The sequence below is a fragment of the Streptomyces sp. BK208 genome, assembly GCF_004364245.1.
In the GTDB taxonomy this organism is placed as follows: Bacteria; Actinomycetota; Actinomycetes; order Streptomycetales; family Streptomycetaceae; genus Streptomyces.
Genome location: NZ_SOAV01000003.1, coordinates 1 through 56,798, shown reverse-complemented (window position 1 = coordinate 56,798; position 56,798 = coordinate 1). Strand labels below are relative to the sequence as shown.

Here is a 56,798-nt window from a genome sequence, read left to right as displayed (position 1 = left end):
CCGGCCAGGTCGAGATCGTTGCCGCCGATGCCGAGGGTGACCACGGCCGTGTCCGCACGCACCGCGTCGATCTGCGGGGCGATGTCGCCCTGCGCTCCGGTGATGTGCTGCGTGGCGGCCCCGGCGCAGGTCACGTCCGTGACGGACGCCGTGCCGATGGCCGCGGCCAGCAGGGCCGGGTAGTTGTGGTCCGAGCGCCCGCAGGCGGTGTCCGTCTGGGTGGGAATACCCAGACCGGAGCTGAACGAGTCCCCGAGTGCGGCGTAGGGACCGGTGTTCGCTCCCGCGCTGGCGGGCGCGGCGGCGGACAGGGCGAGACCGGCACAGCACGCGACCAGGAGCGTGCGGCCGCGGCGGAAGGGGCCCGCACCGAGGGAGTGGAGCAAGGCAGGGCGCAGCGTCATCGCTGTACCTCTCTTCGTGAGTTGAAGCCCGGAGCGCCAGTCCCGCCCGAGGAACCGGCCGAGCGCGAAAACCGTAAGACGATCGGTTTCCGGCGTCAACGGTTCGGACACGGCCGTGCGGGCCCGGGCGGGAGGCCGTCGGTGGACGAGACGGGTGTCTCGACTTCAAAAACCGATCAATATATGGTTTTTACCGGGTGGCAAGGTGCCGCTCGACCAGACGACCGGGGCCCCGCCATGACCCAGCACACCTCCCCCTCCCACCCGACGGCCGACGCGCTGACGCTCACCGAGAAGGCGTCGCTGACCAGCGGCGCCGGCGACTTCGTCACCGAGGCGGTCGGCCCGGTGCCCGCCGTCTCCATGTCGGACGGACCGCACGGACTGCGCCTGCCCGGGGAAGCCGGCGACGGAGGCCAGCTCGACCTGCGCAGCGCGGTCCCGGCCACCTGCTTCCCGCCGGCCGTGGCGCTGGGCAGCAGCTGGAACGCGGCGCTGGCCGAAGAGGTCGCGGCGGCCATCGCCGCGGAAGCCCGCGACAACGGCGTCCACGTGGTGCTGGGCCCCGGGATCAACATCAAGCGATCCCCGCTGTGCGGCCGCAACTTCGAGTACTTCTCCGAGGACCCGCTGCTCACCGCCGAACTCGGCGGAGCCATGGTCCGAGGCCTGCAGCGCTCCGGCGTCGGTGCCGCGCTGAAGCACTTCGCGGCCAACAACCAGGAGACCGACCGGATGCGGGTGAGCGCCGACATCGACGAGCGGCCGCTGCGGGAGATCTACCTGCGGGCCTTCGAACGGATCGTCCGCCGGGAGCGTCCGTGGTCGGTCATGTCCGCCTACAACGCCCTCAACGGCACCCCGCTCAGCGAGAACCGGCGCCTGCTCACCGACATCCTGCGCCGCGAATGGGGCTTCGACGGCATCGTCATGTCCGACTGGGGCGCGGTCCGCGACCGCGTCGCCGCCCTGTCCGCGGGCCTGGATCTCCAGATGCCGTCCACCCGTGGCCGCACCGATGCCGAAGTCGTCCGGGCCGTGGAGAGCGGTGAACTCGCCGTGGAGGATCTGGACGCGGCCGTCGAGCGGCTGGCCCTGTTCGCCCACCGTGCCGCCACCGGCGTGCCCGCGGGGTCGGGTCCGGTCGACCACGAGGAGCACCACGCCCTCGCCCGCCGGGCGGCCGAGCAGTGCATCGTCCTGCTCAAGAACGAGCAGGACCTGCTGCCCCTCGACCCGGGCGCCGGCTCCCTCGCGGTGATCGGGGAACTCGCCCGCACCCCGCGCTGCCAGGGAGCCGGGAGCTCCCAGGTCACCCCCACCCGGCTGGACACACCGCTGGACGCCTTGCGGAAGACGGCCGGCGCCGCCGTGGAGTACGCCCCCGGCTACCGGCTCGACGGGACACCGGACGAGGAACTGCTCGAACAGGCGGTACGGTCGGCGGCCGCGAGCGACACCGTGGTGCTCTTCCTAGGGCTGCCCGCACAGGACGAGTCCGAGGGCTTCGACCGGGACCACCTCGACCTGCCCGCCGCACAGCTCACCCTGCTGGAGCGGGTCACCGAAGCCAACCCGCGCACCGCGGTCGTCCTGTCCAACGGAGGCGTGGTGCGCACGGCCCCCTGGCACGAGCGCGTTCCCGCCCTGGTGGAGGGCTGGCTCCTCGGCCAGGGCGGCGGCACCGCGCTCGCCCGGGTCCTGTACGGCCACGCCGCCCCCTCGGGGCGGCTCGCCGAGACCATCCCGCTCCGCCTGGAGGACGCGCCCTGTCATCTGTCCTTTCCCGGCGAGGCAGGCCATGTGCGCTACGGCGAGGGCGTGTTCGTCGGCTACCGCGGCCACGACCGCCGCGGCAACGACGTCGCGTTCCCCTTCGGCCACGGTCTGACCTACACCACCTTCGCCTACGGTGACCTCGCGGTGGCCCGGACGCCGGAGGGCGTGATCGAGGTGCGCCTGACCGTCACCAACACCGGCCGCCGCAGCGGCCGCGAGACGGTGCAGATCTACGTGGGCGGACCGGACGACTCCCATGTGGCCCGCCCGCCGTACGAACTGCGTGGCTTCGCGCAGGTCGACCTGGAGCCCGGCCGGTCCCAAGAGGTGACCGTCACGTTCGACCGCGACGACCTCGCCTGCTACAGCGAGCGTGAGGCGAGCTGGTTCGTCGAAGGCGGCGTCTACACCGTGGCAGCGGGCGCCTCGTCCCGCGACATCCGCTGTTCGGTGCCCCTGACCGTGGACGGCGACGTCTCCGCCGCCCGCCTGACCGGACGCAGCACGCTCGGCGAATGGCTGGCCCACCCCGTCGGCGGCCCCCTGCTGCTGGAGGCGTTCGCCCGGGGCCGCGGCCGGCAGACGGACGGGGCGACGGGGGCTCTGACCGATCCGGTGCTGCGCCGCTTCCTGGCCGGCATGCCGCTGGAGGTCATCGCCGAGTTCCCGCAGAGCCCCGTACCGCTCGCGCAACTGGACGACCTGTGCGAGCGCGCCGCCCGCACGCCCTCCCCCTGACCGGCCGGTGGGGTGGCGGTGCGGGGACGAGGCCGCACCCCGGCTCATCACGGCCCGGCCGTGCCCGGTTCAGCCATTGACTCCGAAAACCGATCAGCTTACGGTTTTTGTTGGTGGGGGACTCCGCGTCAAAGGGTCCTGTTTCCACGTGCCTTCGGGCCACATCTGCCGCCGGTGACGTGTTCCCGGCCCCTCCCGACGGAGTGACGACATGAGGATTTCGGCACGCACCGGTGCTGCCGCGGCCACCGCGGTTGCCGCGTCATTGGTTCTCGCGGGCTGTGGCGGGGGAGGCGCCGGAGCCACGACCGCGACACCTGCCGCGCTCGACATCGCGACGCTCACCGCCGCCCAGAGCCTGGACCCCAAGGACGCCATCGGCAGCGCCCTTCCCTATTTCCAGGCGGTCTACGACACCCTGGTCAAGCGGACCCCGGAGGGCGCCTTCACGCCGATGCTCGCGACGAGGTGGAGCTACGACACCACCCGCACCCGTCTCGACCTCACCCTGCGCGAGGGTGTGAAGTTCAGTGACGGCGCCGCCTTCGATGCGAAGGCCGTCAAGGCGAACCTGGAGCACTTCCAGAAGGGCGGTGGCGGTGCGGCCAAGACGCTCGCCGCTCTGAAGAACGTCGACGTCGAAGACGCCACGCACCTGACCCTGGTGCTGTCCGCACCCGACCCGGCGCTGCTGTTCTCGCTCAGCGACGCGGCCGGCCTGATGGCGAGCCCGGCCAAGCTCGCCGACGGATCCCTCACGACCAAGCCGGTCGGGACCGGTCCCTACCGCCTGGACCCGGCCAAGACCGCCATCGGCAACAAGTACGTCTACGAGCGCAAGGACGGCTACTGGGGCGACAAGCCGCCCTTCAAGTCCCTGACCATCAGTGTCTTCGACAACGAGACGGCCGTCGTCAACGGCCTGAAGACCGGGCAGATCGACAGTGCCGTGCTGCAGGACGCCGGCCAGCAGAGCGCCGTCGCCTCCGACACGCGCCTCAAGAAGGCGGACTACACCTTCGACTTCCAGGCCCTGCTGCTCTTCGACCGCGGCGGCGTGCACACGCCCGCACTCGCCGAACCCGAGGTGCGACAGGCCCTCAACCTGGCCATCGACCGCAAGACCATGCTCGAGCAGCTGCGCCAGGGCCGCGGCGAACTCACCGACCAGGTCTTCGGCCCCGAGACCAAGGCGTACGACAAGAGCCTCGACTCCGCCTACGCCCACGACCCCGCGAAGGCGAGGAAGCTGCTAGCCCAGGGCGGCTACCCGGACGGCTTCACGCTGAAGCTGCCGCGCGTGACCGCCATCGTCAACGACGCACTCGCCACCTCACTGACCTCCGACCTCAAGGCGATCGGGGTCAAGGTCGACTGGGAGGCGCTGGACGGTGCGAGCGCCGTGCAGAAGATCTACCGCGAGCGCGCCTACTCGGCGATGGTCATGAACATCGGCCAGTCCCCGATCGACTGGGTGACCACCCAGGACCTCGTCGTCCCCGGCACCTTCAACATGTTCGCCACCAGCGACAAGACCGTGAAGAGCCTGCTGCCGAGGATCCGGGGCGGCAGTGAGGCCCAGGCCGCCGACGCCGCACGCGCCCTCAACGAGCACCTGGTCGACGAGGGCTGGTTCGTGCCCTTCTACCGCATGCGGTACCAGCTCGTCACCGGCCCCGACGTCAAGGCCCAGCCGCAGTCGGGCATGGCCGTCCCGTCGGTCTACAACTACGCTCCCGCCCGTTCCTGAACCGGCCGGTGACCGCGTGGACACACGCGTGGACGGGGGTGCGCGGGCCTCGGACCGGATGTCCGGTCCGAGGCCCCGTTCCTCTCTACGACCAGTCGACGTCCGTGGCCGGGAAGAACGCCAGACCGCGGTCCCGCCACAACCTGCTGTGCCGCCCCAGGGCCCGACGGTGTTCCCGCCACGGCTGCGGGCCGCCGCTCCAGGCGGTCGAGGCCACCGACGCCAGGCGCGGCAGCAGCAGGGTGGTCAGCTCCTCGAAGTCCCGCAGGTTCTCACTGAACAGCGTCGCCTCCACGCCCGCGATCCGCTCCTCGGGCAGGGCGTGCGACCGCGGGTCCCATCCGGCGATGTACTCCACACTGCGCGGCCGGTAACTGGGAAAACCAAGACCGGCGGCCTGTTCGGCCCGCTCGGGCGGAGCGACCTCCTGCGCGTACCGCCGGTCGAGATAGAGATGGGACTGCGGGGACAGCAGCAGCATCCCGCCGCCGTCCAGCACACGCCGCGCGTCCTCGGCGGAGGGCGCGAAGAAGCGCTTCAGGGCGGCCACGAACTCACCGGTGAAGCCGGCTCCCACCAGGTCGGGACGCCGGGCCAGCTCCTCCTCGGTGCCGGGCAGGTCCATCATCCCGGGGTCCACCCAGAACTGGGCGATGTCCTGCGGTCCGATGCCGGCGCGCGAGGACTCCTGCCAGGCCACGGGGCGCTTGCCCAGCTCCCGCACCATCGTGCGCACCTCGTTCAGGGCGGTGGCGAATCCCTGCTCGGTGATGCCGAGCGCCTCGTCGCCGCCGATGTGCACGAAGGGGCCGTCCGTCAGGGCGCACACGTCGGCGAGGATCGTGCGCACCAGCTCGCGCGTACCGGGATCGGCCAGATCGAGCGGGGGCGTGTACGGGAAGCGGCCGGCGAGACCCGGTGGGGCCGGCGCGGGAGGCAGGCCGGGCAGCGCGGCCCGCAGCGCGGCGCAGTGACCCGGCAGATCGATCTCGGGGACCACGACGATGTGCCGCGAGGCGGCGTACTCCTGCAGCGCGCGGTACTCGTCCACCGTGTAGAGACCGCCGTCGGCCGAACCCGCGGTCAGCGCGGGCAGCGAGGGGATCTCGATCCGCCAGCCCTCGTTGTCCGTCAGGTGCAGATGCAGCACGTTGATCTTGTACAGGGCGGCGAGGTCGATCAGCCGGTGCATCTCCGGGACGGGAATGAAGCGGCGCGCCGTATCGAGGAGCAGGCCACGCCACGCGTAGTGCGGAGCGTCGGTGAACTCCTGCGGCGCCAGGGTCTCGTCCGGCTCCGCCAGGCCGATCAGCTGCAGAGCCGTGGTCGCCGCGCGGAAGACACCCGCGGGTGTCCGGCCCCGGCACAGGACCCTCTCCTCCCGCACGCTCACGGCGTACACCTCGTCTGCCGGGCCGGGCCCGCCGTCGGGAGCCACACCGCGCGTACGCCGGCCAGCCGGCACGGACGCGTCCAGTTCCAGACGGATCTCCGCACCCGGCGAAGCACTGCCGACGGGCAGGAGCCGTCTGCCCAGATGCGGTTCGAGCAGGGCACGGACGGTGCGTTCGACCTCGGCCAGAGCCGGATCGGCCGAGGACAGCCTCCACGGTCCGGCGGCCGGCAGGTCCGAGGGCCCGCCGTGGACGACGTGGTCGGCTGGAGCAGGGAAGACGGCATGCATCGCGTACCTCCGCGTCGGCCGGGCGCCCAGGAGCCCGGGCGCCGGGGTCAGGTTCGGCACGGGACTCCTGGGCGACGGGCCTCCGGGGCCGGCGCGGCGACTCCCCCACGAAGTCTCTTCATCCGGCCCTGGAAACACCTGTACGCTAACACGAAAACCGATCAGTGAACGCTTTTTGCGGGTGTGGTCCACGGTCGTCGACCCGCAGGAAATGGAGTCCCAGCCATGGCAGTGCGATCTGCCGCCCGGTACCCCCTGGCGGACGGCTTCCTGATGGGGGCCTCCACCTCCGCGCACCAGACCGAGGGCAACAACATCTCCAGCGATCTGTGGGCCCTGGAGAACACGCCGGGCAGCGTGCTGCCCGAGCGCAGTGGAGACGCGGCCGACAGCTTCCATCGCTGGCCCGAGGACATGGATCTGCTCAGGGAACTCGGCTTCGGGGCCTACCGGTTCAGCGTCGAGTGGGCCCGCGTCGAACCGGAGGAGGGCCGCCTGTCCCGCGCCGCGATCGCCCACTACCGGGCCATGGTCCTCGGTGCGCGAGAACGCGGCCTCGAACCGGTGGTCACACTGCATCACTTCACCTCGCCCCGCTGGTTCAGCGAGCGCGGCGGCTGGCTCGCCGAGGACGCCGCGGAGCGTTTCACCGCCTACGCGCGAGCCGCGGCCGAGATCCTCGGTGACGAGGTGCGCTACGTCGCCACGATCAACGAACCCAACATGCTGGCCCTCGTCCACGCCATGCGCCGCCAGGCGTCCCGCGCCGGTGGCGGTACGGGCGCAGTCGCCTTCGACCCCGCCGCCGTCGTGCCCGACGAGCAGGTCACACACGCCCTCGTCGGAGCCCACCGCGCCGCGGCCGGCGCCCTCAGGGAGGCCAACTCCCGCTACCTGGTCGGCTGGACCGTCGCCAACCAGGTCTACCAGCCCGAACCCGGAGCCGAGGACGCGGTCGCCGCCCACCGCCTGCCCCGCGAGGACGTCTTCCTGCACGCCGCCCGCGACGACGACTGGATCGGCGTGCAGGCGTACACCCGGCACCGCCTCGGAGCGGACGGCCCCCTGCCCGTGCCGGACGGAGCCGAGACCACCCTGACCGGCTGGGAGTACTACCCCGAGGCCCTCGGCGAGGCCGTCCGGCACACCCGCCGGGTCGTCGGGGAGCACGTGCCCATCCTGGTCACCGAGAACGGCATCGCCACCGGCGACGACCGACGCCGCATCGACTACACCGAACAGGCCCTGGCCGGCCTGGCCGCCGCGATGCGGGACGGCGCCGACGTCCGCGGCTACCTGCACTGGAGCGCCCTGGACAACTACGAGTGGGGCAGCTACCGGCCCACCTTCGGCCTCATCGCCGTCGACCCGCACACCTTCGCCCGCACCCCCAAGCCGTCGGCCCACTGGCTCGGCGCCCTGGCACGCGAGGGTTACCTGCCCGCCGGCCCGACCGCAGCGGACGGGAACCCACTCGTTCGCACGCTAGTCTGACCGCCATGGCGCGACGTGGCCCGTACGAAAAGGGCGAGGCAAAGCGGGAAGAGATCCTCCAGGTAGCCCTGGAGGTCTTCGCGCAGGAGGGCTACCGCGGCACCTCCCTGCGCAAGGTGGCGGCCCGCTGCAATCTGAGCCTGCCCGGGCTGATGCACTACTTCAACTCCAAGGAGGACCTCCTCACGCAGGTCCTCCGCGCCCGGGACGCCTCGGCCCGCGCCCGGCACGCCGAGTTCAAAGGTGCGGAGACCTACCGCTCCATCATCCAGGAAGGCGCGGACACACCCGGCCTGGTGGAACTGTTCGTCTCGATGGCCGCCGCCGCCGGCGACCCCACCCACCCCGCGCACGGCCTGTTCGCAGAGCGCTACGCCGAGATCCGCCCCCATGTGACCGACTTCCTGCGGCGTCGCATGGACGAAGGCGCGGTGCGCTCGGATCTGCCCCCCGAACGGCTCGCCGCGATCCTCGTCGCGCTCGCCGACGGTATCCAGCTCCAGTGGCTCACCGACCGGTCCGTCGACATGCAACAGCCCATCGACGACGTCATGCTTCTGCTCGCCGCACCCCGGGACGCGTAGCACGTCGGCATCCGCGAACGGGAAGGAACGCGCGCGGCCGCCCTTCCCCGGCATCCTCGCCGCCGGGCGCCGACGACCCGCTGGGCACACCCGAACGCATCGCCGAACCGGCCCACGACCGGAGGACCCGGCGTCGCGGTGTTCACGGAGTCTCACCCGGGGCCGGCCAGTTCGTCCAGGGCCTCGGTCAGGAGCAGCGGGTCCTGGGCGACGCGGCCCAGGGCCACGCCGTCCCAGTCCGCTTCGGCGCGCAGACGGGTGTAGACGCCGGGCACGACCGCCCCTCCGTAGACGAAGCGGACGCGGTGCCCCGCGGTGGCGTCCCGCAGCGCGCGCAGTACGTGGCCGGCGTGCACCGGGTCGGCGGCCTCGTCGCCGCCGATGGCCCACCCCGGCTCGTACAGGAAGAGCAGGGGCCGGTCCTGCGGGACGGCGGCCACGACCGAGCGTGCCTGGGCGGAGGCCAGTTCCGCCGCGTCGGATGCGGGGAGCTGTTCGGTCTCACCGACGCACACCACCGGGGTGAGACCGGCCCCGCTCGCGGCGGCGGCCTTGCGGGCGACGAGTCGGTCGGTCTCGCCGAAGGCGCCGCGTCGTTCGGCGTGCCCGACCATGACGTGGGAGCAGCCGACCTCGGCCAGCAGGGAGGCGCTCACCGCGCCCGTCACTTCCTCGGTGTCCGCCGCCACGTCCTGGGCGCCGACGCCGACGCCGCTGCCGAGCAGCCACTGCCCGGCCGGAAGCAGCAGGGGATGGGGCAGGCAGGCGAAGAAGGAGACATCGGTCAGGCGCTCGGCGTTCGGCAGCAGCAGGCTCTCGATCCAGTCCCGCGTACGGGTCAGGCCGAGCCGGGCCTTGGTACTGGTGAGGCTGATGGGCGCGGAACGTCGCGACATCGCGGGCCGCCTTCCTGCGTTTCGGGATCGGATGTCCGGTGCGGGGGCCGGCTGCGGGCGGTCCTCACTCGAGGTTGGTGTGCCGGGCGTACATCTCGGCCGGGTCGACGTGGTGTGTGCGCTGGAGGGCGAGGATCAGGCAGTCGAAGAAGACCAGCGCCCCTTGCTCGAACAGGGTGCCCACGAACTGCGTGGAGGCGTCGGGTTCGAAGTCCTCGCTGTACTCGGCGAGATGGACGTGAAGGTCCGCCAGTCCGGCCAGCGGCGACTCGAGGTCGGCGGTCACGACGGCTATCCGGGCACCGGCCTCCTTGGCCGCTTCGGCGCGCTGCACCACCGTGGGGGTGTGCCCCGACCCGCTGCACGCCACCAGCAGATCGCCCTCGGTGACGGCCGGGCAGGTGACGTCGGTGGCGACGTGGGCGGTCAGCCCGAGATGCATCAGGCGCATGGCGAAGGCGTCGACGGCGAGTTTGGAGCGGCCCGCCCCCAGCACCATGATCCTCGGGGCCTCGTACACCGCCTGCATGAGTTCTTGTGCCTGGTCCTCGCGGGCACGGGTGAGCAGTGCCTCGATCTCCCGAAGGACGGTGCGGCGGGCGGCGGCGAGCGGTCCGTCCACACCGACGTTCAGTGGAGTCTGAGGCGGGCGCTGGTTCTGCTGGTCGACCATCCCGTGGTCCTTTCCTGTGCCGGGATCACCAGGTGTCGTGGTGGAGGACGGTGTCGAGGGCGCGGCGGGGAGCGGGGCGGAACGATTCCCCGGTGGGGTGTGCGACGGCGAGCAGGGCGGCCTGGGTGACGCCTTCCGGCAGGTCGAGGATCCCATTGGCATCGTCCGGCCGGGTGAGGTGCAGGGCGGTGACCGCGCTCGCCAGGGAGTGGGCCCGGAGGGCGAGCATGAGGCTCCAGACGGCGGGCCAGACGGACCCGTAGTAGACGGAGAGGGCGGCGTGTTCGGCGGACGGCGGGTAACCGAGCCGGCGGAAGAGACCGACGTGGTCGGCGGGCGTGGACGTGAGGCAGGGCACGATCATCACCGGTACCCGGTCGAGTATTTCGGTCAGCCGCAGGGACGCGTTCAGTACGCCGCGGCCGACGGTGCCGTCCTCCACCCGCTGTGTCATAGCCGCGAGATAGGGCCGGGCGGCCTCGCGGTAGCAGCGGGCCAGCGCGGTACGGCGGCGTGGGTCGGTCACGACGATCCAGTGCCAGGGCTGCTCGTTCGAGCCGTTGGGAGCCTGCAGGGCCACTTCGAGTGCCGCGTGCACGAGACGGAGGTCGACGGGACGGTCGGTGTCGAGGCGGCGGCGTACGGAGCGGGTCGTCCGCAGGATGCGCAGGACGGCGTCCCGGTCGGTGGCCGGAACGTCACAGGGGGCGGTGAAGTCGGTCATGCGAGGGTCCTCACGCGTCTGGCCGAGGGCTGGTCGTCGTCGGTCCGGGAAGCCCGCAGGACCTCACCCTCGGCGTTTCGAGGATCCTGCGGGACCGGGCGGCCCGCCGCGCGGAGGTTCCGCCGTCCGTGCGACGGCACCGGGCAGCGGTCACGCGGCTGGGGCAGAGCAGGAGCGGCGCGACCGGACGGGCCGCCCCCCAGGGGACGGGAACGCGGACCCGGACCGGCGTGTCCCGCGGACCCGGCCCGGGTGGCGCGTGGCGAGCGCGGCGTCACAGCGAAGTGATCTCCAGGAGCACGGTGCTGTAGATGCTGGAGACCGTGCCCAGGCCCAGGGTGCATTGCAGAACCTGGGTGGCGGGGCCGGTCTGGTTCAGCACCACGGCGTCGCCCTGGAACAGCCCCGACGTGACGGTGCCGGTGATGACCACCTGCAACAGCGCGCCCACCACGGTGGTGTTGAAGTTCGCGGACACGGTGCTGGTCTCGCCGGTGTTCCAGGTGACGACCAGCGTCATGCTGCCGCCGGCCAGCAGGTCGAGGCAGCTGCGTTGCCGCGGCGGATTGACGACGACGGACGTCCCGGACGTGACGTCCGGCCGCGACAGCGACACACAGGGCCCCAGTTGGTAGGAGACCGTGGAACGGGAGGTCTGCGGCGTGTTGCTCAGCGGCGGACTGTAACTGGCGACCGCGCTGCTGGGGGGAGTGCAGGTGAGGTCCAGCAGACCATCGGCCTGCCGGACGGAGGCGTGTACCGGAGACGCCGCCAGCAGGGTGCCGAACAGCAGGCAGAGCGCGGTCAGCACCGTCGCCGTCCGGGGCAGGCTCCGCACGCGTAAGCGATGAGACATGGGGGGTTCCTCTCCGAGCGGGTGAACGTCGTGCAGGGGCGCGGCGGTCGCGTGCCTCGGGCAAGGGGACGGGGCGCGATACCGCGCCGGACCTCTTCGGACCAGGTTGCTGCGGTACCGTCCGGCGGACAAGGGTGTGCGACGGCGTGAACGGAGCGAAGGAGGCGACCCCGTGTGAACCCCGCGCGCCCGACACCGCACCGCACTCCGCAGGCTCCACGGCCGGCCCCCGCGAACCAGGGCTCACGTCTCGCGGCGCACAGCAGTGGTCAGCTCGTGCCGAATTGCCGTGGACCCGGCCCGGACGAGGCGAGGGCCGCGGCGAGCTCGCCCGGGCGGGCGGCGAACGGGCTGTGGCCGCCGGGCAGGGTGCGCACGGTGAACGGATGGCCGGGGAAGCCCCGGTCGGCTTCCGCGATCATCAGGTCCTGTGCGGCCGGTGCGAGCGCCCGGTCCTCGGAGCAGCGCAGGAACGTTCGGGGAATCCGTCCCCACCGTGCCGCGGTCAGGGTGATCGGAGCCGTCGGGATCGCCAGGGGCAGGTCAGGGCTGAGCGCGGACCGCCACCGGTCGAAGCGGTCCGGAGGGGTGTCGTGGTAGTGGGTCTCCCGCAGTTCGCGGAGGTAGACGGGATCCGGTGAGAGGGGATTGATGCGTACGGCGCCCAGGGCCCCGGGGTCGCCGAGGTTCAGGTTCTGGCCCAGCGCGGTGGCGTTCTCGGGTGAGCCCAGATAGTCGAAGAACCGCGGACGTCCGCCCGGCACGAAAGCGGACAGGTAGACGATCCGGTCCACGAGCTCGGGTGCCCGCTCCGCGGCCAGGGACGCGGGCCCGCCGCCCGCGCTGTGCGCGACGAGCACGACAGTGCGATGGTGACGCACCTGGTGCAGGACGCTCAGTACCGCCTCGGCGCAGTCGTCCATCGTCAGGGCGGCGAGCTGCGACCGCTCGGTCAGCAGGCCCGGCTGGCCGGGCAGCAGGTACCCGGTGGGCAGGGGTGCGTCGAAGCCGTGCCCCGGCAGGTCCACGGCCACGCTCGCGGCGCCCAGCGCGGCCAGCGCGCGCTGTGTCGCCGCCCACTGTCCGGAGCCGTGCCAGGCATCGTGCACGAAGACAAAGACGGTGCCGGTCGGAAATGCGTTCCTCATGCCTCCATTCCAGACAGGAGTCTCAGCTTCATCCATGGATAGATCCGGCAAGTGGCACACCGATATCTTTGAGGTATAGCCAGTCACCCGACGGGAGCCAGGGCGGGGCATGGAAGCGCGACACCTGCGGTACGCGGTGGCTCTCGCCGAGCACCGGCACTTCGGCCGGGCAGCCGGCGCGCTGGGTATCGCACAGCCCCCGTTGTCCAAGCAGATCGCCGACCTGGAGCGCGAGGTCGGGACCCGGCTGTTCGACCGCACACCGCAGGGGGTGTTCCCGACCGCCGCGGGCGAAGCGTTCCTCGCACGGGCGCGCCGGGCGCTCGACGAGATCGCGGCGGCCACGGTCGACGCGGGCCGGGCCGCGCGCGGCGAGACGGGACGTCTGCGCCTCGGTTTCATCGCCTCGGCGCTGCTCGACCCGCTGCCCGGTGTCCTGAGCAGGTTCGGCCGTGAACGGCCCGACGTGAGACTGGAACTGCACGAAATGGCGACCAGCCGCAGTGGCCCGGCCCTGGTCGCCGGGGAGTTGGACGTGGCCCTCACCCTCGGCGCGCCAGGGGGCGCCGGAGCCGAGCATCTCGTGTCCGTCCCGGTCGGACGCGACCACGTGATCGCTGTGGTGAGTACGACGCACCCCTACGCGGGGCAACAGTCGGTAGATGCCGATCAGTTGCGGCGACAGCGGCTGATCGTGTCGGCCGGCGAGGACGAGCCCGCCGTCGTCGGTGGACTGCGCACCCTGCTGGGCACCGACTCGGCGGCTCTCGGCGGCGCGACCGTCGCGAGGGACGTGCACACGATCATCGGCCTCGCCGCCTCGGGTGTGGGCGTCGGCCTGGGACCGTCCCGCATGAGGGCGGTTCCGCGTCCGGGCGTGCTGTTCTGCGAAGTGACCCCGCACACCCCCCTGCCCGATCTCGTCCTGTCCTTCGCGGCCCGTGACCACTCCCCGGTGCTGTGCGCCTTCCTCGACACCATCCGCAAGCACTGCCCCGACGTCGGTTCCGTGCTCGACGACAGGCTCCGACCCCGCACTTGATCCGGGTCGCCCTCTCCCGAACCGGTGCGGTGCGACCGCTGCTCCGCGGGTGCCCGTTTGGACCGGTATCCATAACACGCACCGGGGCGGGTAGTCGCTGCCCGTCCCCTCAAGAGGGAACCAAGCGCACAAAACGCTACGACCGAGAGTGACGATCTTCATGTCTCAACCGCTTATGAAGCAGGCGGAGGGGCAGGGACCGGACAACCCTCTGCGTCGGCACCTGGCCTGGAGCGGCTCTCCGCCCCCGGCCGCCCGGGCACGGGCCGAAGCCGACGCACTGCTGTCCGCCCTGCGGCACACCCACCAGGGGCCGGTACCGCCCCGTATTGCCGACGACGTCCGGCTCGTGGTCAGCGAACTGGTCACAAACGCCGCACGGCACGCCCCCGGACCGGGCCGCCTGGACCTCCAGGTGGCCGACCACGGCCGCACGGTGCGGATCACCGTCCGGGACACCTCTTCCGCCATGCCCCAGCCCCGGCCGGTCGATCCGCGCCGCCCAGGAGGTCACGGCCTGGAGATCGTCAGGGCCCTCAGCAGGCGCCTCACCGTCCAGCGCACCGACGAGGGCAAGCAGATCACGGCGGAGCTGACCCTCCACCAGCGCCGCACCTCTCCGCGCCCCGAGCGGGTCCAGGTGGACCGAACACCCGACGGAACCTCGGGATAGAGGTCGGCAACCGCAACCGCAACCGCACCCTCACCCGGCACGGCGCGCAGACGCCGCCCCGGCACGGCCGCCGCCCGGCGTGCACCTTTCCGGTCAGCGGCGGTCGTGCTCGGCGCGGAACGTCTGCGCCACGTCGCGCAGCTTGATGTTGTGGTGCTGGGAGAGGCGGCGCAGCACGTTGAAGGCGTCGTCTTCGCTCATGCGGTGGCGTTCCATGAGGATGCCCATGGCTTCGCCGATGGCGTGGCGGGTCTCCATGGCGTTTTCGAGCTGGTCGATGGTGCGGGCGCTGGCCAGGGCGACGGCTGCGTGGGAGGCGAGCATCCAGCCGGCGGTCTCGATGTCCTCGGTGAAGGTGCCGGGGCGGCGGGCGTAGAGGTTGAGGGCGCCGAAGTCTTCGTCGTCGGTGTAGAGGAGGATGCCGGTCATGCTGCCGATACCCAGCTCGCGGGCGGCCTTGGCGTAGGCCGGCCAGTCCGGCCGGGGCCGGGTCATGTCCTCGATCCGGTAGGTGCGCTCGCCGTCCTTGTGGCGGGCCAGGTCGTAACACGGGCCCTCGCCCAGCTCGCCCTGGATACGGTCGGAGGTTTCCACCATGTCCCCGCACGAGGACAGGGTGATCGCCTTGCCCTTGCGGACCGCCAGGATCCCGGCCGCGTCACAGCCCTCGACCAGATCCACCGCGGCAGCCGAGATCGCGTCCAGCGTCTCCTGGACCGTCTCCTTCTCCAGCAGATCCCGGGCCAGTACAGCCATCTGTTGAGCGAACCTCTGCCACTGCATCCCGCCACCACCCGCCTAGGGCACATCCGTCGAGCCGTCCGCTCACCCTAAGCCCCCTCGACACGCCCGCCGTCCAGCCATGGGGGAAGGATGTCGGAAACCCATCCGACCGGGTGTGCCGTGTGCCGTGTGCCGTTCCGGACGTCATGCCTTCCGTGTCCCACCGTCCATGCCGATCCCTGCAGCGGTGAGTGCCCACCGGCATCCGCGTCGGCGACGAGGTCATCGCCGCCCAAGGCGGTGAGTGAAACGCCGGGGGTCGCCGCCCGGCCGGCCGGGCGGCGACCCCCTTCCGCCTGGACTCAGTCGTGCGACATGTCGCCCCAGTTCTCCTGGGAGACGTTGCCGGCGAGGTAGAGGTTTCCCTGCGAGTCCAGGATCGCGACGATCTTCTTGTCGGTGCCGTGGTAGGTCGTGAAGTAGAACTTGTTCTTCACGTGGTCCACTTCGAGGTTGGTGTTGATCGACAGCTCGATGCTCTGCGGGCTGCTGATGAGGACGTCTTTCTTCGCCCAGTAGAGATGGTTCTGCCGCAGCTTGACGCGACCGTTGCCGTCGCCTTCCCAGTTCTCGTCCGTGGCTGAGCCGAGGTCGATGTCGGGCATGGAGTTCCCCCCTGTGGTCCGCGGCGGTCCCCCAGGGAAACCGCCGCTCTGATGAAGCAAGGTCGTGGCCGGATGAGCGGCGTCACCATCCGGTGGGGGCGCACCCGCTTCGGGCGCGCAGGAGCGGTGGGACCGCGTCCTAGTAGGTCAGGTTCTTCTGCTCTGTGATCAGCCGGCCGGCGAGGCGCAGGTTGCCGGACGAGTCCAGCACCGCGAGGATCCGCTCTTGGCTGCCGTGGTGGGTGGTGAAGAAGAACTTGTCGGCTTCCTGGCTGCTGGAGTGGTTCGTGTTCACCGACAGCTCGATGCTCTCCGGGCCGCTGATGAGCACGTCCTTCTTCTCCGAGTCCGGGTAGACCCGGCTCTGCGTCAGCTTGACGCGGCCGTTGTAGTCGCCGGTCTTCACATCCGATGCCACGCCGAGGTCGATGTCGGGCATGGAGATCCTCCCCTTACGGTTCGCGGAAGCCCCTGAGGAACCGCCGCACTCTGGTGGAAACAAGATCGTGGCCGGGTGAACGGCGTCATCACCCGCAAGGCGTACGCACCGTGCGCGGGCCCTGGTACCGCCTCCTGGTACCGCCTCTCCGGTCCGGCTGCCGCACCGGAGAGGCGGAGACCGGCTGGGGCGGCCTCCCGTCAGGTCAGGTATCCCTGATTGGGGAAGACCTTGCCGGCGATGGACATGTGGCCGTCGGAGTCGATCACGGCGATGACCTTCTTCGTGCTGCCGTGGTGGGCCGTGAAGTAGATCTTGTCGGCTTCCTGGCTGCTGGACAGGTTGGTGTTCACCAACAACTCGATGCTCACCGGCGACCCGACGACCACGTCCTTCTTCGCCGGGTTCGACTGGCCCTTGCTCTGCGTCAGCTTCACGCGGCCGTGGAAGTCACCGTCCTCCCAGTCATCCGCTGCGCCGAGGTCGATGTCAGGCATGGAGACCCTCCCCTTCGGTCCCGCGGGGTGCCCGTGAGGACACGTCCGCGCTCCAGTGAATACAACTTCGTTGCCAGGTACGGCACTTGGTGACGCGAACTGATCAGGAATCTACCTAGCGAGGCCGCGAAATAAGCACTCTCGACAGGAAATTTCCGATAAGGACTGACTTCGATGCACTTTGATTGTTTTTGCCCAGTGCGCACGCCCCGAGGGCACCACACGCCACTCGCGTTCCCGACCCCTTTGTCAGGGGCAGCTGACGAGGACGATGGACAGGGCGGTGCAGGTGACGGCCGCGCTGTCGTTGGCCGGGTTGGGATCGACGGGCGCGGAGGCGGTTCGCACGCCGGTGACGGTGACCGGGCCGAGTGTCAGCAGGTTCAGCGGGACTCGGAAGGTCTTGCTCACGCTCGTGCCGGCGGGGACGGGTCCGTAGGTGCAGGTCACCGTGGTGTTCGCGGAGGTGCATCCGGCGGCGAGGTCGGTGGCCGAGGCGCCGGCGGGAAGCGTGGCGGTGAGGGTCGCCGAGGTGAGGGCGCCGGGACCGGTGTTGCGTTCGGTGAGGGTGTAGCCGAGGTACGGCACCAGAATGCCCAGGTGCGGCCGGGCGGCGAGGTCGACGTCGATGTCCGAGGTCGGCGGCGCGGGCTTGAAGGTCATGCCGTAGGGGCCGGTGAAACCGGTGATCGTCGAGGTGACGGTATTGGTGGCGGTGTCGATCACCGAAACGGTGTTGCCGGACTGATTGGTGGTGTAGACGGCTGTGCCGGACGGGTTGATTCTGGCCTGGGCCGGGTTCTTGCCGACCGGCACGGTCGCGGTGACGGTGCCGGTCGCGGTGTCGACGACGGAGACGGTGGAGCTGCCGTAGTCGGCGATGTAGGCCCGCGCGCCGGCCGCGTCGAACGACACGCCGTTGGGAGCCGTCCCGACCGGAATGGTGGCGCTGACGGTGTTGGTGGCGGTGTCGATGACGGAGACCGTGTTCGTGCCGTTGTTCGTGACGTAGGCGAAGGCTCCGGTAGGGCTGACGGCCACGCCCGAGGGGGCGCTGCCGACCGGAATGGTCGCGGTGACCGTGTCGGTCGCGGTGCCGATGACGGAGACCGTGTCCGCGTAGTTGTTCGTGACGTACGCGGTGGTGCCCGAGGGGTTGACCGCCACCCCGTTCGGGCCGCTTCCGACCGTGACGGTGGCGCTGACCGCCGTGGTCGCGGTGTCGATGACCGAGACCGTGTTCGTGCCGTTGTTCGTGACGTACGCGCGCGCTCCGGACGGGGTCAGCGCCACCGTGAGCGGGCTGCTGCCGACGGGAACGGTCGCTGTCACCGCGTTGGTCGCGGTGTCGAGCACCGAGACGGTGTCGCTGCCCAGATTGGTGACGTACGCCTGGGTGCCGGCGGGAGAGACGGCCACATTGGCGGGACTGCTGCCGACCGTGACACTGGCGGTGACGGTGTTGGTGCCCGTGTCGATCACCGAGACGGTGTTGCCGCCGATATTGGCCACGTAGGCGAGCGGGCCGGCCGCGGCGTGCGCGGGCGCGGTCGCGCCCAGCGCCACCACCCCCGTGAGTGCCAGGGCGCCACCCGTGGCAAGGGCGATCAGACGGCGCCCCACGTGGGACAAGGGCCGTCGTGAGCGGGCAGGTGCAGAAGGCAAAGGACTTCCCCCCTCATCAGTCCGCACGCCGACGGCGGGTCCGAAGGACCCGGCAACCGGCGGTCGCGCGGTCGCGCGACTCCACCACCGAGGGATGGTCGTCCCAGGACGGCGGAGCTCTGGCATCACTCCGTACGTCGCACCGCGCCGCCATGGGTTCGCCCCGACCGTGACCTCCGGACCGGTCCGGACGGTCACGCGAGTTCGACCAGCCCTCCCGGGGCGGGCAGCGCGTCGCGCATGCGCGGCACCGTGGGCCACGCCGCTGCGGCAGTCCTCTTCCGGCCTCTGTGGAGCCACGAGGCCGGAAGGGAGCAAGCTATGCCTTGTCGAGGAAGAACCTCTCGTCACCGCCGCCGTTCGCGTTGTACTGGCAGTTCACCGTTCCGCCGGGACCGCTGGCGGTGGTGACCCCGCTGCCGGTCACCATGCGCAGAAAGATGTTCGGGAAGGCCGCCGACTCGAAGGAGAAGGAACCGTCGCTCCGGGCGCGCGCACGGAACTTCTCGTAGGGGCCGATGAAGGACTGGCAGTTGACGGTCCCCCCGGAGCTCATGTCGGTGGGGACGCCGGTGCCGTCCATGCGCAGGAACACGCCGGGAAAGGCAGCCGACTCGAAAGCGTGCGAACCGTCGGCCTGCGGCCGAATCCTGAAGCTCGTCCAGGCGCCGGTGCCGTACTGGCAGTTGACCTTGCCGCCGCCGGGATCGCTGGGGGCGGTCACGCCGGTCCCGTCCATGCGCAGATACACGTTCGCGTAGTGCGCCGACTGGATCGTGATCGGAGTGTCCCCGAGTTTCGCGATGTCGGCTTCGGATAAACCCATGCCGGCCGGTCCTTCCGTCTGGAGATGTCGCGGGCGAAGGAGAGGGGCACCGCAGCCGCCGCGTTGCGCGGCACAGATGCGATGAGGTCATGGCGAAGCCGCGGCAAGGTTCCCGTGCAGCGCCTCCCGCGTCGCGGGGGAGATCCTCTGGGCCGAACCCAGCGGCCCTACCGGGCCGGTGGTCGACTTCCCACGATCGCGAACCGAGAAGTCCGCCAAAGTGCGAGATGGTGCGGAATGCCGCCGCAGCACACGCTTTACCCCCCTTTACCTGCACTGGCAGGCCCCGGCACGGACTGTATTGGGGCGGCAACGCTGTGTCTACACCGAGCGGGTGTGCGCCGGCCCACTCTGGCCTCCGCAGTCACCTTCGAACCCGACATACCGGTCTGATCCAGGGCCCGTGACGCAACCTTCACCCCGATTTGAGAGGGTGGGTCGTACGTACGCTTGGAAGCACATCGGCGGAGAGGTCGCCCGGCTGCTCCTCCGGTGCCGGTTGTTCATCACGCGATCGCACCTCCCCGGACGACGAAGGCTTCATCACGGCCCCGCTGGCTCGCCGCCACTGGGTGGTGTGTCGGCAGCGGCTGCTGGCGCCGATGGAGATGAACGAGCGGGTGAGAGCCTCGGCCTCGGCGGCGCCCTGTCCGCGGGCGGCGCCGGTGACGACGACGACCTTGCCGAGCAGCCTCTTGGGAAGCAGGTCGGTCACGGCCGCTCCCGGGAGCGGCGTCGGCCCGCGGGCAGGGGGACGGGGTCGATGCCGGGGACGACGGTGTTGGTGAGGGTGCCGAGGCCCTCGACGTCGAGGGTGACGGTGTCGCCGGGCTTCAGGGGCGGCGGCGTCTGCTCGCCGCGCCGTCCCCAGAGTTCGGCGAGGCAGCCGCCGTTGCCGCAGGTGCCCGAGCCGAGGACGTCGCCGGGCACGACGCGGGTGCCGCGGGTGGCGTAGGCGGTCATCTCCTCGAAGGTCCAGCTCATGTTGGACAGCAGGTCCTCGCCGACCTTCTCGCCATTTATCTCCGCGGTCAGCGCCAGGCGCAGGAAGCCGTCGGCGTCCCGGTACGGCTCCAGTTCGTCGGCCGTGACGAGGTACGGGCCGAGGGTGGTGGCGGTGTCCTTGCCCTTGCAGGGGCCGAGGCCGACCTTCATCTCGGCGCCCTGGAGGTCGCGGGCGGACCAGTCGTTGAACACGGTGTAGCCGACGATGTGGTCGCGGGCCTGCTCGGGGGTGAGGTCGCGGCCCTCCAGCCCGATCACCGCGCCCACCTCCAGCTCGAAGTCCAGTACGGCCGAGCCGGGCGGCACCGGGATGTCGTCGCGATGCCCGTGGATCGCGTGCGGGTTGGTGAAGTAGAACGTCGGGGCCGCGTACCACTGTTCGGGGACACCGTCCGCACCGTCGAGGGAGCGGCGTACGCCTTCGACGTGCTCCTCGAAGGTGACGAAGTCCCGTACCGACGCCGGCGTCAGCGGCGGCAGCAGCCGCACCTCACGGACGTGGGGGCCGGGTGCCACCCCCAGGGCGGCTCGGCCGGCGGCGAGCAGTCCGGGCAGGCCGTCGGCCTCGGCGAGGAGGTCGGTGAGCGAGGTGACGCCGGGCAGGGGGTAGAGGGTGCCGTCGTCCTCCACGACGGCGACGCGGTGGCGGTGGCGGTGTTCGTAGGCGGCGAAACGCATGGTGCGGCTCCTGGGGGAGGGGGTCGGTCGACGGGGATGCGCATGAGGTCGTGGCCTACGGTGAGGCGGCCCCGCCAGGCGGCCTCCCCGGGCGGAGGCGCGGGCCGCGGCGGCCCACTCGCGGTCGGGGAACCGGGTAGGGTCGGCCGGCGCGAGGTGGCTGAGGACTACGCGGCGCGCCCCCGCGGCGGTGGCGATCTCTCCCACCCCGGCGATGTCGGTGTGGACGGCCTGCCCGCCACTGTCGTCGAGCACATGCGCGAGGGGCGTGGACGCCGCCGCCGCGTCCCCCGCGTACGGGGAGCGGATCAGACCGGCGGGGCGACGAAGACGCCGCGGTCGGGGTCGTTGAAGGACTCCTTGGCGACGAGTTCGTTCATGGGGTTGGCGGTGCCCCACTGGTCGGTGACCTCGGGCTGGGAGAAGTCGTAGACGTGGGGGTGCCAGGTGTCCTCGTCCAGGTTCTCCAGCTCGGTGGTGTACTCGACGGTGTTGCCGTGCGGGTCGAGGAAGTAGGTGAAGGTGTTGTCGCCGGCCATGTGCCGGCCCGGGCCCCAGATCTTCCTGAAGCCCGCTCGCATGACGCGCCCGGAGCCGCGCATGTACTCGTCGATGCCGCGCATCTCGAAGGAGATGTGGTGGAGCGCGGTGTGCGGGCCCTGGGCAATGGCCATGGAGTGGTGCTGGTTGCTGATCCGCATGAAGTGCATGACCTCGCCCATGTGCGGTGAGCTGAGCGTGTCGGAGAGGGCGAAGCCGAGGTGGCGTTCGTACCACTCGCGGGTGCGGTTCAGGTCGGGGGAGTTGAGGACGACGTGGGAGAGTTTGACCGGGACGGCTTCCTTCTCCTCGATCTTGCGGTGCCGCCTGACCCCGACGTCGGCGGAGACCTCGATGGTGCGGCCGTCGACGTCGAAGAACCGGAATCCGTAGCCGCCGCCGGGGGTGTCGACCGTGCCCGGCCGGGAGATCAGCTGCACACCGCCCGCGAGCAGTCGCTCGGCGAGAGTGTCGACGTCGGCTGCGGACGTTGCGCCGTAGGAGACGAGGTCGAGGCGCTTCTCGTCGGCCTTGCGGAGCCGGACGACGTACTGCTCGGGGGAGCCCTCGGCGGCGAGGAAGGAGAGGCCGGAGTCCTCGGCGACCTTGGTCAGTCCCCAGACGCCGGCGTAGAAGTCGAGCTGCTTGTCGTAGTCGGGCACGGCGAGGTCGACGTGCCGCAGGTGGGTGAGAAGGCGGGTGCTCATGGTGTCAGTCCTTCCGGAGGAGGGCGGCGGCGTTGCCGCCCCGGACGGCGTGGAAGTCGGTGTCGGAGAGGCGCGCGGCGCGCAGGGCGCCCACCGGGTCCTCGGTGCCCATGTCGAAGGGGAAGTCGGAACCGAGGAGCACCCGGTCGGCGCCGGCGATCCGGATCAGCTCCCGCAGCACGTGCGGGTCGTGGACGAGGGAGTCGAAGTACAGCCGCCTGAGGTAGCTGCTGGGCAGGTGCGCGCAGCCGGCGCCCGCGTCGGAGCGGGCCGACCAGGCGTGGTCGGAGCGGCCGATGTAGGTGGGCAGGTAGCCGCCGCCGTGCGCGGCGAGCAGCCTCAGCCCCGGGTGGCGGTCCAGCACCCCGGCGAAGATCAGGTGGGACAGCGCGACGGCGTTCTCGGTGGGCTGACCGACCGTGTTGGACAGGTACCACCGGTCCAGGCGTTCGCCGAGCGTGCAGCCGAAGGGGTGCAGGAAGACGAGCGCGCCGGTTTCCCCGGCCCTGGTCCAGAAGGGTTCGTAGGCCGGGTCGGACAGCTCCCGGCCGGGGGCGTGGCTGGAGATCTCCACCCCGGCCAGTCCCTGCTCCAGGGCGTGGTCCAGGGCCCGGACCGCCTGTTCGGGGTGCTGGAGCGGAGCCAGACCGAGTCCGCGCAGCCGCTCGGGGGCGGCCGAACAGTGCACGGCCGTCGCCTCGTTGGCGAGCCGGTACAGCTTCTCGGCCGTGTCCTCGTCGGCCCAGTAGTGGTAGTGCGAGGGGGAAGGGCTGACCAGTTGCACGTCCACGCCCTGGGCGTCCATCGAGGCCAGGCGCACGGCGGGGTCGGTCAGCCTCGGGACGCGCTCGCGCACCATGGGGCCGCTGACGGCGAGGGCGGCGGGGCCGTTGCGGCGGGCGTCCAGCTCCTTGGCCTCGGCGTGGCCGGGCAGGCCGGCGACGAGCGCCTCGACCTCGGGCAGCAGGACGTGGGCGTGCACGTCCACGGTGGGTGTGTGCACGGCTGGAGTGGGCACGGCTGGAGTGGGCACGGCGGTCACGGCAGCTCCCGGAGCAGGGTCATGGTGCGGCCCATCAGGCCGGGCACGTCCGCGTCGCGTACCCCGTCGAGCTGCCACTGTCCGATGCGCACGGACGCCTCCACGACCGGGCGGACGCGGGCGATCCGCCGCTCGTAGTACGCCTGGAACAGGAGGTCGTCCCACTCGTCGGAACCGGTCAGCATCTGCGAGAGCACCCAGGCGTCTTCCAGGGACAGCGCGGCGCCCTGGGCGAGGGTGGGCGGGCAGCAGTGTGCGGCGTCGCCGACGAGTACCACCCGGCCGCGGTGCCAGGAGCCCTCGACCAGCAGCCGGTCGAACCAGGTGTAGTTGACCTTCGCCGGGTCGGTGATGTGCTCGGTGATCTCTGGCCAGTGGCCGCCGTAGGAGGAGGACAGGCGGCGCATTTCGTCGGCGTACGACTCCGGGGGGATCGACGCGCGGTCACGGCTGGCCTCTACGACGTACGCGTACAGGGTGGTCTCGCTGGTGGGGCAGTAGCCGGCGATGTAGGCCGGGCCGCCGTAGGCGAGGTCGGTACGGGTGACGCCCGCCGGACGCGGGGCGGCGATGCGCCAGATGGCCATGCCGGTCGGTTCGGGCTTGTCGGTGATGCCGATCGCGGCGCGGGTGGCGGAGCCGAGGCCGTCGGCGGCGACCACGAGGTCGTACCGGTGCTCGGTGCCGTCGGAGAGGCGCACGGAGACGCCGTCGGCGTCCTGGCCGAGGATCTCGGGGGTGGTGCCGAGGCGGACGGTGGCGCCGCCGGCGCGCACGGCGTCGATGAGGATCTGCTGGAGCCGGGGGCGCTGCATGCCGACGGTGGCGGGCAGGTCGTCGCCGCCGGTGCGCAGGTCGTCCTGGGTGTGCAGGACGGTGCCGTCGGGGGCGGTGATGCCGACGGAGCCGAAGCCGAAGCCCGATGCCTCCACCTGTTCCCAGACACCCAGTTCGCGCAGGACGCGCAGGGCGTTGCCCTGGAGGGTGATACCGGAGCCGGCGGTGGCGTTCCAGTCCTCCTTGGCCTCGACCAGGTCCACGGTGAGGCCGGCGCGGCGCAGCAGGACCGTCACGGCGTTGCCCGCCGCACCCCCGCCGATCACCAGGACCCTACGGGTCGTACTCATGAGGAACTCCCTTGCTCGGCCGGGCTACTTGACGGCGATCGGGTTGACGGGTGAGCCGACCGCGCCGGTGATGGGCAGGGGCGCGGCGGTGAGCCAGAACGCGTACGCCCCGTCGGCCGCGCAGTCCTCGGCCAAGGCCTCCAGGTCCCACATCTCGCCGATCAGCAGGCCGATGTGGGGGATGGCGACCTGGTGCAGCGGCTGGAAGGCGTGCTCGAACTCGTTCGGGCGGACCTCGAAGCCCCAGGTGTCGGTGGCGATCGCGGCGATCTCGCTGCCGTGCAGCCAGCCGGCCGTGGTGAACGACAGGCCGGGCGCGGGCCCGCCGGCGTAGTCGCCCCAGCCGTCGCGGCGTACCCGGGCGAGCTGGCCGGTGCGGACGAGGACGATGTCGCCGCGATCCACCCGCACACCGTGGGCCTCGGCGGTCGCGGACAGGTGCTCCTCGGTGATCGCGAAGCCGTCCGGCAGTTCCCCGCGCTCGCCGACGACCCGGCCGACGTCCAGGAGCACACCGCGTCCGGCGACGTGCGGGGCCATGTGCTCGATGCCGGTGACCAGGTCACCGTCGGAGGTGACGACCTGCTCCGCCGGGCGCCCGTTCCACGCCTTGCCGTGGTCGAAGATGTGACCGAGCCCGTCCCACTGGGTGGAGCACTGCAGCGGCATCGCTATGACGTCGTCGGCGCCGCCGATCCCGTGCGGCAGGCCCTGGTTGCCGAGGGCCGCGTCGGTGCCGGTGTCCAGCATGGTGTGCACCGGGTTGGTGCGGCGGCGCCAGCCCTTCTGCGGGCCGTCGATGTCGAAGCGCTGCGAGAGGGAGAAACTGACACCCCGGCGGATCAGTGCGGCACCTTCGCGGCGCTTGGCCTCGTCGAGGAAGTTGAGCGTGCCGAGCACGTCGTCCGCTCCCCAGCGGCCCCAGTTCGAGCAAGCCTTCGCGGTCCGGGCGATCGAGCCCTCGGGATCGGTGCGGTCCAGCGTCACCGGGCCACCTCCGCCACGCAGCGGGTGCGCTGGGCGCCGAGCCCTGTGATGGAGGCGTCCATGACGTCGCCGTCGCGCAGCAGCCGGCCCCAGTGCATGCCGTTGCCGGCGGGGGAGCCGGTGAGCACCAGGTCGCCGGGGAGGAGGCGGGCGGTCTGTGAGGCGTGGGAGACCATCCGGGCCACGTCGAAGATCATGTCCTTGGTCGACTCCTCCTGCATGGTCTCGCCGTTGAGCTTCAGCGTCAGACGCAGGTCGCCCGGGTCCGCGATCGACGCGGTGGACACGATCCAGGGTCCGAGCGGGGTGAACCCGGGGGCGTTCTTGCTGCGCAGCCAGTCGGTGCCGATCTGCGGCATGTCCCGGCGGAAGACGGTGGCCCGGTCGGTGAGGTCGTTGGCGATGGTGTAGCCCGCGACGTGGTCCAGGGCTTCCTCGACGGACACCTGGTAGGCCGGGCGGCCGATCACCGCGGCCAGTTCCAGTTCCCAGTCGGGCTTCTCGGCCCACGCGGGCAGCGCGACGTCGTCGTAGGGGCCGGTGATCGCGCTCGGCAGGCCGATGAACACGTACGGCAGGTCCTCGGCGGCCCGCCGGTCCATGATCTCCGCGGCCTCCGCGCGCCGCTCCTCCTCCGGCCGGTCGTCGCCCGGGGCCCGATGGGCGACGTGCAGATCGATCACGTGCTGCCGGTAGTTGGCGCCGGACTGGAACACCTGGCGCGGCTCGACCGGTGCATGCACCCGGAAGTCCGCCAGCGGCGTGCGCCGTGGCGCGCTGCCGCCGGCCAGGGCCGTCAGCCGGGGCAGCACCGCCTCCCAGTCGTTCAGGAGGTCCCGCACGCTCAAGTCGACGTCGTCCAGGGCGTCTCGCAGGTCGATCACCTGGGCGTCGGGGGTGACGAGAGCGGGGAAGGCGGCCCCTTCGAGGGCCGAGAGGGTGGCGAGGGCGAAGGGTCCGGCGAAGAGGGCGGACGCGGCTTCAGGTTTCACGGGCATGTCCTCCTGATGGCGATGGCACTAATCTGGACTCGCCACCCGCAATCAGGGAAATAGATTCCATGGATGACAGCCATCCAGGAGCCGAATTTCCGCAGGTCATCGCCGGACAACGAGAAAAGTCGCCGTGAATCTCAGTCGCCTGGACCTCAACCTCGTCGTCGCCCTGCGCGCCCTCCTCGAAGAGCGCAACGTCACCCGCGCCGGACAGCGCGTCGGCCTCAGCCAGCCGGCGATGAGCGCGGCGCTCTCCCGCCTGCGCAAGCACTTCGACGACGACCTGCTGGCCCGGGTCGGCGGCCACTACGAACTCACCGCCCTCGGACAAGTCCTCCTAGACCGCGCGTCCACCGCCTACGACCTGCTGGAACGGCTCTTCGCCAGCCAGGCGGACTTCGACCCGGCCAAGGAGAGCCGTGAGTTCAAGCTCGTGGCGTCCGACTACGCGGTCGCCGTCTTCGGCACCGAACTCGCCCGGGTCGTGCACCAGGAGGCCCCCGGCATCCGGCTGCGCTTCGCCCAGACGCCGACCACCGTGGTGGACGCCACGGACACCCTGCTGAGCACCACCGACGGCCTGCTCATGCCGCACGGCGTCATCAGCGACTTCCCCGCCACCGACCTCTACCAGGACCGATGGGTCTTCCTCGTCGCCGACGACCACCCGAGCGTCGACGGCCGGCTGACCAGGGAGGACCTGGCCCGGCTGCCCTGGGTCACCTACCAGCGCACCTACGACGCCCCGGCCGTCCGCCAGCTCGGCATGCTGGGCATCGAACCCCGAGTCGAGGTCTCCGTCGACAGCTTCCAGATCATCCCGCTGCTGGTGGCCGGAACCCGGCGCATCGCCCTGGTCCAGGCCCGCCTCGCCCGGCTCCTCGCCCCACTCGCCGCCGTGCGTGTGGTGGAGCCGCCCTACGAGGCGGTGCCGCTGCGCGAGGCGATGTGGTGGCACCCGGTCCACACCCACGACGCGGCCCACATCTGGCTGCGCGAGACCGCCGCCCGGGTCGGCAAGCGGATGGCCGACGAGCCGCAGGGGTGAGCGAGCCCCGTACACGCGGAGGACCTGTCCACGTTGCGGATGGAAGCCATCCGCAACGCGAATGACGTCAAGGATGGGCAGGGCCGCCCGGCGGCGGCATGCTCGGACGGGGGCCCGTCGCAAGCGACTGAGCCTGACGATCCCGGCCCAGGACCTCAGCGTCCGGTCCCGGAGAACCTGAGCCTTCGCCGCTTCAACCTCACGATGCCCACAGGCGTCAAACCGGTCACCGACGCGGCGGCCCGGGTGATGGGGGGCCACGTCGGCCCCTCTCCGGTGAGATGGTCGGGGGAGTGCCCGCCGCCCCGGCGGACTGCTGGTCGCCTGTGCGGGCGGCGGGAGTCCTCAATCAGTAGCCGTAGATCATCTTGTAGGCGACCTCGGGGAGGAACTGGCCGGCCGTGGAGCCGGTTCCGACACCGCAGTTGCCGTCGGACTCACCCGGAGTTTTGATCCACAGGAGCATCTCGGCGCCTCCGCCCGTCCGGGTGGGCGTGCCGATGCGGCGGCCGGAGGGGTTGCACCACTGGCCGTCGGAGCCGTTGCCGTTGCGGCTGGTGTCCACGACGAACGGCTTGGTGTAGCCGTAGCGGGCGGCCAGTTCGTTGTTGACGGCGTTGCCGTAGGCGGTGTTCTCGGCGGTGGTGATGTAGTTGGAGACGTTGAGCGAGAAGCCGTGGGCCTGTCGGAGGCCGGCTTCGTGGAGGCGCCGGGCCATGGTCGCCGCGTCGGCCCAGCGCGGGTTGCCGGCGTCCATGTAGACCCAGGTGTTGGGGGCTTGGCGGTTGAACTCGGCGAGGGCACCGGTGAGCATGGCCTCGCGCTCGTCGATCTGGGCCTGGGTCATGCAACCGTAGTCTCCGAGGGAGTCCGGTTCGAGGATGACGACGGCCGGGCGGGTTGAGATGCCTCCGGCGAACTGGGCGATCCAGTCGGCGTAGGCGGACGGCGAGGCGGCTCCGCCGGCGGAGTGCCCGCCGCAGTAGTCACGGTGGTAGATGTTGTAGGCGACGAGGATGGGCAGCTTGTCCCGGTAGTCCGCCGCTCCGACGTAGGCACCTGTCGCGGTGCCGATGGTGCCGCTCCAGGAGCCGAACCAGCGGGCCATCGGTGTGTTGGCGATGGAGGCGTCGATCGCGGCGGCCCGGCCGTCGCCGGGGTTGGCGGCCACCCACCGCCTCGCGCTCGAGTCGGGGTCCGCGTAGAACCCGTTGGTCATGGTGGTGGGGTCGGCCGCGTGGGCGGAGGGTGTGGCGGCGAATGCCAGCGGCAGAGCACAGAGCGCTGCCATCAGGGTGCGGAGTCTGCGGCTCAAGACAGTACCTCGATTTCAGAGGATGTGCGCTTTGGGAGCGCTCCCACTGGAAGCGGTCCCAATCGTGTGGGTGAGTGATTGAGCTGTCAATAGTCAGCGCAGCGTTCGACTTTCACAGGGGGTTCGGGTCCTGTGGGCCACTGAACTGGAAGCGGTCCCATCTCATACGGTCCTTGAGCGCTCCTCGCCTGTGGAAGACTCACGAGTCATGGCAGAAGCAGCGCCGCGTCGGCATCCGACGCTCGACGAGGTGGCCGAACGCGCCGGTGTTTCCCGCTCGGTGGCCTCCCGCGCCCTCAACAACGCCCCGCACGTCAGCCGCGCCAAGCGCGAGGCTGTCGAACGGGCCGTGCGACAACTCGGTTACGTACCCAATCCGACCGCCCGCGCGCTGGCCACCCGTCAGACGGGAGCGGCCGCCCTGGTCGTCTCGGGAGAGGATCCGTCGATCTTCGCCGATCCGTTCTTCGCCCGGGTGATCGTAGGGGCGTCGGCCGCCCTGGACGAGGCGGACCTGCATCTGATGCTGTGCCTGGCCGCTTCCGACCGGGGCCGCAAGCGGGTCGAGGAGCTCCTGCGGTCCAGGGGCGCGGACGGTGTGATGCTGATGGCGCTGCGCGAGGACGATCCGCTGACCCGGATGGCCGACGAGGCGCAGATGCCCGTCGTGTTCGGCGGGCGCCCGGTCGGTTCGGCTCCTCGATGGTACGTGGACGTGGACAACGTCGGCGGAGCGCGCGAGGCGACCGAGTATCTGGTCTCACTCGGCCGGAGGCGCGTGGCCGTGATCTGCGGGCGTCTGGACACCGCGGCCGGGCGCGCCCGGTACCGCGGCTACCGGGACGCCCTGCTGGGCGCCGGTCTCGATCCGTTCCCGCCGCTGGAGGGGGACTTCACGGAGCGCAGCGGAGCCGCAGGCATGGCCGCGCTGCTGGCGGAACATCCCGACGTGGACGGAGTGTTCGCCGCCAACGACAATATGGCGATGGGAGCGCTGCGCACCGTGCGGGAGGCCGGCCGACGGGTCCCCGCCGACGTCGCCGTGGTCGGCTTCGACGACCTGACGGTCGCCCAGATCGCCGATCCGCCGCTCACCACCGTCCATCAGCCTGTAGAGGCTCTCGGGCGGGAGATGGCGCGCATGCTCGTCGCGCTCGTCAACGGGCAGGACCCCACCCCACTGGTCCTCCCCACCCGCCTGGCCGTCCGGGCCAGCGCCTGACTCGTCACCGTCCGGGAGGGGCGGGCCCCGGTCCGAACGGGTTGCTCTCGGACGCGGCGCGGGGCGTCCAGGGAGCCAGCCAGGGTGGTCGAGGTCCAGCGGAAGCGGCGCCCGTCGTCCGATCCGATGGCTTGGGTGCTGGTTGCAGCCTGCCTCTTTTGCTGATGCCGGTCGCGGTGGCGGGTTCATCAGGACGGTCGCGGCCGGCACGCTCAGGATGGATGGCCGGCGAAAACCGAGCTGTTCCAGCGGGCTCATGGTTCTCCTGGTCGGGGCGTGGGCCGGGCGCTGCGGTCGATGGATCGGTTCAGGGTGTGGACACCTCGAACCGTGTGACGCGGACCGCGCCGCCCAGGGCCTGAGTGGCGTGGTTGAAGAGGGCGAACCGGTATCCCATGAAGAACCGCCAGTCGTTGCCCATGGAGAAGGCGGGTCCGAGAGGGGTGAACGTGATGCCGTCGGTGCTGTAGGAGAAGGTCCCGGGGCGCGGTGCGCCAGGGCGGATGTCCGCGTTCGCGCGCAGCCGGATGAGGCCGCCGGAGACGGGCGCGCTCGCGATCTCGGTGCCGGTGCCGGTGGTGTTCCAGTTGCTGTCCATGGTCAGCCCGGTGACCATCACCACCCGTGTCGCACCGCCGTCGCGCTTGAGGCCGATCCAGGCGGAGGAGTCACGCAGCAGCGCAAGCCCGGCCCGGTCGCCGTCCCGCATCGCGGAGTGGTCGAGCTGGACCGTGGCGGTGGAGGTGGGGCCCTGAATGCGGTGCGTGAGGGTGTTGCGGGCCCAGTAGAGGTCGTGGGTGACGGTCGCGGTCCGCAGCGTCAGGCCGTCGCCGACCGACCACTTGGTGTTGTCGGGGTTGTGGTTCCACTCCCATCTCGGTTTCAGGGTCGTCCCGTCGAAGGTGTCGACGCCGGTCATCGGGGTGACCTGGCGGGGCGGAGTGGGTACGGCCGGACTGGGATACGTGGTGCCCCACGCGCCGTTGACGAGCTGTACGACGGGCCAGCCGTCCGCGGTCCAGGTGACCGGTGCCAGGGCGGGCATGCGGCCGCCGGGGTAGGCGTCGACGAAGGCCATGTAGTACCAGGCGCCGCTCTGCGTCCGCACCAGCCCGCCCTGGTGGGGTACACCGCCGCCGGGGATCGGTCCGCGCAGGTCGAGGAGGACCTGCCGCATCGTGTACGGGCCGAAGGGGCCGCTCGAGGACCTGAGGATGTACTGGCCGTTCGCGGGACGGGTCAGGAAGATGTAGTACTGCCCGTTGATCTTGTAGAACCGGGCGCCCTCCAAGGTGCCGACGCTGGACGGTGTCCTGAACACCTCTTGCGTACGGACCTGGTTGCGGCCGTCGGGCGAGAGCTGGGCCACGCTGAGGGTGGTGTTGCCGTACGCCACGTAGAGGGTGTCGTCGGTGTCGACGAGCAGGCCGGCGTCGTAGTAGGGGGTGCTGATCGTCGTCAGCCTGTTCCACGGCCCCTCCACCGCGGTGGCGGTGTAGAGGTACGTCCGGGCGAAGTCGATCTGGCCGAGCCAGTAGAAGGTCCTGTTGCTGGGCCGGTAGGCCAGTGACGAGGCCCAGATTCCTCTGACGTAGCCGCGGGCGCCGTTCAGGTCGTACTTGGCGCCGAAGTCGAGGACGGGTACCGAATGGCCGGCGATCTCCCAGTTCACCAGGTCGTACGACCGCAGAACGGGCGCGCCCGGCGAGTAGTGCATCGTCGAGGCCGAGGCGTAGTAGGTGTCGCCGACGCGAAGGATGTCGATGTCCGCGAAGTCCTGCCAGATCACCGGGTTCGTGTACTGCGCCGCGGTCGCGAGGGCGGGCCCAGGGGGGAGGAGGGCGCCGGCGGCCAGACCGGTGGCGGCCGCGAGCGCGCGGCGACGAGTGAGATTTTGTTGCGACCATGACATATCCATGGAGGTGTTCACCTCGAGTTCATCGATCGGAATGGCTCTGCGCATCCGATATTTCGAACATCGTGCGACGTGTCGAGCAGTCTGGATGATAGGAGGTCGGTGCGCCCCGTCAACCCTCCTCGCACGAGTCGTGCACCGATTCGAAATATTCGAAGAGCCTGGCGCGGAGTCGATGTGCCTCGCCCTTGCCTCCTTGCTGATCCCACCTCGAATCCGGCCCTTCAAGGGGGTGTTGACATGACCGGCCGTCTCTCTAGTATCCGTGGGGCATCCGAAGTTTCCGAACGTCGATCGAAATTTCGAACCCCTCTCCTCTCTTCCCTGACGAAGGAGTCCCGGTGCCCAGACGATCAGGCGGACGACTGTTCCGCCTCCTCGCGGCCGCCGCGCTGACGGTGACCGCGTCCGTGACGGCCTCAGCGCAGTCCACCGCCACGGCCGCGCCGGGCAGTCCGGCGCTCACCCCACCGCTGGGGTGGAACAGCTGGAACACCTTCGGGTGCGGAATCACCGAGGCCCAGGTCCGCCAGGCCGCCGACGCGATGGTGGCCTCGGGCATGCGGGATGCCGGCTACCGGTACGTGGTGGTCGACGACTGCTGGTTCGACCCGCAGCGTGACGCGCAGGGCAACCTGCGGGCCAACCCGACGAAGTTCCCGAGCGGGATGAAGGCCCTCGGGGACTACATCCACAGCAAGGGCCTGAAGTTCGGCATCTACCAGGTGCCGGGCGAGCGTACCTGCGCGCAGACCGTGGGCACTTACCCGGGCGCCACGGGCAGCAGGGGCCACGAGGTTCAGGACGCCGCCACGTTCGCCACATGGGGGGTCGACTACCTCAAGTACGACTGGTGTTCCTCGAGCGGCACACGTGACGAGCAGGTCGCGCGGTTCAAGCTGATGCGTGATGCCCTGCGCGCCACCGGTCGGCCGATCGTCTACAGCATCAACCCCAACAGCTTCCACGCCATCACGGGGTCCACGTACAACTGGGGGGAGGTCGCCGACCTATGGCGGACGACCGAGGATCTGCTCGACATCTGGCAGAACGGCAACACCAACAGCTACCCGATGGGCGTCGGCAACGTCCTGGACGTCAATGCGCCGCTGGCCGCACAGTCCGGCCCGGGGCACTGGAACGACCCCGACATGCTGGTCGTCGGCCGCCCCGGCCTGTCGCTGACCGAGTCCCGCTCCCACTTCGCCCTGTGGGCGCTGATGAGTGCGCCGCTGATGGCCGGCAACGACATCCGCACGATGTCCGCCGACGTCAGCGCGATCCTGCGCAACCCGCGCCTGCTGGCGGTGAACCAGGACTCCCAGGGCGCGGGCGGGCGCAGGGTGCGCGACGACGGCGACATCGAGGTGTTCGCCAAGCCCCTGGCGGACGGTTCGGTCGCGGTGGGGCTGTTCAACCGGGGCGGGAGCGCGGCGACGGTCACCACGACGGCCGCCCAGATCGGCCTGAGCGGAGGACCGTTCACCCTCACCGACCTGTGGACCGGCGGCACGTCGAGCACGTCCGGGCAGATCTCGGCGAGCGTCCCCGCGCACGGCGTCGCCGCGTACCGGGTGAGCGGCGGCAGCCCGCTGGCCGCCACCACCTCACGCCTGCGGGGCAACGCCTCCGGCCGCTGCGTGGACGTGGACAACGCCTCCACGGCCGCCGGCGCCGCGACTCTGCTGTGGGACTGCCACACGGCCGCCAACCAGCTGTGGACCACATGGGTGGGCGGTGAGATCCGCGTCTACGGCGACAAGTGCCTGGACGCCTACAACCAGGGCACCGGGAACGGCACCCGTGTCATCACCTGGCCCTGCAACGGCCAGAACAACCAGAAGTGGACCGTCGGCTCAGACGGCTCGATCCGCAACGTCCGCTCCGGACTGTGCCTCGACGCCAACGGGGCCGGCACCGCCAACGGGACCCCGCTGGTGCTGTGGACCTGCAACGGCCAGGCCAACCAGAAGTGGACCCGGGCGTGATCGACACGGCACTGGGGCGTGGCCGGAGCGACAACGCCCCGGCCACAGCCTCCCGCACGGCTGCCGCATCGGCCGGGACGGCCGCCCCCGGCTCCGGCTGCGGCGAGCCCCGGGCGTCGGTGCGGCTTCCAGGCCGGCCACCCACACCGGCGACATCTCCCCGCCGCGCACCTGCACCCTGCACGGCACCACCTGCGGCTGAGCGCCGTGCGGGACCGTAAATCGTTCGGGTCTGTTCCGTAGTCGGTGGTGACGGTGAGTGCTCGCCTGTGGTCACCGAGCGTGCATGATGCGAACGCGCTTGCAGGGACGGTCCTTTCGGGGTTGTCGGTGTAACGGCGGCCATGGCGACCGCGACGGCGGCGCCGACCGCGATCCCGGGCAACAGCCGGGCCGCGATCAGCGCGGCCACAGTGGTCGCGGTCGCGAAGCGCAGGACACCATCGACGTACAGGTCTGAGGTCATCCGATGCTTCGAGCGATATGCCGCCCGCGAAATCCTCAACCTGGTCAGACCGGTTTCCCGCACCCCCGCGTTATAAGGGCGTCTGTGAGACGTGAGAGGGTCGGAGCCGTGAGTGAGACACCGCCGAACACCCTGCAATACCGCTTTGACGGACCAGAAGACGCCCCGGTTCTGTTCCTGGGTCCCTCACTGGGTACCACATGGCACAGGTTGTAGAAGCCGTCCAAGGGCGTCTATGCCAGTCCAACGCGGGCATGAAGCCGCAGGTCGGAGCCTCTTGGTCCGGGAGGGTCTGCCCAGTTGGTGATCGCTGTGTGATACGCGGGTGTTAGGGCGAGGCCCCCGCTGAGGTACGTCCTAGTCTCTTGCTCTGCGGGGTCCAGTTCGGCGGCGGGGAGGAAGTCGGCGATCCTTGCCCGGCATGTCGAGGGTTACGGGCAGCTCCGGCGTCGGGGAGCCCTCCTCGACGCCGGTGTGCTCGGGCAGGAGGTCGGCAACGGCGGTACGGATCACGCCGCGCCTTACTGATCGTTTCAGAATGAGTTGAGCTGTAGGGGCTTGTGTTTGACGATCTTGGTCGTCAAGGTGTCAGGGTGCGTGCTGATCTTGTTCCTGACGACCTGTGGGAGCGGGTGGCTCCGCTGCTACCGCCCGCTCCCGAACGGCGCCGCCGATGTCCCGGCCGGTTGCGCGTTCCCGACCGGGCGGCTCTTGGCGGAGTGATGTACGTCCTGCGAACTGGCGTTGCCTGGCGTGACGTTCCTGCGGAGATGGTGGACTGCTCAGGGGTCACGGCCTGGCGCCGGCTGAGGGACTGGACCGAGGCCGGTGTTTGGCCCCGCCTGCACTCCACCCTCCTGAGCGAGCTGCGCAGTGCCGACCTCTTGGACCTGGACGACTGTGCCGTGGACGGCTCACACATCCCAGCCCTCAAAGGGGGGATCATGTCGGCCCCTCGCCGGCCGACCGTGCCCGCCCCGGATCCAAGCATCACCTGATCGTCGACCGTAACGGTAGTCCCCTCGCAGTCACACTCACCGGCGGTAACCGACACGACGTCACCCAACTCCTGCCACTGTTGGATGCGGTCCCGCCAATACGGGGCGTGCGAGGACGCCCTCGCCGCACGCCTCGGCGGCTGTTTGCAGACCGCGGTTACGACTTCGACAAGTACCGTCGTCTGCTGTGGAAGCGAGGCATCAAACCCGTAATCGCTCGTCGCGGCGCTGCCCACGGCTCCGGACTGGGCAAAGTGCGCTGGGTGGTCGAGCGGGCCTTCGCCTGGCTGCACCAGTTCAAACGACTCCGCACCCGCTACGAACGACGCGCCGATCTCCACCAGGGTCTGCTCGAACTGGCCTGCAGCGTCATCTGTCTGCGACGACTTCAGCGAACTCAGGCTGCGGTGGATCAGTAGCGGAGGCGGGCCTCCAGCCCATCGATGAGCAACGAGCAGTTCCTGAAGACCTCCAGCAGAACTTGCTCGTCATCCGACACCAAGGTCAGGTCCAGATCCCGCAGAGGCTTGGCGACTGCGGAAGTTCTAGTTCCGTCTGGGTCAGGGCCGCTGAGAGATGCCCAAGCCTCAAAGAGGCCTCTGACGGTCTCCCACCCTGGCCCCGGGCTGAAGTGCGCCAGGAAGGACGGCTGGTCGATGCCGTACTCATGAAGTTCACCGACCAGGACCTCGCCCCTAAAGAGTCGCCACTGCCTCACTAGAGGTTGCCCCCGGTTCCGGTCGACACCATTGAGATCGAATCCTCGCAAGGTTCATCCAGCTAGCCAAGCGCTTCATTTTGAAACGATCAGTTAGAGGTCGTAACAGAAGTCTCCGGCCCGATGGCCGCCGCGGGGAGGCTGCGCCTTGTGCGGTACACCGCCGGCGTCTCCACGACCGAGCTCATCCGGCGGTGTCGCGCGGCGTCCCCTGCATCAGGAGGCACGACGGTCTCATAAGCCTGTAGGGCGGTCCTTCGACCCGGCCTTCTTCAGCCGCCTGAAGCAGATGAGGCTGCAGGCCAACGCGAGGAAGGCGTCGTGAAGTTCGCGGCGTCGCTCCCAGCGGACGGCGAGGCGTTTGAACTGGTGGAGCAGGGCGAAGGTTTGCTCCACGGCGTAGCGGAGCTTGCCCAGGCCCTTGGTGTTCGGGGAGCCCTTGCGGGAGATCACCGGCAGGACCCGGCGTTTGCGCAGCTCACGGCGCATAGCTTTCGAGTCGAATGCCTTGTCGCCGAGCACGCTGTCGGGGCGTCGGCGGGGACGGCCGGGCCGTCCGGCCACCGGCGGGATGCCGTCGACCGGCACGAGGGTCTGCGTGATGTCGTTGACGTTCGCGGCGGTGGTGTGGACGTGCAGCGGGGTTCCCTGCCCGTCGCAGATCAGATGGTGTTCGCTGCCCGTCTTCCGCCGGTCGACTGGTGACGGACCGGTCGCGGCTCCCCCTTTTTCGCGCGGATGTGGGAGCCGTCCACGCACGCGCGGGACCAGTCGAGTTCGCCGGCCGCGTTCAATTCCGCGAGGTGGATCCGGTGCAGCCGGTCGAAGACGCCCGCCTGCTGCCAGCGGGCCAGGCGGCGCCAGCAAGTCTGCCCCGAACCGAACCCCGACTCTAGGGGCGAGAGTTGCCAGGCAATGTCCTGGTGGAGGACGTACAGGATGCCCTGCAGGCAGAGCCGGTCGTCCACCGGCTTCGGCCCCGGTGACCGCTCAGGCCAGGGCGGGAGCAGCGGCTCGATCAGTTCCCGCAGGTCATCGTCCACGATCCATGGCCGAGTACTCACACGGCCATCAACAGCCACATCATCACACCGGACACGCCTGACCGGCCCACTCGCTCAAGATTCGCGTTACGAGCTCGAAGGGCGCCGTGCGTGGTCCAGCTCGGCGCCCTCCGCTGTCCGTCGTCGGTCTTTTGCGCTATGACCAGGGCAGGACCAGGGCGCCCCAGGCGACGACGGGGCCGAGGGCGACGATTCCGCCGGTGTAGCCGATGATCTGGCGGTAGAAGCGGCGGGTGTCCACCCCGCGGGCGTTGCTGAGGACGAGTGCTCCGTTGGTGGAGAAGGGCGAGGTGTCGACGATCGTCGTGGAGACGGCGAGCGCGGCGATCAGTCCGGCGGCGCTGAGGTGGCTGGAGAGCAGCAGTGGTACGGCGATGGGGATGATCGCTGTGAGGATGGCGGTGGAGGAGGCGAAGGCGGAGGTGATGGCCACGGTGAAGCACAGCAGCAGGGCGACGACGAGCGGGGCGCCCAGGTTGGCGGCATGTTCGGAGATCTCCTCGATGATGCCGGCCTTCTCCAGCATCGCGATGTACGTCATCATGCCCGCGACCAGAAGCAGGGTGGACCAGCTGACGCCGTCCACGGCCTTCTCCTGTCGCTTCATGTCGACCAGGGCAAGCAGGGCGCCGGCGGCCAGCGCAAGGAAGCCGATCTCCAGGTGGAAGCCGAGCGCGCCGACGACGAGGGCCACCAGAGAGGCGAGGGTGAGCCACTGCCGCCAGTCGGGCCTGCCGGAGACGGCGAGGTCCTCGTCGTCGGCTGCCTCCGCGGCGCCTTCGGCCAGCGGGGCGGGACGCTTGGCGAGCAGGGCGTAGGTGAGGATCGAGAGCAGCAGGTTGATCACGAAGCTGGCGCTGAACAGCGCCACGGCGGAGATCTGCAGATCGGTGTTGTCGACGAGGCCGAGCACCAGCGCACCGGAGACGGCGAGCGGGGAGAACGCGCCCGCGTGTCCGCCGCTGATCACCATCATGCCGACGACCAGCGGGTTGAGTTTGTAGCGGTAGGCGAAGTTCATGCCGATCGGCACGAGGATCGCGACCGCGGCCGGGGTGAACGTACCGAACGCCGTCAGCAGGGCGGCCACCAGGAAGAGCACCCAGGGGACGAGTTGCACCTTGCCGCGTACCAGCCGCACCCCGGCCGCGACGAGCCAGTCGATCGTGCCCTTGCGGCGGGCGACGGAGAACAGGTAGGTGACTCCGACGATGGTGACGAAGAGCCTCGCCGGGAACCCCTCGAAGATCTCGTCCTCGGTGAGGCCGAGCGAGGCGGTGCCGACCGCGAAGGTGGCGACGAAGGCGAGGATGCCCAGATTGATCGGCAGCACGGTGCCGACCACGAACATCACCAGCAGGGCGCCTATGGAGATCACTTCAGCAGACATCTTTGTCCTTGGTGCGGTGGGGACGGGGTGGCGCGCCCCGAGGGCGCGAGCGTATCCCGGTGCGGACGGCTGGGGGACCGGCCGACCGAGGCGATGTCCGTCGCGGTTCAGGCGGCTTGCGTACGGCCTGCTTCCGGGACGTAGATTCGGGCGTCGGCGAGCAGACGGGCCGCGCGCTGCACGGTGACCCGGTGCGGCAGGCCGTCTCGTACGTCGGTGCAGCGGACCGCGACGATGCCGGCGGGTGTGCCGAGCCGCAGCCACTCGTCGGTGGGGCCGCCCGTGATCCGCGAGACCACGGAGCCCTCCACCAGCCCGGCTGCCGCCACGGCGACGGCGGAGGTCAGGCCGATCGCCGGATGGGGGGCGTTCATGCTGAGCATGCGCACCGAGACGTCGTAGTCCTCGGCTGCGGCGGGTTCGCCGAGGGTGGTGGTGTACGGCACCGGCGGGCCGACCAGGCCCACCTTGGGCACCGCGTCGCCCGGTTCCTCGCCCGGCTGGTCCAGCCCCATCAGGGGCGCCGCGGTGTGCCGGACGGCGCGCAGCCAGGGGACGTCCGCGCTCATCCGCTCCAGTGGCTCGGCACCGGTACGCCCGGTGCCGACGGCGTCCACGAGCACGACCGGGGCCCCGGCGTCCACCATGCTCACCCGCACCGGCTCGGTGGCAGCGACCCGCAGGTCCTGCGCGGCCTGCCCGGTGGGGAGCAGTAAACCGGTGGTGCCACCGGCCGGATCCCGGAAGGTGAGGCCGACCGCGACGCCCCCGGCCCGGGTGCCGGGTACGGTCTGGCGGCCGAAGTGGTGGACGACGCCACCGGTGGTGTCCACGAGCCCCTCGAGGACCGCGCCGGTGTTGGTGTTGCGCATCACCACGCAGGTCCGGTCGCCGGTGACCGGAACCATTCCCTTGCTCACCGCGTACAGGGCGACGCCGGTGGCGCAGTTACCGCAGTTGCTCGTCCACTCCACCGAGCCGGTCCCGATGCCGACCTGGGCGAAGAGATAGTCCACGTCCACGCCCGGTTCGGGCGAGGCGCTGACGACGGCCGCCTTCGAGGTGGTGGGGGTCGCCCCGCCCACCCCGTCCAGCTCCACGGGGTCGGTGGCGCCGTACGCGGCGACCAGGAGCTGTTCGAGGTCACCGCGGTGGGCAGGGACGTCAACTTGGTTGAACAGCCAGCACTTGCTTGTGCCGCCACGCACCAGGGTCGCGGGAATGTGCACGTCTGAGGCTCTTCCTGGATCAACGGAGGGGAGGGAGAAGACCCGAGGAGCGGTTACGGGCTCATTGCGGGCCGGTGAACCGCTCGGCGGATGCGGAGACCTTCGCAGAGGCATGACTTCGGAACAATCGCAGTTCACTTCACCTGGGTTTAGCTCAGCTAAAGTCGACGGCATGCTCAACGTGCGCCGTCTACTGCTGCTCACCGAGGCCACCGAACGCGGCTCGCTCACCGCCGCGGCGGAAGCCCTCGGCATGACCACCTCCGCCGCCTCCCAGCAGATGTCCCTGCTGGAGCACGAGGCGGGGCAGCCCCTCGTCGAACGGCTGCCACGCGGTATCCGCCCCACCCCGGCGGGTGCCGCGCTGGCCGAACGCGGTCAGGCCATCCGCCGGGAACTCCGTGCCGCCGAGGCCGACCTGGACTCCTTCACCGCCCTCGACCAGGGCACCTTGCGGCTCGGTTCCTTCCCCACGGCGAGCGCGTCCCTGCTGCCGCTGGCGCTCACGCGTTTCCGACGCCGCCACGCAGGCATCCGCATCGAGGTACGCGCCGGAGTCCTCGCTGAGCTCAGGGAGATGCTGCACACCGGCGAGGTGGAGCAGGGGCTGCTCTGGGACTACGAATGGAACCGACTCGACGATCCGGCGCTCGCCCTCACTCACCTGCTGGACGACCCCACCGTGCTGGTCGTCCCTGCCGACTCGCCTCTGCGTACCCATCCCTCCGTGCGTCTCGGGGACCTCGCCGAGCAGGAGTGGATCATCCGCGCCGACAACCATCCCGTCGCCGACGTCCTGCGCCGTAGCTGTCGCCAGGCGGGATTCGAGCCTCGCATCGCCTACTCATCGCACGACTACCAGGAGGCGCAGGCCATGGTCGCCGCCGGTCTCGGCATCGCGCTCGCGCCCCGCCTGGCCCTCACCAGCCGACGCAGCGACGTACGCCTCCTGCCGTTCGCCTCCGACGTCCCGGCCCCCACCCGCCGCATCCTCCTCGCACGCGCCGCAACACGCCCCGCCACCCCTCCCGCCCAGGCAATGGCCCGCGTCCTGCGCACGGTGGCGCAGCGATTCACCGCCCCAGACCTGCACCGGGCCCAGCTCGGGGCGGTCCGGCGAGGCTGACGGTGCGGCCACGAGCTGCGTCCCCATCGCCCGTGATCGTGTTACGAGCTCTTAACCCGCGTCGGCACTACAAGACCGTTCAGTCCGGTGAGCTGGGCATCGGGTTCGCGCTCGCCGCCGCCGAGCGCATCGTCCGGAAACGGTATCCGGGACACAGCGTTTCCCTCGTGGACGCCGACATAGCGCTACAGGCCGGCTGGGCGCTGGTGGGCAAGGACGTGCGGCGCAGGAGCTGGGTACGGCAGCGGCCCAACTTCTTCCTGGAGGCGTGGAAACCGGGCGAGCCGTCGAAGGTCGTTCCCCTCGCCTGTGAAGGGATGCACGGGAAGACTCCCTACGTGTACACCCAACTGGCCAGCGCCTCGACGCAGGTGGAAGCGGTACACGTGGGCCGGTGGAACGAGACGCCGGTGCTGGTGACATCGACTGAGTTGCTCGGGCAGGGCGGCATCACCGTCCACATCCTGCAGGCCCACGGGGACGGGGCGTTGGCTCTACGCGCCTGACGATCCGGCTGCGGACGCCGATCAGGCACTCGACGACCTGAACATCTACCCGGACGTCCGCATCCCGGACCCTGACGGCGGGGAAGAGCAGAGGGTCAGTGGATTCCAGGTGCAGCCCGACCAGTACGCCTGGTTCCGCCGGGCCCTGGCGCGTGCGGGAGCTGCCGGGTTGACGGGCTTCACCGGCGGTGGAGAACTCACCGCGCAGTACCTGACGAAGCGACAGGGTCGCTGGCATTTCGAAGGCTTCACCCACGCCGGCACCGGCATCGTCCAGGACGTGGAAATCGAGATCGGCGGGGTGCACTTCGTTGACACCGACCATGTGTTCCGACTGAACGGCACCCGGGTCGAGGCGTTCTCCGGACTCGCCGAGAACCTCTTCCGCCACCTGCGGGACGGGCGGGTGGAGCAGTACCGGCGAGAAGCGCACGCCCTGCGCTCGTCCTGGCGTTCCGCGCGGTTCGAGGACGACTGGGACGGACCGGTGTCCCTGCGTGAGGACGGCTCGATCATGGTGATGAGCCTTCTTCCGGAGACGCCCAGGAAGCGCCGTGCCAGGAAGCGGAGCTGACGGGCGGACGACGACCGGAGGGGGCAGAGCGAGGATGGCCGAATGCCGTCACCCTCGCACTTCCACGACTGTCTCCACAGGTGTTCTCCATGCCAAAGTCACGTGCACAGAGCAGAAAAGCGATGAAACGGCAGCAAGGAGGGCCCATGCAGGGCGGGGGATTCCAGTGGCGACTCGTCGTGCCCACGGGTGGCGACACGCTCCGGCAAGAGCGCCTCACCCGGGACCTGTACGACATGCTGCGGGCGGAAGACGGCCTGGCCGTCGGATTCGCGGACGAAGAAGCGTCCGCTGAGCCTGGCCACAAGGGTGCGGGCGTCGGCGAATTGGCGCTGTGGGCGGCCACGGCATCCGCTGTCGCCCGTCCGGCCTCGCAAGTGCTGATCACCTTGATCAGAGAGTGGTGTGGCAAGGAACGGCACCGCAAGGTCGAGGTGTCCTACGGGGAGAATTCGGTCAAGATCACAGGCCGTCCGGACGCTGCGCAGGAACGGATGGTCCACGAGTTCCTGGACCGGGCCACCGGGGGCGAGGGCCCGGGCCCGGAGGACGGCGCAGCGTGACCCGACTGCACAAACGCCGCGCCCTGCTGATCGGCACCGAGCACTATGACGACAGTCGCTTCGCGCCACTGCCGTCCACACAGGCGGACGTCTGGGGGCTGGGTCAGGTCCTGCGGCATCGAAATATCGGCAACTTCGTCTCGATCCAGACGGAGACCGACCTCACCGCCGATGACATGCGACTGGCCATCGGTGAGTTTGTGACGGCGTGCGACGAGGACGAACTGGCACTGCTGTACATCTCGGGGCACGGTGTAAGACGGGTCAGGGACGGCGGCGAATTCCACGTCGTCGCGCGGGACACCGACTTCGACCGGGTGGCCGAGACCGGCGTGAGCGCCGGCTTCGTCAATGAGCTGCTGGAACAGTGCGTCGCGCCGCAGAAGGTCGTGATGATCGACTGCTGTCGCAGCGGTGGCTTCGCCGTCGGCCTGCGCACCTCCGACCAGCAGCCGGACGGCACCGTGGCCAAGTCCGGTGAGTCGGCCCTGCTGACCAGTAGAGGCGTCTACGTCCTGTCGTCCTCGCGCGCTGGGGAGGACTCGTACGCCGATGCCGGTCAAGGCGCCGACGTAAAGCCTTCCGCGTTCACCGCTGAGGTGATCGAAGCCCTCCGAACGGGCAAGGTCAGCAAGGACGGCAGCAGCGAAGTGTCGGTGGACGACCTCTTCAACTACGTCAACCGGCGTATGCGGGCACGAGGAGGTCGACAGGTACCGGTGCATTCGGCACACGGTGTCGACGACCGCATCGTGATCGCCGCCTCCCCGCTCGGCCGTGCCCCGATTCTCGAACCGCTGAGTCACCGACCACGTCAGGCAGCGGATCAGCCGCAATCCGGCCCCGCGAAGTCTGCGGTAACTCAGCCAACCTGGCCCCACCTGCTGGACTACTACCGTGAGTGCATCCTGGCCGGTGACACCGAGACGCCACTGATGGAAGTGGGGCATCACAACACTTCGTACGCCTGCCTGGCCGGGGCAGAACGCTTCCTGTCGGGCGATGTCGATGCCGACGGCTGCGTCGCCCTTCCCGAGGAGGCAGCCGCCCTCATCGAATCGGCGACCGAGCAGGACGCCGAACTCTGGGCGGGATACCCCGCCGTGGTGCTGACGGGGCAGCGCACCGGACGCTCCTGGCGGCATCCGAAATTCGCCCCCTTGCTGATACGGCGCGTCGAGATCGTCCAAGGGGAGGGCGAGGTGCGGCTGAAACCCTACGGCCCGGTTCAGCCACATCCACGACTCGCTGTCGACTGGCTCGGCGAGGAAGAAGCCTCCCAGCTCGCGGACACCTTCCAGCCCTCCTGGCACCGGGGCCAGCACGACCGTATGGCAGTGGAGGCACGCAACCTCCTGGCCGAGGACTTCGAGTTGCCCTGCGTGCAGGAACTCCGCCCCGACCAGCTCGCGGACCGTATCGACGTCCACACTCCCGGCCACGGCGCCCGTAACGCCGCGGTCCTCTTCACGGCCCTTCCCAAAACCGGCTACACGAAGCGGCTCCTCGACGACTTCACGGACATCGGTAAGCAGACGGACCAGATCCAGCTGACCGCCCTCGGCGCCCTCTCGCCCGACGCCGCCCAGCGCACACGTGCGCTGGCCCTGGCAGATACGGAACCGGCGCGCCTGGTGACGCCTCTGCCCTGTAACGAAGCCCAGGCCGAAGTCATCCGTTCTGCCATGACCCGCCGCCTGACCGTGGCCACGGGTCCTCCCGGCACCGGCAAGAGCCAGCTGGTGGCCAATCTCGTCGCCACCGCCATCGTCGACGGGCAGACCGTCCTGGTGGCGTCCACGAACAACGAGGCCGTGGACGAGGTCTGGCGTCGGTGCGACAGGCTGGTCGCCGGCAGCGTCGTACGCACCGGCTCGGCCCGGAAGAATGCGACGAGCAACGCGGAGCACGAAATCGCCGCGCTGCACGAGTTGCGGACCATGGCCGAGCCCTCGCCCAACGTGGCCACCGCCGCCGTGGAGGCCGACGTGTCGGCCGACCAGCTCGCCCGTGACCGGCACGCTCTCGCACAGATCGCCACCACGGAACGGCAGCTGCGCCAGGCCGGTGAGGCCCGCGAGGAGCACGCCAGGCAGCTCGGTGTCGCCGTAACCGAACTGCACCAGGTGCTCAATGGGCCGACGCAGCCGAAAGAGGTGGAGGAGAAGGCGGGCCGCCTCGCCCGCGCGTGGTTCCTCGGGCGCTGGCGTCGCACCCGTTTTCTGCGTACGCACGGCCTCGGCGCGTACGACGGTGATCACGTCGCAGGGTGCATCGCGCTCGCCGGCTTCGCCGCCGCCGAGGCCGACTGGCGTGACCTGCACAGTCATGTGGCTTCCGTTGATGACACACATCTGTCCCAGGCTCTGCACGGCGCCGAGGCGGCTGTGCATGCCGCGTCGCGCACCCTTCTCGCCAGCACTGTGCAGGCACACGCACGGGCTGGGCGTCGCCGCATCCTCGACCTGCTCCGCGCACGAGACAGCGACCGCAGCGACTGGCCCGACATACGGGAAGTCCTCGGCCGGTCCCACGGACAGAAGACCCAGCCTGCAGTGGCGGGTTGGGCGGTGACCAGCCTTTCCGCCCGGCGTTTCCCACCCGGTCCAGCTCTCTTCGACCTCGTCGTCATCGACGAGGCCAGCCAGTGCGCCATCCCGCACGTCCTGCCGCTGCTGTTCCGCGCGCGGCGGGCCCTGGTGATCGGCGACGCCATGCAATTGGCGCACATCACGGAGGTCAGCCCGGAACGCGAGGCGCTCGTCCGACGGAAACTCGGACTGCGATCGGACTGGCTGGAGAAGCACCGCCTTGCCTACCGGCGCCACTCCGCCTTCCACGCCGCAGAGAGGTCCGCCGGCGGCACCCTGCTGCTCGACGAACACTTCCGCTGCCACCCGCGCATCGCCGCGATCTCCAACGACTTCTTCTACGAAGGTGACCTGACCGTTCTCACGGACACTCGCGGACGGCCTGCCCTGCCGCGTCCGGCAGTCATCTGGACTCACGTGCCCGGACGGGCCGCCCGGTCGCCGTACGGCGGCTCGTGGGTCAACGAGGTCGAGATGGACAAAGTGGATGCGAGCGTCCGGTACCTCTTGGAGCAATTGCCCCCAGGAGCCACCATCGGCGTCGTGACTCCCTTCACAGCGCAGGCCGAAGCACTACGCCGTCGACTGAGCCGATATGACGAGGAGCGTCTGCGCGTCGGTACGGTGCACACTTTCCAAGGCGGCGAACGCGACGTCATGGTGTTCTCACTTGTCGCCGGGGAGGGCATGCGCCCCGGCGCCGTCGAATGGGTCGCCGGCCAGCTGAATCTCTGGAACGTCGCCATCACCAGAGCACGCAGTCACCTCATCGTGGTGGGGGACAAAGACCGCTGGCGGAAGCGGGGCGGTGTGGCCGGCGCGCTGCTCGACGCAGCGGAAAACGACGGCTCCAGGCCACACGACGAGGCCGGCGACCCCCTGTCCAAGCGCCTCTATCAGGTCCTCTCCCGGTTACCCGGGGCCACCGTCACCTTGGGTGAGAGCCGCCACGGGCATCCGGCCGATGCGCTGGTGCGCGACACCGATGGCACATCGACCCGGGCCGTGCTGCTCGATCGAGGGCCAGAGGAAGGCGCCGACGCGGCACGTCACCTGCGGCTTACGCTGCACCGGCGGAACCTGATGAGCGGCAGCGGCGAGACAGAAGAAGCCATCCGCTGGCCGGCGTGGCGGCTGTACGACACGAAGGGGAGCTGACCAGGCAGCGGCCCCGCCTCCTGCCCCCTATACAGGGGGTTGCTCGCTGTATGCCTGCTTCCAGCGTGTCCGGTGCCGGGCGTCCCCCTGACCGGCACCATTGATCTCGGCGAGTGACATTAACGAGGCCCCTCCGTTCCACATCCCCAGGTGGTCACGGTGTACGGCGAGAATTCCGTGCTGCAACGCGAACTTCTCGGACGGCCGACTGAAACGCGTGGTCGTCACGAACACGGCAAGGTCGGCGCCGAAATGCACCCGGGCCCCGAGCAGGTCCCGCAGTTCACGGCTCGCGATCGTGCTGGTCGGTGCGTACCGCTTGCACTGGATCACCATGCTCCGGCCGTCTGGCAGTCGACCGACGACGTCAGCTCCGTTGTCGTTCGCGCCACCCACCCGGCGTACCTCGACGCACCCGTCTCGTCGGCAGAGGTTCGCGACCAGTTCCTCGAACTCCGTACCGGTCATCGCGTCCACCTCGGTCAGCGTCCACCGACCGGCATCGATCATGTCGGCCTGTCGCCACAGGTGGTCCCGCTTGCGCACCAGTCGGTCAGTACGCCACAGCCACCAAGCGACCGTTCCCACGCAGCCCAGCAGCAGTACGCCCGTGACGTAGGGCCAGACCACCGACCAGAACATCACCAGGAGAGCTATGGCGGTGGCCCCACACCCCGACGCCCGCTTCAGCCAGACCGCCCTCCGCTTTCGCGCAACCGCACCCCGTCCACGCCGAGCTGCCATACGTGCCTCCCGCCCCCGACCACCTCGGTACCGCAGTCTGACCAACGAAGACCGGCCCGAGTAGAGCGCGGAGTCGGCCACTGGCCGGATCAGGCCGGCGAACAGGGCCGACGCTGAGGCGATGTCCGGCATCTGCGAAAGTGCTGCCGTCCGTCGCGGGGTCGGCATGTGGTGCGCTGAGCGACTCACACAGTGGCCGGTGCCGCGCCGGACCATGGCACTGGCCAGATGGCGCCGACCGGACCCCCGCGGTTCAGGAGCGTCAGTGAGACGGTGAGGCCCCGCAGAGTGTTTGACGGGGCCTCACCGACACTGGCTCAAGGCGCTGAAGGCGTCAGGTGCGGGCACCGTTGTACTCCGGTTCTCCGCCTTCGAGCACGCGGAGCAGGGACGCCGTGACGACGCGCGAGCTTCGTCCGATGCGAAGCACGCGGCACGGGAACCGCCCCCTGCGGATCAGCTCGTACCCCTTCGCTCGCGAAAATCCAAGCGTTCTTGCGGCATCCTCCACGCTCCCTGTTCCGTTCCATGTGGCACGAATGCGCGCGGGACTGTATCGGGCGCTCGCAGGCTCGCTCTCTTGTATGTGCATCGATTTCTTTCGTCTCGACGGGTGGCGTTCTGCGCTGGGTATGCAGTGCGCAGGCCACGTGTACGCGGTAGACCTCAATTGTCTGCGGAGCTGCCGGTTTGGCTAACCGGCGTTTCGCTGCTATGTTCCCTCGGCCTGGACCCAGCGGCCGTTGATTAGTGACGCCCCGAGCGTTAGCAGGGGGTCGTCTCTGTTGCTGGTGGTGGAGAAGGCGGCGCCGACGTGTCGTCCGCTGCTGTCGGTTCCGCGTGTGTTTCAGACCCTCGGTTGTCAGACTCGTGCGGGAATGCAGCCGTCCACGCGTTTCAGCGTGCGCGGGCGTGTGGTCTGTCCAGGGGCGTAACCTCGGGCGCCGCCTTGGGGCGATGAGCGCTGCCGCGCTTCAATACGTGTGCCTCGGGGGAAGGGCTGTGTGTTCGGTGGGCGGGTGGTCGGGAAGGATGAAGACGCACCACCGCAGCGTCGGAGCTGACTCCTGAGATTTCTGCACCGTAGTGCCCTGACCATCCTGCGCGCCCGCCTGCTCAGGGACTTGACGCAGCTGAAGCGTCTGGTCGTGCTGGTCGACGATCTGGACCGCTGTTTGCCCGACGCGGTCACCTTCGACTGGCACCCTCGCCCCTCACGACACAGTAACCACCTCGCCCACGCCTGCCCCGCAGGAGGCTTCCATGACTGAAACAGCCGAAACCGGCCCTGCACCGCCGCAGGCCGACCGACCAGCACAGGCACTCAACGACGAGCTGCGCCGAAAGCTGCTCGTCCGTCTGGCACCCCTCTTCGCCGGAGAGCTGATTACACCGGAAGATCAGCGCTTTCAAGCGGCACGCCAGGTCTGGAACGCCATGGTCGACCAGCAGCCAGGTCTGATCGTTCGATGCACGGGCACACAGGACGTCGTGGCAGCGGTCATGGCCGCCCGCGCACTAAACGTCAAGTTCTCCGTCCGCGGCGGAGGCCACTCCGTGGCCGGCAAGGCCCACACCCAGGGGGGCATGACCATCGATCTCAGCCTCATGCGCCACGTCGGAGTCGACGCCCCAGCCCGTCTCGTCCAGGCCGAAGGAGGCTGCCTGCTGGCCGATGTCGACGAGGCCACCGAGCCTCACGGATTGGCCGTCCCTCTCGGCACTGTCTCACAGACCGGTCTCGGCGGACTCGCCCTGGGGGGCGGAGCGGGGTGGCTCAGCCGGAAGCACGGGCTCACCTGCGATAACTTCGTGTCCCTTGAAGTCGTGCTGGCTGACGGTCGTGTCGTCGAGACCTCGGCCACTCAACACCCCGACCTGTTCTGGGCTCTTCGCGGCGGTGGGGGAAACTTCGGCATCGTCACCCGTTTTACCCTGCGCGCCCATCCTTTTGGACCGCTGCTCCGCATCGGAGTAAGCCTCTACCGTCCCGAGGACACCGAAGAAGCACTGCGCGTCTACGCCCGCACAGTGCCCGGGCTGCCGCGTGTCGTCGGTTGGCACGGCAGCCTCAAACGTCATATGCCTCCCTTGCCCTTCGTGCCGCCCGAGCTGGTCGGAGCGCGCATGCTGATGCTGTTCTCCATGTGGCTCGATGACCCGGACGATCCTGAAGGCATCGCCTGCACCGAGCAGCTCACCCGGGTGGGCGCGCCCTGCCACGCCGCCACAACCGTGATGCCTTTCGGGACGGGGATGCAGAGGGCCATGGACCCCGAGTTCCCCAACGGCCGTCGCAATTACACCAAGGAGATCCATCTCGCCACTTTGAGTGACGAAGCGATCAAACGCCTGGTCGGCTTCTGGCGCACGATGCACCTGCATGGAGAGGTCTACATCATCTCTCTCGGTGGCGCCCTCACCGATGTTGCGGAGGACGAGGCAGCCTTCGCCAACCGATCCGCCCCGTACTGGCTCAACTTCTCCGTGCACTGGGACGAACCCTGTTGCGATGAGGAAAATATCTTGACGATTTGTGACACTGCTGACCACATCGCACCCTGGACCGCTCCTGGCGTCTATCCCAATCTCCTCAACTTCGACGAGAATCACCGCCTGATAGAAGCTTATGGAGGCAAGGAAAAATACGCCCTGCTAGGGCTTGTCAAGGCTCGCTACGATCCAGCCAACCTCTTCCGCGTCAACCACAACGTGACGCCGTTCCTGTAAGCAGTTCATTTCCCACCGCATGACAGAGAGCGAATCGTGTCACTCCTGCTCACCCAACGGCTGGGCGAAACGGTAGAACGAGGAGTAACCCATGGACTGGAACATCGTTGCAGCGGGTGACGGACGCCATGTCGGACTCGGCGACGGTGCCGAACTTATCGTCAAGGAGGACGGATCGCGCACCAGGGGCAATCTGGTGGTCGCCGAGATGACGATTCCCCCCGATTTCGTCGCGCCCCCCCAGCATGTGCACCACGCCCATGAAGAAGCCTGGTTCGTTCTCGACGGCATCGTCGAGTTCACCTCCGGCACACGTCTTCGCAGGGTGGATTCGGGCGATTGGGTGCTCGTTCCCCTCGGTGTCCCCCACACCTTCCACAATCCCGGCTCCGAGCCGGCGCGCTTCCTTACGATCATGACACCGAATCTCTACCTGGACTACTTCATCGAACTCGGCGAGAGGACGACCCGGGCGCTCCGTGAGACACCTGAACCCGCGGGCGAGGTACGCACGCGCATCTCCGGCGAGATCATGCAGAAATATCGAACCGAGGTCACCACCTCCTGACCTCTTCGGGCCGATGCCACAAAGCCTCGATCCTCCGTGTGATCCGAGATCACACGGAGGATCGAGGTTCGCTTCCGCCTTTCGCGCGAGTGGTCACGGAGCGTCCTGACGAGATTGCCCTGCTCGCCGCACGCCTGACGCGGGTCAGGTGATTTCGAGGACAACCGATGAGTTGATGGACGAGACGGTGCCGAGGCCCAACGTGCAGGCGGTGACGTTCAGCGCGGGTGCGACCTGTTGCTGCACGACGGCTTTCCCGGCGAACGTTCCGGAGGTGACTGTTCCCACTGTCGTGTTGGTCAAGACGGCGCCGGCGATGTTGGCGGTGCGGGTGCCGGTGAAGGTGGTCTTCTGACCCGTGTTCCACGTGATGGTGGTGGTGATGGTGCCAGAGCTGAGCAGATCGAGACAGGACAGGGTGGTCGTGAGGCCCTGGGTAGATTCCGTACCCGAGACGATGCCCGGCTGGCTGATCGACACGCAGGGGCCGTAGTCCGTCTGGGTCTTGGGCTTCACACTCTGCGGTGCCAAGGTCAGCGCAGGCGTCCAAGTGGTCACGCGAGAGCTGGGCGGAATGCAGGTCAGGTCAGCCACGGTCGTGCCCGCGGCGGCCTGGTTGGCGCCCATGAGCAGGGCGGGTCCGATGAGTAAACAGCCGGCCAGTGCTGCGCCGAGGCGTTTTGCTTTCATGGAGGGCTCCAGTCCCTTTGGGCAGTCACGCAACGCACAGTCATGGACTTGACATAAGCGCATGACCTGATGACGGTTCATCTACAAGGTAGCTCTGGTCGACAGAGGGTGAAAGGGGACTGCGCGCCAAGGCATGTCGGATGAATAAGGCTTTTCCCCGTGGTCATGGACACATCGTTGTTATGCCGCGAGGGTCTGCCGCTGTTGGTAGCGCAGGCGTGTCTCGTGGGGCCTGAGCTAGGTCGTGTATTAGAAGTAGCTGGTGTGCTGGGTGGGCCGGTCGGGGAAGGGGCGAAGGGGCCTTGACCCGATTCTTGGACACGGGTTATGCGGCTTGAGCCAGCGTAGTTGCTGTGTGTTGGAGGGCGTTCTCGAAGGCGATCGGTGATTGTTGTCCGAGGCGGTAGTGTCGGCGTCGGGTGTTGTAGCGGTGGAGCCGTCGGAACGCGTCGAGTCGGGCCTCGTGCTCGGTTGGCCAGCTCTTTCGCCCTTGTAGGGTCTCGCGTTTGAAGGTCGCGTTGAAGGACTCGGCGAGTGCGTTGTCCGCGCTGGAACCGACCGCGCTCATGCTTCGCCGGACCCCTGCTGACCTGCAGGCTTCGGCGAATATCCTGCTCGTGTACTGGGCTTCGTGATCGGTGTGCATGATCGATCCGGCGAGGCTGCCGCGGGTCCGGACAGCCGCGGCCAGGGCGCCGGCGACGAGATCCGCGCGCGTGTGGTCGGCGATTGCCCATCCGGCCAGACGTCGCGATGCGAGGTCGATCACGGTCGCCGGATAGCAGAACTTCCTCGCCGTCGATGGGCAGGCAGGTGATGTCACCGACGTACCTCGTGTTCGGTACCTGGGCGGTGAACTCTCGGCCGATGAGGTCGGGCGCCTTGGCCGCGGCCGGGTCGGGGACGGTGGTGCGGTGCCGGCGGCGCAACCGGACTCCTTCGATCCCGAACGTCCGCATGATCCGGGCGACGCGCTTGTGGTTGAGCGCCTCTGCGCTCGTCTCGCGGAGCTCGGCGGTAATCCTCGGGGCTCCGTAGGTGCCGTCCGATTCCTGATGCACGGCCCGTATCCGGGCAGCCAGCTGGGTGTCGGCCGCCTGCCGGGCGGCCCGGTCCACGGCGGTCCGGCGGTCCAACACGTCGGCGGTTCGGCGTCGCTGTTCGGCTCCTCCTCCGGAGCGGTCCTCGCCCTGCGCGCGGCCGCGGCCGGAGTCGACGTCGACCGCCTGGCTCTGTACGAGCCGCCGTTCGTGGTCGGCGAAGGCGACGACGGACCGCCTAAGGACCTCGCGCAGCAGATCACCGCGTTGCTTGCGGCAGGCCAGCACAGCGACGCGGTCAAGTACTTCATGACCAGGGTGCAGGGCAGGCCCGGCATCGCCGTGTTCTTCATGAAGCTCATGCCGAAGATGTGGGCAAACCTCACCAAGTTGGCCAGCACTCTCCCCTATGACATCGCGGTCATGGGCGATACCCAGCAAGGCAAGCCGCTCGATGCCGAGGAGTGGAAAGGGGTGGCCCTACCCACCCGCGTGCTGACCGGTGGCAAGAGTCCAGCCGCATTCCAGCGCGCCGCCCTCGCCGTCACCGAGATCCTGCCGCAGGCCGACCATCGCACTCTGCCCGGACTCAACCATGGCGCCGTCGTCATGGCTCCGAAGAAGATCGCCCCGCAGATCATCGAGTTCATCAAGGGATGAGCTTGTCGTTCGAGCGGTTCGGCGGCGCTTGGCACCCCTTCTGGCACTTGAAGCGGAGCACTCCCCTCCCGAACTGACCGCCGGACCCCGAACGACCACGACTTGCGGGACAGCCTTTAAATGCTTCGTCCAATGCCTGGCGGGCGATATGCGGGTCGAACCTGACTGTCATCTATCCCCCTGGGTCGATCAGGCTTAATCGGCGTTGGGTTCGCCGCTGTCGAATCCCAGGTCATGTTATCCATCTGCCAGCATCGGGCCGTAGCGCACTGAAGGTCAAGGCTGATGCGTTCTCAGCCGGTGAGATGAGCTGATCGCGTACGTCATCTTGCGTGTTGGGTATACGTGTTGAAGTGGGCCGAACAGGGGTGGAAGCCTGCCGGGTTGGCATACGTTCCGGGCGCCAGAGGATCGTCTGGTGGCGGGGGATCGGTGCCAGATCTGGCCGGGCGGGCGGACCTGGCTGTTCGGCCGGGCTCTCTCCCACGGCTTCGGTGAGCGTCTTCAGCGCACCAGGAGGTTGATGGCGACCTCCAGTCTTTCGAGGTAGAAGTCCCGCGATGCGGCCTGGTGCTTGAGGCCGGTCGATGTGCTGATCAGCGTCTGGGCGACTTGGCGGGCCGCCGCTTGCCCTGCCTCGACGGCGATCGCGTTTGTGATCAGTTGCTCGAAACGCTGCGGCGTGGTCTCGACGATCTCCCCCAGGAGGCCGGGGTTGCCCTCGATGACCACCGCCACATCCGCTGTCAGCGGGCCGATGTAGCGGCCCGCCCACTGGTCGAACGCATCGAGGAGGCGCTCCGCAAGGAGTCGGCCGGTGTCGGCCAGGACGTGTTCGACCGCTGTGAGGTCGCGCTCCAGTGCCTGGGTGACGGCGGCGCGGAACAGGCTCTCCTTCGAGGAGAAGAGGAAGTACAGCCCGGGCCGGGAGATGTCCGCCGCTCGCGCCACCTCCTCCATCGAGGTCTTCCGGTAACCGAATCGCGCGAACGTGACCATGGCGGAGTCCAGAACCATGGTCCGACGGTCGGTGTCGGCGACCGTCGACGGCGGGGGGCTGGGGGTGGGCCTGTTCATGGATCGAGCATACGAGCGAGAGTCTTACTATACAAATCAAGACTAGTGCGTATAGTCACCGTCATGACTACTCGCGAACCCATCTCCACGCCCTTCACCGCCTCCAGCACCGCGGACGAGGTACTGCGGGGTGTCGACCTCACCGGGCTCCGCGCGATCGTGACGGGGGCTTCCTCCGGAATCGGGATCGAGACAGCTCGCGCGTTGACCGCTGCCGGGGCCGAGGTGACGCTCGCTGTCCGGAACACGACGGCGGGGGACGCCGTCGCTGAGACGATCGAGAAGTCGACCGGGGGAATACGGCCCCGAGCCGTCCGGCTCGACCTTGCCGACAGGACCACCGTCACGCGATTCGTTGACGCGTGGGACGGCCCGCTGCACCTGCTGATCAACAACGCGGGCGTGGTCACCGGTGGCCTCGAACGCACACGTGAGGGCTGGGAGCTGCAATTCGCGACGAACCATCTTGGCCACGTCGCCCTCGCCACCGGCCTTCATGACGCCCTGGCCCTGGGAGCGGCCGACCGTGACGGAGCACGGATCGTCTCAGTCAGTTCGACGGCGCACATGCGTGCCGGCATCGACTTCGACGACCTCCACTTCGAGCGTCGCAGCTACGATCCGCAGATTGCCTACGCCCAGTCGAAGACGGCTAACTCTCTCTTCGCCGTCGAGGCAAGTCGCCTCTGGGCATCCGACGGCATCATCGCCAATACGGTGAACCCCGGCGGTGTCGCGACGGGACTGCAGCGGAACTTCACAACGCAACAGAAGGAGTCGCTCGACGCGGCCGAAGCCGCAGGAGTCTTCACGTACAAAACGGTCGAGCAGGGCGCTGCCACCAGCATCGTCGCAGCCGTCGCCCCAGAGTTCGCGCACTCCGGAGGCCACTACCTCGACGATGCACAAGAGGCCTACACCGTGAGGAACGACGCCGACCTCGCGCAGCACCCGCACGGTGTCAAGGAATGGGCGCTCGATCCCGCCACCGCCAAGCGCCTCTGGACGGTCTCGACCGACCTGCTCCGCGTCTGACCTCTCGACGCCACAGCAAGCGGTACCGCCGCCTTCTTGGTTGGCCACCGCATCGGCCCACAAGGCCGGTAACACATTGCCTGCGAAGATGGCCACGTCCGATGCACAGAGCCAAAACCCGGTCGGCTCCTCTCCGAGAGCCCGGTGCGGGCCCCGCCTTCGGCGCGCCCGAGACGCTGGCCAGCGCGGCTCAACACGCTGAATCTGACGGAGAAGTACGCGCCGGCTTGGACCGTCAACCCAGTTCTGCAACGAGAGACGCGACCCCTGATGATCAGGTTGTCGCAGTCTTTGATCATGAACAGGGGTCGCGTTCGCGTGTCATCCTCCCTGATCGGTGTCCTGCAGCACCACTGTGCGGACATCGACTCCGCATACCCGGAACCGGAACCGTCACAGCTCGCCTGCCTGGCAAAAGTGTTGGACCGGCTACCCGATCCGCGCCGGACCCGGGGCCGCCGCTACTGCCTGGGCTCCCTGCTCGCGCTGTGCCTGGTCGCCGTCCTCGGCGGAGCCACGTCCCTGGCCGCCATGGCCCGCTTCGCCGCCGACACCGACTCCGAGCTGCGCGAACAACTCGGACTGACCTCCAGCACACCCAACGCCTCCACTCTGGGACGACTCCTCGCCCGCCTGGACGGCGACGCCTTGGACGACGCCGTGGGTGCCTGGCCCGCTACGTCGCCGACCCGGTCGACGGACCCGGCGACACCCTGGTCGGTCTGGCCGTCGACGGCAAGACCGTGCGCGGATCCCGCACCGACGGCCAAGCCGTCCATCTGCTCACCGCCGCGCTCCACGCCTGCCAGACCGTGATCGCCCAGCGCCAGGTCGCCGCGAAGAGCAACGAAACCCCCGCGTTCGCCCCGCTGCTGGACCGGATCGACTTGCGCGGCGTTGTCGTCACCGCCGATGCGATGCACACCCAGCGCGCCCACGCCGAGCACGTCATCGCCGCCAGTGGCCACTACCTCCTGGTGGTCAAGGGGAACCAGAAGAAGCTGCGCAAGCAGCTGCGGCGCCTGCCCTGGCGTCAGATTCCGCTGCAGGCCCGCACCACCGGGTCCAGACACGGCCGCCGCGAGGTCCGCCGTATGAAGGTCTGCACCGTCCGGCCAGGTCTGTTCTTCCCGCACGCGGTCCAGGTCATGGAGATCAAGCGCCGCCGCGCCCACCGCAAGACCGGCAGGGTCGAGACGAAGAGCGTCTACGCGATCACCAGCCTTCCGCCCGAGCAGGCCGGCGCGGCGCAACTCGCCGAACTCGTCCAGAATCACTGGTCGGTCGAGGCCCTGCACCACGTCAGAGACGTCACATTCGGCGAGGACGCACCGGCACCGCACCCCGCGCCATGGCCACCCTGCGCAACCTCGCCATCGGACTCATGCGCCAAGCAGGCTGGACCAACATCGCTGCCGCAGCCGATCACTATCGGTCACGCCCTCATCACGCTACCGCCATGCTCCGACTCACAGCCTGAGAACGCATCGCCCCTGCACTGAAGGTGCCGAAGACTGTCGCCGCCCGCTGGCTCCGCTGTCGACGGACGGCAGTTGTCCTTTGACAGCGAAGACTACGACGACAGCAAGCTCCAGATCCTCACCCTGGCCATGGCCGTCGCCCGACGGCGGCCCGGCCTCCGCGTCAACGCGGAGGCCCCGGGCTGGGTGCCGACGAAGATGGGATTCGCCAACGGACCGCACGCCCCCGATGACCTCCGGGCCGGCTACCAGACCCAGGTCTGGCTGACCGAGGGCACCGAGCCCGGGAGCCGAGGGACCGGCGGCTTCTTCTTCCACCGCGAACCGGAGGACGACGTCCACGCCTCGGTGGGCGACACCCGCGCGCAGGACGCCCTGCTCGACGCCTACGCCCGGCGCACCGGAGTCACCCTGCGATAGGCCCGCATCAAGCAGTACGGCGGTGGGGGGGGCCGGGGGGGGGGGGGGGGCGCCCCCCCCGCCGGCCGCGCGGGGAGCGCCGGCGCCGGCTATCTGGGACAGGGCGGGCACGCGGGAGCGGGCGAGGCCGAGGGCGGGCGC

The 56,798-nt window shown here is 69.5% G+C and carries 50 protein-coding genes and 2 pseudogenes (1 of these 52 running past the window's edge); 22 read left to right on the top strand and 30 right to left on the bottom strand.

The features are described from left to right. Positions 1 to 404, bottom strand: partial view of an SGNH/GDSL hydrolase family protein gene (locus EV562_RS08640; RefSeq protein WP_133886120.1) — the beginning only. It extends 487 nt beyond the left edge of the window; the window shows 404 of its 891 coding nt (coding positions 1–404); its start codon is at positions 402 to 404; its stop codon lies off the left edge, out of view. A gap of 237 nt (positions 405 to 641) precedes the next feature. On the opposite strand from EV562_RS08640, the gene EV562_RS08635 reads away from it, so the two are divergent. Next, a complete protein-coding gene (locus EV562_RS08635) occupies positions 642 to 2,921 on the top strand; it encodes a glycoside hydrolase family 3 C-terminal domain-containing protein (RefSeq protein WP_133886119.1) in 2,280 nt (759 codons plus the stop codon). 211 nt (positions 2,922 to 3,132) lie between these two features. Continuing rightward, positions 3,133 to 4,671, top strand: a complete 1,539-nt coding sequence (locus tag EV562_RS08630) for an ABC transporter substrate-binding protein (protein ID WP_133886118.1) — start codon at positions 3,133 to 3,135, stop codon at positions 4,669 to 4,671. Between the two features lie 85 nt (positions 4,672 to 4,756). Here the strand turns inward: EV562_RS08630 and EV562_RS08625 are convergent, their stop codons facing one another. Then, positions 4,757 to 6,415 (bottom strand): family 20 glycosylhydrolase, encoded by a 1,659-nt coding sequence (locus EV562_RS08625; RefSeq protein ID WP_347877067.1) that lies wholly within the window; start codon positions 6,413 to 6,415, stop codon positions 4,757 to 4,759. Between the two features lie 165 nt (positions 6,416 to 6,580). On the opposite strand from EV562_RS08625, the gene EV562_RS08620 reads away from it, so the two are divergent. Together EV562_RS08620 and EV562_RS08615 are read left to right on the top strand one after the other, a co-directional pair. Then, a complete protein-coding gene (locus EV562_RS08620) occupies positions 6,581 to 7,849 on the top strand; it encodes a family 1 glycosylhydrolase (RefSeq protein WP_133886117.1) in 1,269 nt (422 codons plus the stop codon). Positions 7,850 to 7,854: 5 nt separating this feature from the next. After that, the gene (locus EV562_RS08615; RefSeq protein WP_133886116.1) at positions 7,855 to 8,433 is read left to right on the top strand and encodes a TetR/AcrR family transcriptional regulator; all 579 of its coding nucleotides are present in this window, start codon (positions 7,855 to 7,857) and stop codon (positions 8,431 to 8,433) included. A 152-nt stretch (positions 8,434 to 8,585) separates the two neighbouring features. Here the strand turns inward: EV562_RS08615 and EV562_RS08610 are convergent, their stop codons facing one another. The 5 genes from EV562_RS08610 to EV562_RS08590 form a co-directional block, all read right to left on the bottom strand. After that, positions 8,586 to 9,329: a triose-phosphate isomerase family protein gene (locus EV562_RS08610; RefSeq protein ID WP_133886115.1), complete on the bottom strand. Its 744-nt coding sequence runs from the start codon at positions 9,327 to 9,329 to the stop codon at positions 8,586 to 8,588. Between the two features lie 64 nt (positions 9,330 to 9,393). Beyond that, positions 9,394 to 10,002, bottom strand: coding sequence for a 6-phospho-3-hexuloisomerase (hxlB, locus tag EV562_RS08605; protein ID WP_133886114.1), 609 nt, complete (start codon positions 10,000 to 10,002; stop codon positions 9,394 to 9,396). A 25-nt stretch (positions 10,003 to 10,027) separates the two neighbouring features. Then, complete coding sequence (locus tag EV562_RS08600) at positions 10,028 to 10,726, bottom strand: nitroreductase family protein (protein ID WP_133886113.1); 699 nt, start codon at positions 10,724 to 10,726, stop codon at positions 10,028 to 10,030. A gap of 274 nt (positions 10,727 to 11,000) precedes the next feature. Then, positions 11,001 to 11,582 (bottom strand): hypothetical protein, encoded by a 582-nt coding sequence (locus EV562_RS08595; RefSeq protein ID WP_133886112.1) that lies wholly within the window; start codon positions 11,580 to 11,582, stop codon positions 11,001 to 11,003. A gap of 269 nt (positions 11,583 to 11,851) precedes the next feature. Continuing rightward, complete coding sequence (locus EV562_RS08590; protein ID WP_133886111.1) at positions 11,852 to 12,730, bottom strand: alpha/beta fold hydrolase; 879 nt, start codon at positions 12,728 to 12,730, stop codon at positions 11,852 to 11,854. A gap of 109 nt (positions 12,731 to 12,839) precedes the next feature. On the opposite strand from EV562_RS08590, the gene EV562_RS08585 reads away from it, so the two are divergent. Both EV562_RS08585 and EV562_RS08580 read left to right on the top strand, forming a co-directional pair. Continuing rightward, positions 12,840 to 13,772, top strand: coding sequence for a LysR family transcriptional regulator (locus tag EV562_RS08585; RefSeq protein WP_133886110.1), 933 nt, complete (start codon positions 12,840 to 12,842; stop codon positions 13,770 to 13,772). Positions 13,773 to 13,932: 160 nt separating this feature from the next. Then, on the top strand, positions 13,933 to 14,445 hold the full coding sequence (locus EV562_RS08580; RefSeq protein WP_133886109.1) for an ATP-binding protein: 513 nt from the start codon (positions 13,933 to 13,935) through the stop codon (positions 14,443 to 14,445). 93 nt (positions 14,446 to 14,538) lie between these two features. Here the strand turns inward: EV562_RS08580 and EV562_RS08575 are convergent, their stop codons facing one another. The 13 genes and pseudogenes from EV562_RS08575 to EV562_RS08515 form a co-directional block, all read right to left on the bottom strand. Continuing rightward, on the bottom strand, positions 14,539 to 15,228 hold the full coding sequence (locus EV562_RS08575; protein WP_133886108.1) for a GAF and ANTAR domain-containing protein: 690 nt from the start codon (positions 15,226 to 15,228) through the stop codon (positions 14,539 to 14,541). 302 nt (positions 15,229 to 15,530) lie between these two features. Further along, on the bottom strand, positions 15,531 to 15,833 hold the full coding sequence (locus EV562_RS08570; protein ID WP_133886107.1) for a DUF6342 family protein: 303 nt from the start codon (positions 15,831 to 15,833) through the stop codon (positions 15,531 to 15,533). Between the two features lie 139 nt (positions 15,834 to 15,972). Next, positions 15,973 to 16,272 (bottom strand): DUF6342 family protein, encoded by a 300-nt coding sequence (locus EV562_RS08565; protein WP_133886106.1) that lies wholly within the window; start codon positions 16,270 to 16,272, stop codon positions 15,973 to 15,975. Positions 16,273 to 16,472: 200 nt separating this feature from the next. Further along, positions 16,473 to 16,769, bottom strand: a complete 297-nt coding sequence (locus tag EV562_RS08560; RefSeq protein ID WP_133886105.1) for a DUF6342 family protein — start codon at positions 16,767 to 16,769, stop codon at positions 16,473 to 16,475. A 249-nt stretch (positions 16,770 to 17,018) separates the two neighbouring features. Beyond that, on the bottom strand, positions 17,019 to 18,392 hold the full coding sequence (locus EV562_RS08555) for a beta-propeller fold lactonase family protein (protein WP_243860005.1): 1,374 nt from the start codon (positions 18,390 to 18,392) through the stop codon (positions 17,019 to 17,021). A gap of 361 nt (positions 18,393 to 18,753) precedes the next feature. Beyond that, on the bottom strand, positions 18,754 to 19,260 hold the full coding sequence (locus tag EV562_RS08550) for a hypothetical protein (RefSeq protein WP_133886103.1): 507 nt from the start codon (positions 19,258 to 19,260) through the stop codon (positions 18,754 to 18,756). A 616-nt stretch (positions 19,261 to 19,876) separates the two neighbouring features. Continuing rightward, positions 19,877 to 19,975, bottom strand: a pseudogene (locus EV562_RS35985) (3-oxoacyl-ACP reductase); the annotation flags it as partial. Further along, positions 19,972 to 20,943 (bottom strand): fumarylacetoacetate hydrolase family protein, encoded by a 972-nt coding sequence (locus EV562_RS08540; RefSeq protein WP_133886102.1) that lies wholly within the window; start codon positions 20,941 to 20,943, stop codon positions 19,972 to 19,974. The pseudogene EV562_RS35985 and the gene EV562_RS08540, both read right to left, overlap by 4 nt. A gap of 308 nt (positions 20,944 to 21,251) precedes the next feature. Further along, complete coding sequence (locus tag EV562_RS08535; RefSeq protein WP_133886101.1) at positions 21,252 to 22,190, bottom strand: VOC family protein; 939 nt, start codon at positions 22,188 to 22,190, stop codon at positions 21,252 to 21,254. Between the two features lie 4 nt (positions 22,191 to 22,194). Continuing rightward, positions 22,195 to 23,193, bottom strand: coding sequence for an amidohydrolase family protein (locus EV562_RS08530; RefSeq protein WP_208298321.1), 999 nt, complete (start codon positions 23,191 to 23,193; stop codon positions 22,195 to 22,197). 35 nt (positions 23,194 to 23,228) lie between these two features. After that, the gene (locus EV562_RS08525) at positions 23,229 to 24,359 is read right to left on the bottom strand and encodes an FAD-dependent oxidoreductase (RefSeq protein ID WP_133886099.1); all 1,131 of its coding nucleotides are present in this window, start codon (positions 24,357 to 24,359) and stop codon (positions 23,229 to 23,231) included. A gap of 24 nt (positions 24,360 to 24,383) precedes the next feature. Continuing rightward, a complete protein-coding gene (locus EV562_RS08520; protein ID WP_133886098.1) occupies positions 24,384 to 25,346 on the bottom strand; it encodes a cyclase family protein in 963 nt (320 codons plus the stop codon). Beyond that, positions 25,343 to 26,344: a fumarylacetoacetate hydrolase family protein gene (locus EV562_RS08515; protein WP_133886097.1), complete on the bottom strand. Its 1,002-nt coding sequence runs from the start codon at positions 26,342 to 26,344 to the stop codon at positions 25,343 to 25,345. Before EV562_RS08515 ends, EV562_RS08520 begins: the two co-directional genes overlap by 4 nt. 127 nt (positions 26,345 to 26,471) lie before the next feature. Here EV562_RS08515 and EV562_RS08510 point away from each other — a divergent pair, with 127 nt between their 5' ends. Continuing rightward, positions 26,472 to 27,389 (top strand): LysR family transcriptional regulator, encoded by a 918-nt coding sequence (locus tag EV562_RS08510; protein WP_133886096.1) that lies wholly within the window; start codon positions 26,472 to 26,474, stop codon positions 27,387 to 27,389. A gap of 349 nt (positions 27,390 to 27,738) precedes the next feature. Here EV562_RS08510 and EV562_RS08505 read toward each other — a convergent pair whose 3' ends face one another. Next, on the bottom strand, positions 27,739 to 28,704 hold the full coding sequence (locus EV562_RS08505; protein WP_133886095.1) for a glycoside hydrolase family 6 protein: 966 nt from the start codon (positions 28,702 to 28,704) through the stop codon (positions 27,739 to 27,741). Between the two features lie 208 nt (positions 28,705 to 28,912). Here EV562_RS08505 and EV562_RS08500 point away from each other — a divergent pair, with 208 nt between their 5' ends. Next, entirely contained in the window at positions 28,913 to 29,926 is a 1,014-nt protein-coding gene (locus tag EV562_RS08500) for a LacI family DNA-binding transcriptional regulator (RefSeq protein ID WP_166661675.1), read from the top strand. A 307-nt stretch (positions 29,927 to 30,233) separates the two neighbouring features. Here the strand turns inward: EV562_RS08500 and EV562_RS08495 are convergent, their stop codons facing one another. Continuing rightward, complete coding sequence (locus EV562_RS08495; RefSeq protein ID WP_133886094.1) at positions 30,234 to 31,844, bottom strand: glycoside hydrolase 43 family protein; 1,611 nt, start codon at positions 31,842 to 31,844, stop codon at positions 30,234 to 30,236. 338 nt (positions 31,845 to 32,182) lie between these two features. Here EV562_RS08495 and EV562_RS08490 point away from each other — a divergent pair, with 338 nt between their 5' ends. Both EV562_RS08490 and EV562_RS08485 read left to right on the top strand, forming a co-directional pair. Then, positions 32,183 to 33,829: a ricin-type beta-trefoil lectin domain protein gene (locus EV562_RS08490; RefSeq protein ID WP_133886093.1), complete on the top strand. Its 1,647-nt coding sequence runs from the start codon at positions 32,183 to 32,185 to the stop codon at positions 33,827 to 33,829. A 1,059-nt stretch (positions 33,830 to 34,888) separates the two neighbouring features. Then, a protein-coding gene (locus EV562_RS08485; protein ID WP_133886092.1) for an IS5 family transposase occupies positions 34,889 to 35,712 on the top strand; the annotation gives its coding sequence in 2 pieces (ribosomal slippage) (positions 34,889 to 35,228 and positions 35,228 to 35,712; 825 coding nt in all). Positions 35,713 to 36,245: 533 nt separating this feature from the next. On the opposite strand, the gene EV562_RS08475 is transcribed toward EV562_RS08485, so the two are convergent. The 3 genes from EV562_RS08475 to EV562_RS08465 all read right to left on the bottom strand — a co-directional run bounded on the left by EV562_RS08475 (position 36,246) and on the right by EV562_RS08465 (position 39,694). Beyond that, positions 36,246 to 37,075 (bottom strand): IS5 family transposase gene (locus EV562_RS08475; RefSeq protein ID WP_166661674.1). Its coding sequence is split into 2 segments (ribosomal slippage): positions 36,246 to 36,742 and positions 36,742 to 37,075, totalling 831 coding nucleotides; the frame shifts between segments, so codons are not numbered across the junction. A 136-nt stretch (positions 37,076 to 37,211) separates the two neighbouring features. After that, the gene (locus tag EV562_RS08470) at positions 37,212 to 38,465 is read right to left on the bottom strand and encodes an SLC13 family permease (protein ID WP_243860004.1); all 1,254 of its coding nucleotides are present in this window, start codon (positions 38,463 to 38,465) and stop codon (positions 37,212 to 37,214) included. A gap of 107 nt (positions 38,466 to 38,572) precedes the next feature. Beyond that, entirely contained in the window at positions 38,573 to 39,694 is a 1,122-nt protein-coding gene (locus tag EV562_RS08465) for a PrpF domain-containing protein (protein WP_133886091.1), read from the bottom strand. Between the two features lie 172 nt (positions 39,695 to 39,866). Between EV562_RS08465 and EV562_RS08460 the strand changes: the two genes are divergently transcribed. The 5 genes from EV562_RS08460 (at position 39,867) to EV562_RS08440 (ending at position 46,212) form a co-directional block, all read left to right on the top strand. Continuing rightward, complete coding sequence (locus EV562_RS08460) at positions 39,867 to 40,820, top strand: LysR family transcriptional regulator (protein ID WP_133886090.1); 954 nt, start codon at positions 39,867 to 39,869, stop codon at positions 40,818 to 40,820. A gap of 32 nt (positions 40,821 to 40,852) precedes the next feature. Next, positions 40,853 to 41,326, top strand: coding sequence for a hypothetical protein (locus EV562_RS08455; protein ID WP_133886089.1), 474 nt, complete (start codon positions 40,853 to 40,855; stop codon positions 41,324 to 41,326). Positions 41,327 to 41,435: 109 nt separating this feature from the next. Beyond that, positions 41,436 to 41,900: a hypothetical protein gene (locus EV562_RS08450; RefSeq protein WP_133886088.1), complete on the top strand. Its 465-nt coding sequence runs from the start codon at positions 41,436 to 41,438 to the stop codon at positions 41,898 to 41,900. Positions 41,901 to 42,046: 146 nt separating this feature from the next. Beyond that, positions 42,047 to 42,463, top strand: coding sequence for a hypothetical protein (locus tag EV562_RS08445; RefSeq protein ID WP_133886087.1), 417 nt, complete (start codon positions 42,047 to 42,049; stop codon positions 42,461 to 42,463). Further along, positions 42,460 to 46,212 (top strand): AAA domain-containing protein, encoded by a 3,753-nt coding sequence (locus EV562_RS08440; protein ID WP_133886086.1) that lies wholly within the window; start codon positions 42,460 to 42,462, stop codon positions 46,210 to 46,212. Before EV562_RS08445 ends, EV562_RS08440 begins: the two co-directional genes overlap by 4 nt. Positions 46,213 to 46,239: 27 nt before the next feature. Here the strand turns inward: EV562_RS08440 and EV562_RS08435 are convergent, their stop codons facing one another. Beyond that, positions 46,240 to 46,854 carry a restriction endonuclease gene (locus tag EV562_RS08435; RefSeq protein ID WP_243860028.1) on the bottom strand — a complete coding sequence of 205 codons (615 nt, stop codon included), beginning with the start codon at positions 46,852 to 46,854 and terminating at the stop codon, positions 46,240 to 46,242. A gap of 436 nt (positions 46,855 to 47,290) precedes the next feature. Next, on the bottom strand, positions 47,291 to 47,548 hold the full coding sequence (locus tag EV562_RS08430) for a helix-turn-helix domain-containing protein (RefSeq protein ID WP_133886084.1): 258 nt from the start codon (positions 47,546 to 47,548) through the stop codon (positions 47,291 to 47,293). Positions 47,549 to 48,219: 671 nt separating this feature from the next. Here EV562_RS08430 and EV562_RS08420 point away from each other — a divergent pair. Then, positions 48,220 to 49,686 carry an FAD-binding oxidoreductase gene (locus tag EV562_RS08420; protein ID WP_133886083.1) on the top strand — a complete coding sequence of 489 codons (1,467 nt, stop codon included), beginning with the start codon at positions 48,220 to 48,222 and terminating at the stop codon, positions 49,684 to 49,686. 91 nt (positions 49,687 to 49,777) lie between these two features. Further along, the gene (locus EV562_RS08415; RefSeq protein ID WP_133886082.1) at positions 49,778 to 50,254 is read left to right on the top strand and encodes a cupin domain-containing protein; all 477 of its coding nucleotides are present in this window, start codon (positions 49,778 to 49,780) and stop codon (positions 50,252 to 50,254) included. A gap of 144 nt (positions 50,255 to 50,398) precedes the next feature. Here EV562_RS08415 and EV562_RS08410 read toward each other — a convergent pair whose 3' ends face one another. After that, entirely contained in the window at positions 50,399 to 50,944 is a 546-nt protein-coding gene (locus EV562_RS08410) for a hypothetical protein (protein ID WP_133886081.1), read from the bottom strand. Positions 50,945 to 51,269: 325 nt separating this feature from the next. After that, a pseudogene (locus EV562_RS35475) lies at positions 51,270 to 52,056 on the bottom strand (IS3 family transposase); the annotation flags it as partial. On the opposite strand from EV562_RS35475, the gene EV562_RS35040 reads away from it, so the two are divergent. Then, positions 52,000 to 52,644: an alpha/beta fold hydrolase gene (locus tag EV562_RS35040; RefSeq protein WP_243860003.1), complete on the top strand. Its 645-nt coding sequence runs from the start codon at positions 52,000 to 52,002 to the stop codon at positions 52,642 to 52,644. The pseudogene EV562_RS35475 and the gene EV562_RS35040 overlap by 57 nt on opposite strands. Before the next feature lie 504 nt (positions 52,645 to 53,148). Here EV562_RS35040 and EV562_RS08395 read toward each other — a convergent pair. After that, the gene (locus EV562_RS08395; RefSeq protein ID WP_133886518.1) at positions 53,149 to 53,643 is read right to left on the bottom strand and encodes a TetR/AcrR family transcriptional regulator; all 495 of its coding nucleotides are present in this window, start codon (positions 53,641 to 53,643) and stop codon (positions 53,149 to 53,151) included. Positions 53,644 to 53,784: 141 nt separating this feature from the next. Between EV562_RS08395 and EV562_RS08390 the strand changes: the two genes are divergently transcribed. The 4 genes from EV562_RS08390 (at position 53,785) to EV562_RS08380 (ending at position 56,657) form a co-directional block, all read left to right on the top strand. Continuing rightward, positions 53,785 to 54,756, top strand: coding sequence for an SDR family NAD(P)-dependent oxidoreductase (locus tag EV562_RS08390; protein ID WP_133886078.1), 972 nt, complete (start codon positions 53,785 to 53,787; stop codon positions 54,754 to 54,756). A gap of 318 nt (positions 54,757 to 55,074) precedes the next feature. Further along, on the top strand, positions 55,075 to 55,572 hold the full coding sequence (locus tag EV562_RS35035; protein WP_166661670.1) for a transposase family protein: 498 nt from the start codon (positions 55,075 to 55,077) through the stop codon (positions 55,570 to 55,572). Continuing rightward, positions 55,500 to 56,258, top strand: a complete 759-nt coding sequence (locus EV562_RS35030) for an ISAs1 family transposase (protein WP_166661669.1) — start codon at positions 55,500 to 55,502, stop codon at positions 56,256 to 56,258. Before EV562_RS35035 ends, EV562_RS35030 begins: the two co-directional genes overlap by 73 nt. Before the next feature lie 51 nt (positions 56,259 to 56,309). Further along, entirely contained in the window at positions 56,310 to 56,657 is a 348-nt protein-coding gene (locus EV562_RS08380) for a hypothetical protein (RefSeq protein ID WP_133886076.1), read from the top strand. Positions 56,658 to 56,798: the final 141 nt, after the last annotated feature.

Bases quoted from the DNA above. Each gene is read 5' to 3' on its own strand.
- EV562_RS08635 (WP_133886119.1), top strand. From the start codon at position 642: ATGACCCAGCACACCTCCCCCTCCCACCCGACGGCCGACGCGCTGACG.
- EV562_RS08630 (WP_133886118.1), top strand. From the start codon at position 3,133: ATGAGGATTTCGGCACGCACCGGTGCTGCCGCGGCCACCGCGGTTGCC.
- EV562_RS08620 (WP_133886117.1), top strand. From the start codon at position 6,581: ATGGCAGTGCGATCTGCCGCCCGGTACCCCCTGGCGGACGGCTTCCTG.
- EV562_RS08615 (WP_133886116.1), top strand. From the start codon at position 7,855: ATGGCGCGACGTGGCCCGTACGAAAAGGGCGAGGCAAAGCGGGAAGAG.
- EV562_RS08610 (WP_133886115.1), bottom strand. From the start codon at position 9,329: ATGTCGCGACGTTCCGCGCCCATCAGCCTCACCAGTACCAAGGCCCGG.
- hxlB (WP_133886114.1), bottom strand. From the start codon at position 10,002: ATGGTCGACCAGCAGAACCAGCGCCCGCCTCAGACTCCACTGAACGTC.
- EV562_RS08600 (WP_133886113.1), bottom strand. From the start codon at position 10,726: ATGACCGACTTCACCGCCCCCTGTGACGTTCCGGCCACCGACCGGGAC.
- EV562_RS08595 (WP_133886112.1), bottom strand. From the start codon at position 11,582: ATGTCTCATCGCTTACGCGTGCGGAGCCTGCCCCGGACGGCGACGGTG.
- EV562_RS08590 (WP_133886111.1), bottom strand. From the start codon at position 12,730: ATGAGGAACGCATTTCCGACCGGCACCGTCTTTGTCTTCGTGCACGAT.
- EV562_RS08585 (WP_133886110.1), top strand. From the start codon at position 12,840: ATGGAAGCGCGACACCTGCGGTACGCGGTGGCTCTCGCCGAGCACCGG.
- EV562_RS08580 (WP_133886109.1), top strand. From the start codon at position 13,933: ATGTCTCAACCGCTTATGAAGCAGGCGGAGGGGCAGGGACCGGACAAC.
- EV562_RS08575 (WP_133886108.1), bottom strand. From the start codon at position 15,228: ATGCAGTGGCAGAGGTTCGCTCAACAGATGGCTGTACTGGCCCGGGAT.
- EV562_RS08570 (WP_133886107.1), bottom strand. From the start codon at position 15,833: ATGCCCGACATCGACCTCGGCTCAGCCACGGACGAGAACTGGGAAGGC.
- EV562_RS08565 (WP_133886106.1), bottom strand. From the start codon at position 16,272: ATGCCCGACATCGACCTCGGCGTGGCATCGGATGTGAAGACCGGCGAC.
- EV562_RS08560 (WP_133886105.1), bottom strand. From the start codon at position 16,769: ATGCCTGACATCGACCTCGGCGCAGCGGATGACTGGGAGGACGGTGAC.
- EV562_RS08550 (WP_133886103.1), bottom strand. From the start codon at position 19,260: ATGGGTTTATCCGAAGCCGACATCGCGAAACTCGGGGACACTCCGATC.
- EV562_RS08540 (WP_133886102.1), bottom strand. From the start codon at position 20,943: ATGCGTTTCGCCGCCTACGAACACCGCCACCGCCACCGCGTCGCCGTC.
- EV562_RS08535 (WP_133886101.1), bottom strand. From the start codon at position 22,190: ATGAGCACCCGCCTTCTCACCCACCTGCGGCACGTCGACCTCGCCGTG.
- EV562_RS08525 (WP_133886099.1), bottom strand. From the start codon at position 24,359: ATGAGTACGACCCGTAGGGTCCTGGTGATCGGCGGGGGTGCGGCGGGC.
- EV562_RS08515 (WP_133886097.1), bottom strand. From the start codon at position 26,344: ATGCCCGTGAAACCTGAAGCCGCGTCCGCCCTCTTCGCCGGACCCTTC.
- EV562_RS08500 (WP_166661675.1), top strand. From the start codon at position 28,913: ATGGCAGAAGCAGCGCCGCGTCGGCATCCGACGCTCGACGAGGTGGCC.
- EV562_RS08495 (WP_133886094.1), bottom strand. From the start codon at position 31,844: ATGGATATGTCATGGTCGCAACAAAATCTCACTCGTCGCCGCGCGCTC.
- EV562_RS08470 (WP_243860004.1), bottom strand. From the start codon at position 38,465: ATGTCTGCTGAAGTGATCTCCATAGGCGCCCTGCTGGTGATGTTCGTG.
- EV562_RS08460 (WP_133886090.1), top strand. From the start codon at position 39,867: ATGCTCAACGTGCGCCGTCTACTGCTGCTCACCGAGGCCACCGAACGC.
- EV562_RS08445 (WP_133886087.1), top strand. From the start codon at position 42,047: ATGCAGGGCGGGGGATTCCAGTGGCGACTCGTCGTGCCCACGGGTGGC.
- EV562_RS08435 (WP_243860028.1), bottom strand. From the start codon at position 46,854: ATGTTCTGGTCGGTGGTCTGGCCCTACGTCACGGGCGTACTGCTGCTG.
- EV562_RS08430 (WP_133886084.1), bottom strand. From the start codon at position 47,548: ATGCACATACAAGAGAGCGAGCCTGCGAGCGCCCGATACAGTCCCGCG.
- EV562_RS08420 (WP_133886083.1), top strand. From the start codon at position 48,220: ATGACTGAAACAGCCGAAACCGGCCCTGCACCGCCGCAGGCCGACCGA.
- EV562_RS08415 (WP_133886082.1), top strand. From the start codon at position 49,778: ATGGACTGGAACATCGTTGCAGCGGGTGACGGACGCCATGTCGGACTC.
- EV562_RS08410 (WP_133886081.1), bottom strand. From the start codon at position 50,944: ATGAAAGCAAAACGCCTCGGCGCAGCACTGGCCGGCTGTTTACTCATC.
- EV562_RS35040 (WP_243860003.1), top strand. From the start codon at position 52,000: ATGCACGGCCCGTATCCGGGCAGCCAGCTGGGTGTCGGCCGCCTGCCG.
- EV562_RS08395 (WP_133886518.1), bottom strand. From the start codon at position 53,643: ATGGTCACGTTCGCGCGATTCGGTTACCGGAAGACCTCGATGGAGGAG.
- EV562_RS08390 (WP_133886078.1), top strand. From the start codon at position 53,785: ATGACTACTCGCGAACCCATCTCCACGCCCTTCACCGCCTCCAGCACC.